At 69.7% G+C, this 57128-nt stretch carries 49 protein-coding genes and 1 pseudogene (1 of these 50 only partly in view); 28 read left to right on the top strand and 22 right to left on the bottom strand.

Translation table 11 applies throughout. From position 1 onward, the window contains the following. Window positions 1-1866: the 3' portion of a DNA polymerase I gene (gene polA / locus C9I47_RS16855; protein WP_111267789.1), read on the top strand. 960 nt of this gene lie to the left of the window's left edge; only the last 1866 of its 2826 coding nucleotides appear in the window; its start codon lies off the left edge, out of view; the stop codon is at window positions 1864-1866. 692 nt (window positions 1867-2558) lie between these two features. Continuing rightward, the gene (locus tag C9I47_RS16850; protein WP_223250199.1) at window positions 2559-4526 is read left to right on the top strand and encodes a S8 family peptidase; all 1968 of its coding nucleotides are present in this window, start codon (window positions 2559-2561) and stop codon (window positions 4524-4526) included. A 183-nt stretch (window positions 4527-4709) separates the two neighbouring features. On the opposite strand, the gene C9I47_RS16845 is transcribed toward C9I47_RS16850, so the two are convergent. From C9I47_RS16845 to C9I47_RS16830, 4 genes are all read right to left on the bottom strand, one after another. Continuing rightward, window positions 4710-5327 (bottom strand): outer membrane beta-barrel protein, encoded by a 618-nt coding sequence (locus C9I47_RS16845; protein ID WP_111267787.1) that lies wholly within the window; start codon window positions 5325-5327, stop codon window positions 4710-4712. A gap of 213 nt (window positions 5328-5540) precedes the next feature. Then, window positions 5541-6122, bottom strand: a complete 582-nt coding sequence (locus C9I47_RS16840) for an OmpO family porin (protein WP_111267786.1) — start codon at window positions 6120-6122, stop codon at window positions 5541-5543. 281 nt (window positions 6123-6403) lie between these two features. Continuing rightward, window positions 6404-6883 carry a tRNA (cytidine(34)-2'-O)-methyltransferase gene (locus C9I47_RS16835; RefSeq protein ID WP_111267785.1) on the bottom strand — a complete coding sequence of 160 codons (480 nt, stop codon included), beginning with the start codon at window positions 6881-6883 and terminating at the stop codon, window positions 6404-6406. 162 nt (window positions 6884-7045) lie between these two features. Next, window positions 7046-7972 (bottom strand): LysR family transcriptional regulator, encoded by a 927-nt coding sequence (locus C9I47_RS16830; protein ID WP_111267784.1) that lies wholly within the window; start codon window positions 7970-7972, stop codon window positions 7046-7048. 79 nt (window positions 7973-8051) lie between these two features. Between C9I47_RS16830 and gstA the strand changes: the two genes are divergently transcribed. Then, complete coding sequence (gstA, locus tag C9I47_RS16825) at window positions 8052-8681, top strand: glutathione transferase GstA (protein WP_111267783.1); 630 nt, start codon at window positions 8052-8054, stop codon at window positions 8679-8681. An 8-nt stretch (window positions 8682-8689) separates the two neighbouring features. Then, window positions 8690-9019, top strand: coding sequence for a DMT family transporter (locus C9I47_RS16820; protein ID WP_111267782.1), 330 nt, complete (start codon window positions 8690-8692; stop codon window positions 9017-9019). 39 nt (window positions 9020-9058) lie between these two features. On the opposite strand, the gene C9I47_RS16815 is transcribed toward C9I47_RS16820, so the two are convergent. Then, the gene (locus C9I47_RS16815) at window positions 9059-9760 is read right to left on the bottom strand and encodes an SDR family oxidoreductase (protein ID WP_111267781.1); all 702 of its coding nucleotides are present in this window, start codon (window positions 9758-9760) and stop codon (window positions 9059-9061) included. A 345-nt stretch (window positions 9761-10105) separates the two neighbouring features. Here C9I47_RS16815 and C9I47_RS16810 point away from each other — a divergent pair, with 345 nt between their 5' ends. The 5 genes from C9I47_RS16810 (at window position 10106) to C9I47_RS16790 (ending at window position 16680) form a co-directional block, all read left to right on the top strand. Beyond that, entirely contained in the window at window positions 10106-12883 is a 2778-nt protein-coding gene (locus C9I47_RS16810) for a M16 family metallopeptidase (protein WP_223250397.1), read from the top strand. 176 nt (window positions 12884-13059) lie between these two features. Next, window positions 13060-13377, top strand: a complete 318-nt coding sequence (locus tag C9I47_RS16805; RefSeq protein WP_111268215.1) for a DUF4156 domain-containing protein — start codon at window positions 13060-13062, stop codon at window positions 13375-13377. Then, window positions 13374-14291 carry a zinc-ribbon domain containing protein gene (locus C9I47_RS16800; RefSeq protein WP_111267779.1) on the top strand — a complete coding sequence of 306 codons (918 nt, stop codon included), beginning with the start codon at window positions 13374-13376 and terminating at the stop codon, window positions 14289-14291. Before C9I47_RS16805 ends, C9I47_RS16800 begins: the two co-directional genes overlap by 4 nt. Window positions 14292-14451: 160 nt before the next feature. Next, on the top strand, window positions 14452-15468 hold the full coding sequence (locus C9I47_RS16795; RefSeq protein ID WP_111267778.1) for a 3-oxoacyl-ACP synthase III: 1017 nt from the start codon (window positions 14452-14454) through the stop codon (window positions 15466-15468). 156 nt (window positions 15469-15624) lie between these two features. Further along, a complete protein-coding gene (locus C9I47_RS16790; RefSeq protein ID WP_111267777.1) occupies window positions 15625-16680 on the top strand; it encodes an STAS-like domain-containing protein in 1056 nt (351 codons plus the stop codon). A gap of 25 nt (window positions 16681-16705) precedes the next feature. Here C9I47_RS16790 and C9I47_RS16785 read toward each other — a convergent pair whose 3' ends face one another. After that, complete coding sequence (locus C9I47_RS16785) at window positions 16706-17674, bottom strand: LysR family transcriptional regulator (RefSeq protein ID WP_111267776.1); 969 nt, start codon at window positions 17672-17674, stop codon at window positions 16706-16708. Window positions 17675-17815: 141 nt separating this feature from the next. Between C9I47_RS16785 and aceB the strand changes: the two genes are divergently transcribed. From aceB to C9I47_RS16765, 4 genes are all read left to right on the top strand, one after another. After that, complete coding sequence (aceB, locus tag C9I47_RS16780) at window positions 17816-19471, top strand: malate synthase A (RefSeq protein WP_111267775.1); 1656 nt, start codon at window positions 17816-17818, stop codon at window positions 19469-19471. 183 nt (window positions 19472-19654) lie between these two features. Continuing rightward, entirely contained in the window at window positions 19655-20995 is a 1341-nt protein-coding gene (gene aceA, locus C9I47_RS16775; protein WP_111267774.1) for an isocitrate lyase, read from the top strand. 350 nt (window positions 20996-21345) lie between these two features. Beyond that, window positions 21346-22329: a GGDEF domain-containing protein gene (locus tag C9I47_RS16770; RefSeq protein WP_111268214.1), complete on the top strand. Its 984-nt coding sequence runs from the start codon at window positions 21346-21348 to the stop codon at window positions 22327-22329. Window positions 22330-22340: 11 nt separating this feature from the next. Beyond that, window positions 22341-24941, top strand: a complete 2601-nt coding sequence (locus tag C9I47_RS16765; RefSeq protein WP_111267773.1) for a putative peptide modification system cyclase — start codon at window positions 22341-22343, stop codon at window positions 24939-24941. Here the strand turns inward: C9I47_RS16765 and C9I47_RS16760 are convergent. After that, window positions 24923-25273, bottom strand: coding sequence for an NHLP-related RiPP peptide (locus tag C9I47_RS16760; protein WP_111267772.1), 351 nt, complete (start codon window positions 25271-25273; stop codon window positions 24923-24925). The genes C9I47_RS16765 and C9I47_RS16760 overlap by 19 nt on opposite strands. 171 nt (window positions 25274-25444) lie before the next feature. On the opposite strand from C9I47_RS16760, the gene C9I47_RS16755 reads away from it, so the two are divergent. The 4 genes from C9I47_RS16755 (at window position 25445) to C9I47_RS16740 (ending at window position 28390) form a co-directional block, all read left to right on the top strand. Beyond that, window positions 25445-26629 carry a putative peptide maturation dehydrogenase gene (locus C9I47_RS16755; RefSeq protein ID WP_111267771.1) on the top strand — a complete coding sequence of 395 codons (1185 nt, stop codon included), beginning with the start codon at window positions 25445-25447 and terminating at the stop codon, window positions 26627-26629. Between the two features lie 128 nt (window positions 26630-26757). Beyond that, window positions 26758-27222 (top strand): hypothetical protein, encoded by a 465-nt coding sequence (locus tag C9I47_RS16750; protein ID WP_111267770.1) that lies wholly within the window; start codon window positions 26758-26760, stop codon window positions 27220-27222. Window positions 27223-27308: 86 nt separating this feature from the next. After that, window positions 27309-27788: a hypothetical protein gene (locus C9I47_RS16745; protein WP_111267769.1), complete on the top strand. Its 480-nt coding sequence runs from the start codon at window positions 27309-27311 to the stop codon at window positions 27786-27788. An 80-nt stretch (window positions 27789-27868) separates the two neighbouring features. Beyond that, window positions 27869-28390 (top strand): hypothetical protein, encoded by a 522-nt coding sequence (locus C9I47_RS16740; protein WP_111267768.1) that lies wholly within the window; start codon window positions 27869-27871, stop codon window positions 28388-28390. 143 nt (window positions 28391-28533) lie between these two features. Here the strand turns inward: C9I47_RS16740 and C9I47_RS16735 are convergent, their stop codons facing one another. After that, window positions 28534-30039 (bottom strand): YifB family Mg chelatase-like AAA ATPase, encoded by a 1506-nt coding sequence (locus C9I47_RS16735; RefSeq protein ID WP_111267767.1) that lies wholly within the window; start codon window positions 30037-30039, stop codon window positions 28534-28536. A 29-nt stretch (window positions 30040-30068) separates the two neighbouring features. After that, window positions 30069-30344: a ubiquinone biosynthesis accessory factor UbiK gene (gene ubiK, locus C9I47_RS16730; protein WP_111267766.1), complete on the bottom strand. Its 276-nt coding sequence runs from the start codon at window positions 30342-30344 to the stop codon at window positions 30069-30071. Between the two features lie 289 nt (window positions 30345-30633). Here ubiK and C9I47_RS16725 point away from each other — a divergent pair, with 289 nt between their 5' ends. Further along, window positions 30634-30972 carry a P-II family nitrogen regulator gene (locus tag C9I47_RS16725; protein ID WP_111267765.1) on the top strand — a complete coding sequence of 113 codons (339 nt, stop codon included), beginning with the start codon at window positions 30634-30636 and terminating at the stop codon, window positions 30970-30972. Here the strand turns inward: C9I47_RS16725 and C9I47_RS16720 are convergent. Both C9I47_RS16720 and speE read right to left on the bottom strand, forming a co-directional pair. Beyond that, window positions 30969-31649, bottom strand: a complete 681-nt coding sequence (locus C9I47_RS16720; RefSeq protein ID WP_111267764.1) for a phosphotransferase — start codon at window positions 31647-31649, stop codon at window positions 30969-30971. The genes C9I47_RS16725 and C9I47_RS16720 overlap by 4 nt on opposite strands. A 240-nt stretch (window positions 31650-31889) precedes the next feature. Then, a complete protein-coding gene (gene speE / locus C9I47_RS16715) occupies window positions 31890-32741 on the bottom strand; it encodes a polyamine aminopropyltransferase (RefSeq protein ID WP_111267763.1) in 852 nt (283 codons plus the stop codon). 252 nt (window positions 32742-32993) lie between these two features. On the opposite strand from speE, the gene speA reads away from it, so the two are divergent. From speA to C9I47_RS16700, 3 genes are read left to right on the top strand one after another with little or no spacing between them, the layout of a single operon-like run. Continuing rightward, window positions 32994-34907 (top strand): arginine decarboxylase, encoded by a 1914-nt coding sequence (speA, locus tag C9I47_RS16710; RefSeq protein ID WP_111268213.1) that lies wholly within the window; start codon window positions 32994-32996, stop codon window positions 34905-34907. 7 nt (window positions 34908-34914) lie between these two features. Then, window positions 34915-35184: a YciI family protein gene (locus tag C9I47_RS16705; RefSeq protein ID WP_111267762.1), complete on the top strand. Its 270-nt coding sequence runs from the start codon at window positions 34915-34917 to the stop codon at window positions 35182-35184. Between the two features lie 3 nt (window positions 35185-35187). Beyond that, window positions 35188-36069, top strand: coding sequence for an NAD(P)-dependent oxidoreductase (locus C9I47_RS16700; protein ID WP_211371867.1), 882 nt, complete (start codon window positions 35188-35190; stop codon window positions 36067-36069). Between the two features lie 128 nt (window positions 36070-36197). On the opposite strand, the gene C9I47_RS16695 is transcribed toward C9I47_RS16700, so the two are convergent. The 6 genes from C9I47_RS16695 to radC all read right to left on the bottom strand — a co-directional run bounded on the left by C9I47_RS16695 (window position 36198) and on the right by radC (window position 42707). Continuing rightward, window positions 36198-36623 (bottom strand): hypothetical protein, encoded by a 426-nt coding sequence (locus C9I47_RS16695; RefSeq protein WP_111267761.1) that lies wholly within the window; start codon window positions 36621-36623, stop codon window positions 36198-36200. A 167-nt stretch (window positions 36624-36790) separates the two neighbouring features. Continuing rightward, window positions 36791-38143: a T6SS phospholipase effector Tle1-like catalytic domain-containing protein gene (locus C9I47_RS16690; RefSeq protein WP_111267760.1), complete on the bottom strand. Its 1353-nt coding sequence runs from the start codon at window positions 38141-38143 to the stop codon at window positions 36791-36793. Between the two features lie 20 nt (window positions 38144-38163). After that, window positions 38164-38700: a hypothetical protein gene (locus C9I47_RS16685; RefSeq protein WP_111267759.1), complete on the bottom strand. Its 537-nt coding sequence runs from the start codon at window positions 38698-38700 to the stop codon at window positions 38164-38166. Between the two features lie 485 nt (window positions 38701-39185). After that, a complete protein-coding gene (locus C9I47_RS16680) occupies window positions 39186-40040 on the bottom strand; it encodes an SPOR domain-containing protein (protein WP_111267758.1) in 855 nt (284 codons plus the stop codon). A 110-nt stretch (window positions 40041-40150) separates the two neighbouring features. After that, window positions 40151-41839, bottom strand: a complete 1689-nt coding sequence (gene argS, locus C9I47_RS16675; RefSeq protein ID WP_111267757.1) for an arginine--tRNA ligase — start codon at window positions 41837-41839, stop codon at window positions 40151-40153. 193 nt (window positions 41840-42032) lie between these two features. Beyond that, window positions 42033-42707 (bottom strand): RadC family protein, encoded by a 675-nt coding sequence (radC, locus tag C9I47_RS16670; protein ID WP_111268211.1) that lies wholly within the window; start codon window positions 42705-42707, stop codon window positions 42033-42035. 252 nt (window positions 42708-42959) lie between these two features. Between radC and coaBC the strand changes: the two are divergent. The 3 genes and pseudogenes from coaBC (at window position 42960) to C9I47_RS16655 (ending at window position 47173) form a co-directional block, all read left to right on the top strand. Beyond that, a pseudogene (coaBC, locus tag C9I47_RS16665) lies at window positions 42960-44238 on the top strand (bifunctional phosphopantothenoylcysteine decarboxylase/phosphopantothenate--cysteine ligase CoaBC). An 87-nt stretch (window positions 44239-44325) separates the two neighbouring features. Beyond that, window positions 44326-44784, top strand: coding sequence for a dUTP diphosphatase (gene dut / locus C9I47_RS16660; RefSeq protein ID WP_111267756.1), 459 nt, complete (start codon window positions 44326-44328; stop codon window positions 44782-44784). Between the two features lie 34 nt (window positions 44785-44818). Next, on the top strand, window positions 44819-47173 hold the full coding sequence (locus tag C9I47_RS16655) for a phosphomannomutase/phosphoglucomutase (RefSeq protein WP_223250198.1): 2355 nt from the start codon (window positions 44819-44821) through the stop codon (window positions 47171-47173). A 114-nt stretch (window positions 47174-47287) separates the two neighbouring features. Here the strand turns inward: C9I47_RS16655 and C9I47_RS16650 are convergent, their stop codons facing one another. The 3 genes from C9I47_RS16650 to pyrE form a co-directional block, all read right to left on the bottom strand. Then, window positions 47288-48229 carry a DUF3829 domain-containing protein gene (locus C9I47_RS16650; protein WP_111267754.1) on the bottom strand — a complete coding sequence of 314 codons (942 nt, stop codon included), beginning with the start codon at window positions 48227-48229 and terminating at the stop codon, window positions 47288-47290. Between the two features lie 176 nt (window positions 48230-48405). After that, the gene (locus tag C9I47_RS16645; protein WP_111267753.1) at window positions 48406-49080 is read right to left on the bottom strand and encodes a hypothetical protein; all 675 of its coding nucleotides are present in this window, start codon (window positions 49078-49080) and stop codon (window positions 48406-48408) included. Window positions 49081-49165: 85 nt separating this feature from the next. Then, entirely contained in the window at window positions 49166-49840 is a 675-nt protein-coding gene (gene pyrE, locus C9I47_RS16640) for an orotate phosphoribosyltransferase (protein WP_223250197.1), read from the bottom strand. Window positions 49841-49947: 107 nt separating this feature from the next. On the opposite strand from pyrE, the gene C9I47_RS16635 reads away from it, so the two are divergent. The 3 genes from C9I47_RS16635 to C9I47_RS17780 all read left to right on the top strand — a co-directional run bounded on the left by C9I47_RS16635 (window position 49948) and on the right by C9I47_RS17780 (window position 52518). Beyond that, window positions 49948-50751 carry an exodeoxyribonuclease III gene (locus C9I47_RS16635; RefSeq protein ID WP_111267751.1) on the top strand — a complete coding sequence of 268 codons (804 nt, stop codon included), beginning with the start codon at window positions 49948-49950 and terminating at the stop codon, window positions 50749-50751. Continuing rightward, entirely contained in the window at window positions 50748-52055 is a 1308-nt protein-coding gene (locus C9I47_RS16630) for an AmpG family muropeptide MFS transporter (protein WP_111267750.1), read from the top strand. Before C9I47_RS16635 ends, C9I47_RS16630 begins: the two co-directional genes overlap by 4 nt. Window positions 52056-52179: 124 nt before the next feature. Beyond that, window positions 52180-52518: a hypothetical protein gene (locus C9I47_RS17780; RefSeq protein WP_190238547.1), complete on the top strand. Its 339-nt coding sequence runs from the start codon at window positions 52180-52182 to the stop codon at window positions 52516-52518. 15 nt (window positions 52519-52533) lie between these two features. Here C9I47_RS17780 and C9I47_RS16620 read toward each other — a convergent pair whose 3' ends face one another. Together C9I47_RS16620 and C9I47_RS16615 are read right to left on the bottom strand one after the other, a co-directional pair. Further along, entirely contained in the window at window positions 52534-53685 is a 1152-nt protein-coding gene (locus C9I47_RS16620; RefSeq protein ID WP_111267749.1) for an anhydro-N-acetylmuramic acid kinase, read from the bottom strand. A 102-nt stretch (window positions 53686-53787) separates the two neighbouring features. Beyond that, a complete protein-coding gene (locus C9I47_RS16615) occupies window positions 53788-55230 on the bottom strand; it encodes a M23 family metallopeptidase (RefSeq protein WP_111267748.1) in 1443 nt (480 codons plus the stop codon). 189 nt (window positions 55231-55419) lie between these two features. On the opposite strand from C9I47_RS16615, the gene tyrS reads away from it, so the two are divergent. Next, window positions 55420-56628, top strand: coding sequence for a tyrosine--tRNA ligase (gene tyrS, locus C9I47_RS16610; RefSeq protein WP_223250196.1), 1209 nt, complete (start codon window positions 55420-55422; stop codon window positions 56626-56628). The last annotated feature ends 500 nt before the right edge of the window (window positions 56629-57128 follow it).

Raw genomic sequence — 57128 nt, 5'->3', positions numbered from 1 at the left:
ACCGCCGCCGACGACGCCGAGCTCGATCCCGCCCTCGCCGCCGCCGGCAGCTACGACTGCGTGACCACGCAGGCGCAGCTGGACGACTGGATCGGGCGGCTGCGGGCCGCGGAGGAATTCGCGTTCGACTGCGAGACCGACTCGCTCGACCCGATGCGCGCCAACCTGGTCGGCCTGAGTTTCTCCACCGAGCCCGGCGCGGCCTGCTACATCCCGCTGGCGCACGACTACCCCGGCGCGCCGGCGCAGCTGGACCGCGACGCGGTGCTCGATGCGCTGCGGCCGCTGCTGTCCGATCCGCAGCGGCGCAAGCTCGGCCAGCACGGCAAGTACGACCTGCACGTGCTGCGCCGCCACGGCGTGGAGGTGCGCGGCTACGCCGACGACACCATGCTGGAGAGCTTCGTCTACAACGCCACCGCGAGCCGCCACGACATGGACTCGCTGGCCAAGCGTTATCTGGGCTACGACACCGTCAAGTACGCCGACGTCGCCGGCAAGGGCGCCAAGGCGATTCCGTTCTCGCAGGTCGCGCTCGACGACGCCACCGGCTATGCGGCCGAGGATGCCGACGTCACCCTGCGCCTGCACCGCGTGCTGGCGCCGAAGCTGGCCGCGGTGGACGGCCTGGAGCGGGTCTACCGCGACATCGAGATGCCGCTGGTGAAGGTGCTGGAGCGGATCGAGGCCAACGGGGTGATGGTCGACGGCGACGAGTTGCGCCGGCAGTCGGCCAAGCTGGGCCGGCGCATGCTTGCCGCGCAGCAGAAGGCGACCGAACTGGCCGGGCGCAGCTTCAACCTCGACTCGCCCAAGCAGCTGGGGGCGCTGCTGTTCGACGAGCTCAAACTGCCGGCGCTGGTGAAGACGCCCAAGGGCCAGCCCAGCACCAACGAGGAGGCGCTGGAGGCGATCGCCGACCAGCACGAGCTGCCGCGGGTGATCCTGGAGTACCGCGGCCTGGCCAAGCTGCGCAGCACCTATACCGACAAGCTGCCGGAGATGGTCAATCCGGACACCGGCCGCGTCCACACCAGCTACCACCAGGCCGGTGCCGCCACCGGACGGTTGGCGTCCAGCGATCCGAACCTGCAGAACATCCCGATCCGCACCGAGGACGGCCGCCGCATCCGCACCGCGTTCGTGGCCCCGCCGGGGCGCAAGATCGTCGCCTGCGACTACTCGCAGATCGAGCTGCGGATCATGGCCCACCTGTCCGGCGACGAGGGCTTGGTCAACGCCTTCGCCTCCGGCGCCGACATCCACCGCGCGACCGCCGCGGAGGTGTTCGGCAAGACCATCGACGCCGTCGACGGCAACGAACGGCGCGCGGCCAAGGCGATCAACTTCGGGCTGATGTACGGCATGAGCGCGTTCGGCCTGGCCAAGCAGCTGGGCGTGTCGCGCGGCGAGGCGCAGGATTACATCGCGCTGTATTTCAGCCGCTACCCGGGCGTACGCGACTTCATGGAGCGCACCCGCGAGCAGGCGCGCGAGCAGGGCTATGTCGAGACCGTGTTCGGCCGCCGCCTGTACCTGGAGCAGATCCACGCGCGCAACCAGGGCCTGCGGGCCGGTGCCGAGCGCGCGGCGATCAATGCGCCGATGCAGGGCACCGCCGCCGACATCATCAAGCGGGCGATGATCGACGTCGACGCCTGGCTGTCCGGGCAGGCCGACGGCAAGGGCGCGGCGCCGGCGCTGATGGTCCTGCAGGTCCACGACGAACTGGTGTTCGAGGTCGAGGCCAACTTTGTTGAAACGTTGGTTGCGGAGGTTTCCGGCCGCATGTCGGCGGCGGCCGAATTGCGGGTACCGCTGGTCGTGGATTGCGGAATTGGCGACAACTGGGAAGAAGCCCATTGATGTGCCGAATTTGTCCGCACGTTCAGCGGATTTATTTCGGTGAATCGCCCCTGAATCCAACAAATTATTAACCCCGATCTTCACGAACCATCAATGCGGAAAGTGGTCATATAGTTCGCGACAGGTGCAACGCCTGTCGCTGATCTCTCCCCTCCCCTGGAGTGATCCCCCGGAACGGTGCACCCCTCCCCAGGTCCCGTTCCACCCAGCCCCGCCGGCCCCCCCTGCCCGCGGGGCTTTTTATTGCCCGTTTTCTGGCCGGTGCCATCCGACCGGCTTTCCGGTCTGTCCGTTGTGGGCGCCCTCGTGTCCGGGGCCCCCATGGGCCCGCTCGCGCCTTGCGGGGGCTGTTCCGACTCTCATGGCGCCCGCACGGGGGGCGGCTCGCCGTTCCGGCGCGGTCTGCGGGGTCGCGCCAGGGTGGACGACGCCCGGCTGCGAACGGCGTGTGAAGGCGCCGGCGCGGGAGGCTGGCGCAGCGGGGCACCGGGGGGACGCGCTGGGGCAGGGCCCGGCCGCGGACGATGACCAGTGCGCTCACAGGGGTGACGTAGGCTGGCGGCGCGGATCGCTGGAGGTGAGGCAAGGGAATCGCTTCACGCAGGATCGCCTTTGCTGTCCATTGCGCGATCCGTGCTCGACGGGGCCGTTCGGCCCGCATCGTCATTCAACCCATGGACAAGGAACGTACTATGCGACTTCATATCACTCCGCTCGCCGTCGCTGTCGGCGCCTCGCTGATCTGCGCCGCTTTGCCCGCGTTCGCCGGCGAGTTCCGCACCACCGACAACCCGATCCGCGGCCAGTACATCGTGGTGCTCAAACCGCAGGCGGCGAGCCTGGCGGGAGAATCCAACCGCGCCGAGCCGGTCGCGGTGGCGGCGAGGGCGATCGCCTCGCAGCATCGCGCCAGTCTGGTGCGCAGCTACGACCGCGTGCTGCGCGGTTTCGTGGTCAAGGCCAACGACAACGCGCTCGCCGCGCTGCTGGCCGATCCGCGGGTGGCCTATGTCGAAGAGGACGGCATCGCCACGCTCGACACCATCCAGACCGGCGCGACCTGGGGCATCGATCGCATCGACCGGCGACTGCTGCCGCTGGACACGCTCTACACCTACGACACCACCGGGGCCGGCGTTCACGCCTACATCATCGATTCCGGCCTCAATGTCAGCCACAACGAGTTCACCGGACGGGTCGGGCTGGGTGCGGATTTCGTCGGCGGCGGCGTCAACGACTGCAACGGGCATGGAACGCACGTTGCCGGCACCCTCGGCGGCACCACCTACGGCGTTGCCAAACAGGTCACCCTGCACCCGGTGCGGGTGTTCCCCTGCGCCGGCGGTTCGCCCTGGTCGACGATCATCGCCGGCGTCAACTGGGTCGCAGCCAACCACATCAGCCCGGCGGTGGTGAACATGAGCCTGGGCGGCGGCGGCAACAGCTCGGTCGACACCGCGGTGGCCAACCTGCACAACATCAACGGCATCACCGTGGTCGTCGCGGCCGGCAACAGCAACGCCAATGCCTGCGGCTTCTCGCCGGCGCGCGAGCCGGTGGCGATCACGGTCGGCTCGGTCGACAACACCGACACCCGCTCCTGGTTCTCGAACTACGGCAGCTGCCTGGACCTGTTCGCGCCCGGCAGCGCGATCACCTCGGCCTGGATCGGCAGCAACACCGCCACCAACACCATCAACGGCACCTCGATGGCGGCGCCGCACGTGGCCGGCGCGGCCGCGCGTTACCTGCAGACCTATCCGGCGGCGTCGCCGACAGCGGTCTGGAACGCGGTCTACTACGCCGCCAACATCTTCGGCGTGACCCCGTCCTGGCCGGGCGTGGGCAACCTCGGCGCCGGTTCGCCGAACGTGATGCTGCACTACGGCTCGCTCAACGACGGCTACAACGACGGCGATCCCCATATCAGGACCGTCAACGGGCTGTACTACGACTTCCAGACCGGCGGCGAGTTCGTCGCGCTGCGCGGGCAGGGGATGGAGATCCAGACCCGGCAGCGGCCGGTCGACAGCCTGCCCTGGGTCAGCGTCAACACCGCCGTCGCCACCCGGGTCGGCAACCACCGGGTGACCTGGCAGCCCGGCACCGGGGTGGTGCCCGATCCGGCCGGCCTGCAGTTGCGGGTGGACGGCGTGGTCACCACGATTCCGGCCGGTGGCATCGACCTGGGTCCCGGCGCCAAGGTGACGGCGCTGGGCGGCAACGGCATCAGCATCCACTTCCCGGACGGGACCCGGATGACCGCCACCGCAAACTGGTGGGGCAACCAGAACCAGTGGTACATGAATGTCCGCGCCTACGACACCATGGCGACGGACGGCATCATGGGCGTGCTCGAGCAGGGCGAGTGGCTGGAGCCGGACTTCTCGGACAAATGGCGCGTGGACAGGAAGACCAGCCTGTTCGACTACGCCCAGGACGTCGATCCGGGCAAGTTCGTCCGCGAGCCGTTCCCGCGCGAGAAGATCCCGCCGATGAATCCGGGCAACGTGGAACTGGCCAAGCAGGTCTGCGCCCGCATCAAGGACGACAAGCTGCACAAGGACTGCCTGTTCGACGTCGGCACCACCGGCGACCCGGTCTTCGTCGAGGGCGCGGCCAACGAAGCGGCGCTTGAGGAGGAGACGGGCGCCCGCTGAGGCCGGCGATGCGGGTCGGCGTCCGTCCGTCGCGGCGGACGCCGGCCCGGGCATCGTCGTCCCTCGGGCGAGGAGGCGGCCGCCGTCGCGATGGCGGCCGCCTTGCGCCCGTCGGCGGCCCGGCCCGGCATGCGGGCACGAAAAAGCCCGGCCTGAGCCGGGCTTGTCGCCGAGCGCGGTGACTCAGAAGCTGGCGCGGACGCCGATCTTGAAGTGGCTGACGTCCTCGAGCAGCTCGACCTCGCCGACCAGGCCCCAGGTCGGGTTGAAGCGGTACTGGCCGCCAAAGGTGCCGACGAAGTCGCCGTCGAAATCGCCGCCGTCGACGTAGCCGGCCTTGATCCAGCCCTCGATCTGTTCGGTACCGGCGCGCACGCCGATCGCCGCGCGGCCGCCGTTGAAGTCGTCGCTGGCCGAGCCGTAGCCGCGCAGGTCGGCGTCGACCTCGAGCCGCTGGTAGGCCAGCTCGGCGATGAAGTCCAGGCGCTCGCCCAGCGCGGTGTGGTAGCCGATGCCCAGTTCGGCCTGGGTGAGGTCGATGTCGACCCGGTAGCGGTCGTAGGCGTCGCTGAAGCGGTAGTCGTCGCTGACCCTGGAGTAGCTGCCGAACAGGTTGAACGAGGGGCTGACCGCGATCGAGCCGCGCAGGTAGCCGCCGTTGCCGGCCGGGTCGTCGAGGTCGCGCTCGTCGATGTTGGCGCGGGCGTAGCCGCCTTCGGCATAGGTGTAGCTGAGGTCCTCTGCAGACACGGCGAACGGCGCCGCCGCGAGCATCGCGGCCAGCACAATGGTGCTCTTCATGAAATCCCTGATCCCTTGGTAAGACTGTTGTGGAATGTCCTTGCCGCTGCGCGGCGCCGCGGACGATAGCCGAGCGTGACCGGTGCGGCAATCGTTTTGTGATCAGGGTCGGTGCCGCGCGGGCAAAAAAAAGCCCGGCCACGAGGGCCGGGCTACATCGCGATGTTTCGGGGGAGAGAGAGATTCAGCGCGATGGGGTGGGTCGGAACGCGATCAGAAGCTGACGCGCGGGCCGACGAACCACTGGGTGTCACCGTCGACGAACTTGACGTCGCCGTTGATGCCCCAGGTCTGGTTGAACTTCACCAGCGCGCCGAGGCGGCCGTAGAACTCGCCGTCGATGTTCTGACCGGCGATCTTGTCGTAGTCCTCGTAGCCGGCCAGGGCGTAGCCCTCGAAGTTCGGGGTGAACGCACCGCGGACACCGGCCTCGACGCTCCAGCCGTCGGCGTCCAGGTCGCCGCCGAAATCGATCTTCTCGTAGGCGATGCGGGTCAGCAGGTCGACGTTCGGGTTGATCTCGTGGTTGTAGCCCACGCCCAGGCGCCACTGGTCGAAGTCGAGGTTGGTGTCGTCGATGTCCTGATTGGTGTAGTTGCCGAAGATGTGGAAGTTCGGCGCGATCGCGCCGGAACCGCCGATCGCCCAACCGTCGGCGTCGCCGCCGTCGGTGTTGGTGGCGGCGTAGCCGCCCTCGACGTAGTTGTAGGACACGCCCTCGGCCGCGGAGGCGGCGAACGGGAGCGCGGCGATCAGGGACAGGGCGGCAAGCTTGGAAATAGCGAAGCGCTTCATGGGGACTTAGCCTCTTGTTTGTCTTGGTATCGGGCCGGGGCGCGGTTTTCTTGACGGCCGTCGCATCCGGTGACGGCCAGTATCCGTAGCGATCCCCAATTGCGGCTTAATAGTGAACGGATAGGTTCAGGAACTATTGCGCCGGGCCGTGGTCGTTGCGGGGCGGTCGCCGGGCGTGGCTCCGCGGGCCGGAGACGGGGCTTCCGGGCGCCGGTCCGGCCGCGCGTCACGGTGGCGATGGGCTCCCGCGCTGTTGCGGGCCGGCTCGGCGGTGGGCGAGCTCAGCTGCCGCCGTCGAAGCCGTGCTGGCGCCAGGCCTCGAAGACCACCACGGCGACGCTGTTGGACAGGTTGAGGCTGCGGTTGCCCGGACGCATCGGCAGCCGCAGGCGCTGCGCCTCGGGCAGGGCGTCGAGCACCGCGTCGGGCAGGCCGCGGGTCTCCGGACCGAACAGGAAGGCATCGCCGGCACGGTACTGCGGACGGTCGAAGCGGGTGCGGCCGCGGGTGCTCAGGGCGAACAGGCGCGGGGCGGCGCCGTTGGCCGCGGCGATTGCCGCCAGCGCCGCGTCCAGACCCTCGTGGACCCGCACGGTCGCGTACTCGTGGTAGTCCAGGCCGGCGCGACGCAGCTGGCGGTCGTCCATGTCGAAGCCCAGCGGCGCGATCAGGTGCAGGCGCGCGCCGGTGTTGGCGCACAGCCGGATCGCGTTGCCGGTATTGGGCGGGATCTCGGGCTGGTAGAGGATTACATCGAACATCGGCGCATTATGGGAGGTCTGAACAATTCCATCCTGGATCTGTTCAGGCGCCGCACGGTCGAGCCAAGCGCGACCGTGCTCCCGTGGACCACGCACTTGAGCGCCCGGTCCGCGCATGCGCCGTTCTTGGCGCACGCAACCCCTGAACCGCTCAGAGGTTCCTCATGCGGGCGCCGGGTGCTGGCCCGAGAACAGCGCCTGTTGTTCGCGCAGGCGCTCGAACAGGAACTCGCTGAGCGCGCGGATCCGCCGCACCGGACGCAGGTCGGGGTGGGTCAGCAGCCACAGCGGCACCGTCGCGTCCTCCAGCAGCGCGCCGGCGCGCCGCAGCCCCGGTTCGCAGTCGCCGAGGTAGCACGGCAGCGCGGTCACGCCGATCCCGGCGCGCGCCGCGTGCATCAGCGCCAGCAGCGAGTCAGCGCGGTGGACGATGCGCGCGGGGGCGACATGGGCGGCGATCCAGCGCGCGCTGCCGACATGCGACAGCGAGTCGTCGGGGGCGATCCAGTCCATCCCGGCCAGCGGCCGTTCGCCGGCGCGGGCGAGGTAGTCCGCGCTGGCGTATGGCGCGATCGCGACCGTCGCCACCGGGCGCGCGATCAGGTGTTCGGGCACGGTCGCGACCGGACGGATCGCCAGGTCGGCATCGCGGCGGCTGAGGTCGAACAGGGCGTTGCCGGCGGCGACCTCGACCACGATGCCCGGCTCGCGCTCGCGGAACTGCGCGAACAGCGGCGCGACGATGTGCAGCAGGGTGTCGGTGGTGGTGACCCGGACCGGCCCGGACAGGCGCAGGTCCTCGCCGAGCAGGCGCCGATCGAGGCTGTCGAGTTCCTCGCCGATGCGGCCGGCGGCGGCGATCGCGATCTCGCCGGCGGCTGTCGCGGTGTAGCCGCGGCGGGCGCGGTCGAACAGGCGCGCGCCGATCCGCTGCTCCAGTGCGCCCAGGCGCCGGAACGCCGAGGAATGGTCGACGCCCAGCTGACGCGCTGCGCCGCCGAGGCTGCCGGTGGCGGCGATCGCCAACAGCAGGCGCAGATCGTCGAGGCCGACGCTGCCGGCAGTCGCCTTTGTTTGCGATTTACGCAAACTAAAAGTTCCTTTTTGCCGTATTGGTTTGCGAACAATACAGCATCACGCTGTCGTCTCCCCCCACGAGGAGTCGACCATGAAGCTCTACTATGCCCCCTACAGCTGCTCGCTTTCGCCGTTGATCGTCGCCAATGAAGCCGGTATCGCGTTGGAGCTGGAGCGGGTCGATATCCGCCAGGCGCCCCACCGCGTCGGCGAGGGCGAGGCGTTCGCCGCGATCAATCCCAAGGACTATGTGCCGGCGCTGCGCCTGAACGACGGCGGCCTGCTGACCGAGGGGCTGGCGATCGTCCTGTACCTGGCCGACCGCGCGCCCGCCAGCGGGTTGGCGCCGGCGTCCGACAGCGCGCAACGCTACCGCCTGCTGGAGTGGCTGGCCTTCATCGGCAGCGAGCTGCACAAGAGCTACAGCCCATGGCTGTTTCACCCGGAACTGGGCGAGACCGCGCAACAGGCGGTGCGGGCGAAGCTGGCCGCGCGCCTGGCCCTGGTGGAGCAGGCGCTGGCGGACGGCCCCTACCTGCTGGGCGAGCGCTTCGGCGTCGCCGATGCCTATGCCTTCACCGTGATCGGCTGGTCGAAGCTCACCGGCGTCGAGCTGTCCGGCTTCCCGCGGCTGCGCGACTACCTGGAGCGGATCGCCGCGCGCCCGTCGGTGCGCGAGGCGGTGCGGGCGCACGGCATGGCGGTCGCGGCGGCGGCCTGAGCGCGGCGATGAGCACCGCCACCGCCTGGTCGATGCTGCTGGTCGCCGGCGTGCTCGACGTGCTGTGGGCGCTGTCGATGAAGTACGCCGACGGTTACACCCGGCTCGGTTGGAGCGCGTTGTCGCTGGTGTTGCTGGCCGCCTTCGTGTGGCTGCTGGGCCGCAGCCTCAGCGTGCTGCCGGTCGGTACCGCCTATGCGGTGTGGACCGGCATCGGCGCGGTCGGCACGGTGGTCGCCGGCGCGCTGCTGTTCGGCGAGTCGCTGGGCGCGCTGCGGCTGGCCGGCGTCGCCCTGGTGCTGGCCGGCATCGTCCTGCTCAAGCTGGCGCCGGCCTGAGCGGGCGCCTGCCCGGGCAGGGCCGGCCTGGGGCCGCGCTCACCACGGCACCGGCTCGCCGCGATGGTCGAGGAAGCGGCCGCTGTCGGCGATGCCGGCGCCGTCGATCACCTGCAGCATTCCGGCGACCGCCTCGGCCGGGGTCAACTCGGCATGGGCGCCGCCCATGTCGGTCTGGACCCATCCCGGGTTGAGCGCGAGCACGACGACGCCACGCTCGGCCAGCGCCTTGGCCAGCAGGGCGCTGGCCATGTTCTGGGCCGCCTTGGAGATCGCGTAGCTGGGCGTGCGGAACGCCTCCAGCTCGGCGATCGACCCCCACGACGAGGACAGGTTGACCACCCGCGCGCCGCGCGCCAGCACCGGCGCCAGCGCCTGGGTCAGCAGGAACGGGCCGCTGGCGTTGGTGCGGAAGCTGTCGTCGAGGTTGAGCGCCTGCACGCTGCCGAAGCGCTCGCCCGAATGCAGCACGCCGGCATTGTTGATCAGCAGGTCGAGGCCGTCGAACACCAATGGCAGCTCGCGCGCCAACTCGGCGATCGAGCGGGCGTCGGCGGTGTCCAGCGGCAGCATGTGCATCCGCCCCGGATACTCGCCGACCAGGTCGTTCAGGGCCGAGGCGCGGCCGGGATGACGGCAGGCGCCCAGCACGTGGTCGCCGCGTTCGAGCAATTGCTGGGCGAATTCGAGTCCGAGGCCACGGTTCGCGCCGGTGACCAGACAGCGGCGGGGGCGGGACATGGCACACCTCGCTGGACGATGGGTGGCGTTGCGCGCGCGGGTCGCGCCCGGGGCGCTGTGTCCATGAAACCACAATCGCCTGTTCGCAGCATGTGGCGAGACTTGTGGCCTAGTGCCCGCAATCGGACGGCGGGCTAGGATGGCGGTTCACGCCAGTCGGTCTGACAGGGAGATCGGCGAGCCATCAATGGAAGATTCAAGGAGTATCCGATGTCCGTAGACCGAGCCCCGCGTCGCGCGGGAATCTCCCGTCCGAGCCGCGCCGGTGCGCGCCGGCTGTTCAACCGCGGCCTGCTCGCCGCCGCCCTGGCGACCGCGATCGGCGGCGTGGCCTGGACCGCGCCGATGCCGGTCATGGCCGAACAGCAGGCCGTGCGCGCCGGCGTCGACATTCCCTACGAGGCGTTCACCCTGCCCAACGGCCTGCGGGTGATCGTGCATACCGACCGCAAGGCGCCGATCGTCGCGGTCAACATCTGGTACCACGTCGGCAGCAAGGACGAGCCGGCCGGACGCAGCGGCTTCGCGCATCTGTTCGAGCACCTGATGTTCAACGGCTCGGAAAACCATCGCGGCGAATACTTCGAACCGTTTGAACTGGTCGGCGCGACCGACATGAACGGCACCACCAATTCCGACCGCACCAACTACTTCCAGAACGTGCCGACCACCGCGCTGGACATGGCGCTGTGGATGGAGTCCGACCGCATGGGCCACCTGCTCGGCGCGATCGACCAGAAGGTGCTCGACGAGCAGCGCGGCGTGGTCCAGAACGAGAAGCGCCAGGGCGAGAACCAGCCCTACGGCCAGGTCTGGGAACAGATGGGCCGCTCGCTGTATCCGAAGGGGCATCCGTACCACCACAGCACGATCGGCTCGATGAACGACCTCAACGCCGCTTCGCTGGAGGACGTGAAGACCTGGTTCCGGACCTGGTACGGCCCCAACAACGCGGTGCTGGTGCTGGCCGGCGACATCGACGTCGCCACCGCCAAGGAGAAGGTCGCCCGCTACTTCGGCGACATCCCGGCCGGTCCGACCATGGCGCAGCCGGCGGTCGACGTGGCGCAGCGCGAGGCCGACACCCGCGAGGTGATGCATGACAAGGTGCCGCAGCCACGCATCTACCGGTTGTGGAACGTGGCCGAGGTCGGCACCCGCGACATCGATCAGTTGCAGGTGCTGTCGCAGGTGCTCGGCGGCAGCGCGTCCTCGCGCCTGGACAAGCGCCTGGTGCATGGCGAGAAGCTGGCCGACAGCGTCGGCACCGGCGCCTATGCCTCGCAGCTGGGCTCCAACTTCATGGTGATGGTCAACGTCAAGGAAGGCGTCGACGTGGCGCGGGTCGAGAAGATCGTCGACGAAGAGCTGGAGAAGCTGCTCGCCGAAGGCCCGACCGAGGCCGAGCTGGCCCAGGCCAAGACCGTCTACCGCGCCGGCTTCATCCGCGGCATCGAACGCATCGGCGGCTTCGGCGGCAAGGCCGACGCGCTGGCCGAGTGCGCCGTGTTCACCGGCGATCCGGGCTGCTTCCGCGAGTCGCTGGCCAACATCGCCGCGACCAGCGCCGCCGACGTCAAGGCGGTCGGCCGCAAGTGGCTGGGCAAGGGCTCGCACACCCTGGTCGTCGAGCCGGGCGAGCGCACCGCGCTGGCCGAGGAGCCGGCGGTGACGCCGCAGCCGTTCCAGCGGCCGGCGGTCGACCCCAGGTTCCGCACCACCGCCAGCGACGTCGACCGCAGCGCCGGCGTGCCGATGCCCGAACAGTTTCCGACCCTGAAGTTCCCGGACCTGCAGCGGGCGCGACTGGACAACGGCACCGAGGTGATCCTGGCCGAGCGCCACGACATCCCGGTGGTGCAGCTCAGCTACGAGTTCGACGGCGGCTACCACACCGACCCGGCCGGCAAGCTCGGCGTGGCCAGCTTCGCGATGAGCATGCTCGACGAGGGCGCCGGCGAATACGGCGCGCTGGCGTTCCGCGATCGCGCCGAGGCGCTGGGCGCGAACCTCGGCGCCGGTGCCGCGCTCGACGGCGGCAATGCCTACCTGTCGGCGTTGAAGGAGAACCTGGACCCGTCGCTGGACCTGTTCGCCGACATGCTGCGCAGCCCGCGCTTCGAGCCGGCCGAGATCGAGCGGGTCAAGGCCAGCTGGATCGCCGGCATCAAGCAGGAGAAGGCGCGCCCGAACTCGGCCGCGCTGCGGGTGCTGCCGCCGCTGCTGTACGGCGAGGGCCATCCCTATGCGATGCCGTTCAGCGGCTCCGGCACCGAGGCGTCGGTGGCCGCGCTCGGCCGCGACGATCTGGCCGCCTATCACCGCGCCTGGATCCGTCCCGAGGGGGCGACCCTGATCGTGGTCGGCGACACCACCCTGGCCGAGATCGTGCCGGCGCTGAACAAGCACCTGGGCGACTGGAAGGGCGTGGTCGAGACCCGGGAGGAGACCGTGGTGCCCGAAGTCGCGCGTCCGCAGCAGGCGCGGGTCTACCTGATCGACCAGCCCGGCTCGGTGCAGGCGAACATCTTCGCCGGCGAACTGATGCCGCCGACCGGCAGCGAGGGCGAGACCCTGCTGCAGATGGCCAACGAGGTGATCGGCGGGTCCTTCGTCGCGCGTCTGAACATGAACCTGCGCGAGGACAAGCACTGGTCCTACGGTGCCCGCACGGTGCTGACCAATGCCAAGGGCCAGCGCCCGTGGCTGGCGGTGGCGCCGGTGCAGATCGACAAGGCCGCCGAGTCGCTGGCCGAGATCCAGCGCGAGGTCGGCGAGTACGTCAGCGGCAAGGCGCCGCCGACCCAGGCCGAGATCGACCGGATCAAGGCCAACGAGAGCCGCAGCCTGCCCGGCGCCTACGAGACCGCCGGCGCGGTGATGGGCACCATCGGCGGGATCGTCCGCTACCAGCGTCCGGACGACTACATCGTCCGCCGCAACGCCGAGATCCAGGCGATGACCCCGGCCGAGGTCGCCGTCGCGGCCAAGGCGATCGACCCGTCGCAGCTGGTCTGGGTGGTGGTCGGCGACCTGTCGCAGATGGAGGCGCCGATCCGCGCGCTGAACCTGGGCGAGGTGCAGGTGCTCGACGCCGACGGCAAGCCGGTGGGCGGCCAGTAAGGCCGGCATCGGACACGCCCGCCGTTCAGCGGCGGGGAGGGGGCGGCCGGCTATCAATGGGCCGTCCCCGCGGACGGGGCGCTGCGGCGTCCCGTTCCGCTTTGTCTCCGGCGACCGCTTCGGATAGGGTCGCCGGCAATACGACCGACGAGACCCTCACGATGCGCACGAACACGATCCGCCTGCCGTTGCTTGCCGCTTCGATCGCCTTGCTGGCCGCCGGCTGCACCTGGGTCCACATGGCGCCCGGCGCCAGCGCGGTGCGGGTGGTGCCCGCCGGCACCGCGCCGGCCGGCTGCCAGAAACTGGGCGAGATCAGCGTATCGGTGAAGGACAGCGTCGCCTTCTACGACCGCAATCCGCTGCGCGTGCGCGAGGAACTGGAAACCCTGGCCCGCAACGAAGGCCCGGGCCTGGGCGCGAACACCATCCAGCCCCTGGACGAGCCCCGCGACGGCGAACAGCGCTTCGCCGGCTACCGTTGCGGCGGGTGAGCGAGCGCAAGAGCAACAAGCAGCGGCGCGCCGAGATCCGCGACAAGCGGCTCAAGCGCGCGGAAGCGGCCCGGCGGGCGCTGGCGCAGCCGGACCCGCGCTGGCGGGACGAGGCGGGTCCGCCGCCGGTGGTGGGGGGCGTTGCCACCGACCGTGAACTGCTGGCGCGCTACAACAACACCTACGATCTGCTGCCGGCGTTCTATTTCGACCGCCCCTTCACTTGCCGCGATTGCGGTGAGGCGCAGGTGTGGACGGCCAAGCAGCAGAAGTGGTGGTACGAGGAGGTGCGCGCCCCCATCGACAGCGAGGCGGTGCGTTGCCGCCGGTGCCGGCGCGCGCGTCGCGAGGGCGATCCGGCCGGCAATGCGCTGCGTGAGCGGTGCAGGCAGTTGCGGGCGCTGGGCGCGCGGGCACCGGATGCGGCGGCCCGGCGCGCGATCGACGAGGCGTTGGAGAGCAAGTGGTGGGGCGTGCGCGTGGTGGCCCTCGAGACCCTGGGGCTTTGGGCAGACGCGACCAGTGTCGAGCGGCTGAAGGCCATGGTGTCTCCGGCCCAGGCGCCGCCGCGCGGTAGCTGGCTGTTCCAGGCGCGGTCTGCTGCGGCGAAGGCGCTGGCGCTGAAGTTGCCGGAGGCGGAGTCTGACTGGGCGCTGGAGACGGGACTGAGCGGCCATCGCGAGGGCGGTCATCTGCTGGAAGCGTTGGTCAACCGGCCGCGGGCGTTCTGGGAGCGGGCGCTGGAGACCGAATGGCGCCGTGCCGATCCGGAACGCCTGATCCGGCTGGTCTGGGCGGTCCGCTGGAACGCCGCCGACGAGGCCCTGTACCGGTCGTGGCGGGGGAAGCTGCGCGGGCACGCCGACCGCCGGGTCGGCCTGGCGGTCCGATACGCCTGGGGTGAGGAAATCTAGCGGCGGCCCGGGCCCGCAGTGGCGCGGATCCGTGGGTCGCGCGCGCGGCTGCCGGGTCACCCCGGCCGCCACCAGGGCTCACCATTCGGTGGCGGATGGCGGGAGCGGCGGCAACAGGGTATGCTGGCGCGCTGTTTCATATCTTCCGGTAGCTGCCGCCATGCTGTTCCAACATGTCGCGATCGCGGGTCTGGCCCATATCGACGCACCGCGTCGCCTCAGTTCGGACGAGATCAACGCCCGCCTGAAACCGACCCTCGACCGTCTGGGTATCCGCACCGACGTGCTCAAGGACATCGCCGGCATCAACGCGCGCCGGCTCTGGGACGGTGAGATGCAGGCCTCCGACGCCGCCACCCTGGCGGGCGTGAAGGCGCTGGCCGACGCCGGCATCGAGCCCGATCGCGTCGGTCTGCTGGTCAACACCTCGGTCAGCCGCGACTATCTGGAGCCGTCGACCGCCAGCATCGTCGCCGGCAATCTCAAGCTGTCGGAGAACTGCCAGAATTTCGACGTCGCCAATGCCTGCCTGGCCTTCATCAACGGCATGGACATCGCCAGCCGGATGATCGAGCGCGGCGAGATCGACTATGCCCTGGTCGTCGACGGCGAGACCGCCGGCCTGGCCTACGAGAAGACCCTCGACCGGCTGTCCTCGCCGGACGCGACCGAGGAGCAGTTCCGCAACGAGCTGGCGACCCTGACCCTGGGCTGCGGCGCCGCGGCGATGGTGCTCGCGCGGGCCGAGCTGGCCCCGGGCGCGCCGCGCTACCGCGGTGGCGTGACCCGTGCCGCGACCCAGTGGAACGGCCTGTGCCGCGGCAATCTCGACCGCATGGTCACCGATACCCGCCTGCTGCTGAGCGAGGGCCTGAAGCTGGCCCAGAACACCTGGGTCGCCGCGCGCAGCGCGCTGGGCTGGGTCGCCGACGAGCTCGACGAATTCGTCATCCACCAGGTCAGCCAGGTCCACACCAAGGCCTTCGTGAAGGCCTTCGGCATCGACCCGAAGAAGGTGCTGACGATCTTCGGCGAGCACGGCAACATCGGGCCGGCCTCGGTGCCGATCGTGCTGAGCAAGCTGCGCGAGATGGGCCGCCTGAAGAAGGGCGACCGGGTCGCGCTGCTGGGCATCGGTTCGGGCCTGAACTGCTCGATGGCCGAGGTGGTCTGGTAGGCCGCCGAGGCGCGTTCCGCCCCGCATCCATGACCACGCCCCGGCCCGCAAGGTCCGGGGCGTTTTCGTTGTGCCTGCGCGGCGTTCAGTGAATCAAACTTTCAAGTAAGCGCGCTTAACTTTCAAGTAAGCGCGCTTTACTTTACAGTCTCGGACATGCCGCGTCCGGACCGTTCTCCCGAGATCGACGCTGCCCTGCTGGCGGCGGTGGACGCGCATCCACGCGATCTGGTGCGCACCATTGCCGAATCCCTCGGGCTCAGCCGGCCTGCGGTGGCGTCCCGGGTGCGGGAACTGATCGCTCAAGGCTATCTGTCGAAGACCGGGACGACCCGGCCAATCTATCGGATCGGCGAGGCGCGCCGCCGCTGGTTCGCCTATGCCCGTGCGGGCTTGGCCGAGGACCGGGTGTGGAGCGACGACGTTGCGCCGCTGTTGCGCGGATTGCCAAGGAACGTGGTCGATATCCTTCATCACGGTCTGACCGAGATGGTCAATAACGCCATCGATCACTCCGAGGGCGAGCGGGTACGCGTTCTGGTGGATCGCACCGCCAGCGGGGTGAAGGTCGTGGTGGCCGATGACGGCGTGGGTATCTTTCGCAAGATCACCCGGGCGCTGGATCTGCCGGACGAGCGCCTGGCCCTGCTGGAGTTGTCCAAGGGAAAGTTGACGACCGATCCGCGGCGCCACTCGGGAGAGGGTGTCTTTTTCACCTCGAGGATGTTCGACCGGTTCCAGATCGCCTCCGGCGAGCTGGTCTTTGATCATGATGAAGCGTCCGGCGACGATCTGTTGTTCGATCGGGATTCTCATGCCGGGGGGACGGACGTCTACATGGAGATCGCCGCGGACACGTTGAGGACCGACACGGAGGTTTTCAGCGCCTATTCGAGCGGTCCGGATGAGTACGCGTTTGCCAGGACGGTCGTGCCGGTAAGGCTGGTGCGCATGGGCGACGAGAATCTGGTCTCGCGTTCCCAGGCAAAGCGCTTGATGCAGCGGGTGGACCGGTTTCGCACCGTGGTTCTGGATTTCGATGGTGTCGAGCGGATCGGCCAGGCTTTCGCCGACGAGATATTCCGGGTGTTCGCGAACGAGCACCCCGATGTCGAGTTGGTTGCGATGCACGCTCGCCCTGGGGTGCAGCAAATGATCCGCAGGGCCGAGGTCCTGCGCGATGAGGGCGGCAATCAGTTGCCGCTGCTTTGAGCGCGCTCGCCTTGAGCGCGATCTGTCAGCGCTCCGACGGCCCGGTGTCGTAGTAGTCGCCGCGCACGAACAGGTCGGGCTTGATCAGTTCGCTGAATGCCCGCGCCTGCGGGCTGAGGTACTTGCCCTTGCGCACCACCACCCCGTAGCTGCGGTCGGGGAAGTAGCCGGCCAGCGAGCGCGCGGCGAGGCGCTCGCGGTCGCTCTCGGTCAGGCAGATCGCGGTGACGATGCTGATGCCCAGGCCCATCGCCACGTACTGCTTGATGATCTCCCAGCCGCCGACTTCCAGGGCCACGGTGTAGGGCACCCGCGCGCGCTGGAACACCAGGTCGACCATCCGGTAGGTGGTCAGTCGCTGCGGCGGCAGGATCAGTCCGTACGGCGACAGGTCCTCCAGGGCCAGCTCGGGCTTGCTGGCCAGCGGGTGGTCGGGCGGGGTGATCAGCATCGGCTCGAAGCGGTAGACCGGCGCGTAGTCGAGGTCGGCGGGCACGTCCAGCATCGAGCCCACCGCCATGTCGACCGCGTCCGAGCGCAGCAGGTCCAGGCCGCCGGCGCCGGTGACGTTGTGCAGGGCCAGGCGCACGTCGGGGTGCTCCCGTTTGAAGCGCTCCACGATCGTCGGCAGCAGGTAGAGGATGGTCGAGGTGCCGGCGGCGACGTTCAGCTCGCCGCCGTCCATCCCGCGCATGCGCTCGCGGAACGCGCCGTCGATGCCGTCCAGGCCTTCGACCAGCGGCCGCGCCAGTTCGTACAGCGCCTCGCCCTCGCGGGTCATCACCAGCCGCCGGCCGCTGCGTTCGAGCAGCTTGACGCCCATGTCGCGCTCCAGCGCCTGCAGCTGCAGGGTCACCGCCGGCTGGCTCACGTACAGCGCCTCGGCCGCGCGTGAGACCGATCCAAGGCGGGCGGTCTGGCAGAACGCCCGGAGCGGCTTGAGCCTATCGCCCTTGTAGGCGAAGCGCGGTGAGGGGCTTGTGGGACGGGCCATGAGGTTAATTATAAGTTTTATTTATGTTGTGCATTGCAAAAACTTGATTGTCAAATACCAGACGCCGACGCATGGTGCTGGACAAGGCGATTCGCCCCCGCGATCGCCTTTCCGGTCCACCGATCCAGCAGGAGACGCACGATGTCGGCAGTGATGGCAGAACGGCAGCACCCCAAGGCCACCCCCGGGGCGGCGGCGGGCATCGAGATCACCGCCCAGGCGGCGGAGCAGGACGCCCTGCTGACCCCGGCCGCGCTCGAGCTGCTGGCCGGTCTGCACCGCCGTTACGAGGCCACCCGCCAGGCCCTGCTGGGCGCGCGCCGCGAGCGCCAGGCCTTCTTCGACGCCGGCGGCCTGCCCGACTTCCGCGAGGACACCGCGGCGATCCGCGCCGGCGACTGGCGGGTCGCGCCGCTGCCGGCGGCGCTGCTCGACCGCCGGGTCGAGATCACCGGCCCGGTCGATCCGAAGATGGTCATCAACGCGCTCAACTCCGGCGCCAACTGCTACATGGCCGACTTCGAGGACAGCACCTCGCCGACCTGGGACAACCTGATGACCGGCCAGCGCGCGCTGCGCGAGGCGGTCGCCGGCAGCCTGACCTTCACCTCGCCCGGCAGCGATGCCCGTCCCGGCAAGCTGTACACGCTCAAGCCGTTCCGCGAGCAGGCGGTGCTGATGGTGCGCCCGCGCGGCTGGCACCTGGACGAGAAGCACGTGCGCGTCGACGGCAGTGCGATGTCCGGCAGCCTGTTCGATGCCGCGCTGTTCTGTTTCCACAATGCGGAAGTGCTCGCCGCGAAGGATCGCGGACCCTATCTGTACCTGCCCAAGCTCCAGAGCATGGAAGAAGCCGCGCTGTGGAACGACGCGCTCGGCCACATCGAGCAGGCGCTGGGCCTGGCCGAGGGCCGGATCAAGGTCACCGTGCTGATCGAGACCCTGCCGGCGGCGTTCGAGATGGACGAGATCCTGCACGCGCTGCGCGGCCGCATCGCCGGCCTCAACTGCGGGCGCTGGGACTACATGTTCTCCTACATCAAGACCTTCCGCGCCCACCGCGACCGGGTGCTGCCCGAGCGCGGCCAGGTGACGATGACCCAGCCGTTCCTGCGCGCCTACTCCGAGCTGTTGATCCAGACCTGTCACCGCCGCGGCGCCCATGCGATGGGCGGCATGGCCGCGCAGATCCCGGTCGGCGGCAGCGACGAGGCCAGCATCGAGGCCAACCAGGCCGCGCTGGCCAAGGTCCGCGCCGACAAGCTGCGCGAGGTCACCGCCGGCCATGACGGCACCTGGGTCGCGCACCCGGCGCTGATCCCCATCGCGCGCGCGGTGTTCGACGAGCGCATGCCCGGCAAGCACCAGCAGCACGTGCTGCGCGAGGAGGTCACCGTCGGCCGCGACGACCTGATCAAGCCGTCGCTGGGCACGATCACCCGCGAGGGCTTCGAGGGCAACGTCGAGGTCTGCGTGCGCTATCTCGCCGCCTGGCTGGACGGCAACGGCTGCGTGCCGATCCACAACCTGATGGAGGACGCGGCGACCGCCGAGATCGCCCGCGCCCAGCTGTGGTCGTGGCTGCACAGCCACGAGCTGCACCTGGACGACGGTACCCCGGTCGACTTCGCCCTGCTCGAGCGCGCCTTCATCGGCCTGCCCAAGCGGATCGGCGATCGCGCACGGATTCCCGGCGGCAGCCGCATCAACGAGGCGATCGGCGTGCTCGACCGCCTGACCCATGCCGATGAGTTCGAGGAGTTCCTGACCCTGCCCGCCTACGCGCGGCTGGACTGACCCGCGCCGCCACGAAGCGGCCGTAGGAGCCCGTAGGAGCGGCGTAAGCCGCGATCAAGCTTTCCCGGGAATCCAATCGCGGCTTGCGCCGCTCCTACGCACCCCGTCGCAGGACGCGACGACGCAAACATCAACCCGCACCCCACACGCCCGCAGCGCGGGCATCGCAAAGAGGTCACCGCCATGAGCCATATCCACGCCACCGCCGACCAACTGCGCCAGGAATGGGCCAGCAGCCCGCGCTGGGCCGGAATCACCCGTCCGTACTGCGCCGACGACGTGGTGCGCCTGCGCGGCACCGTGCCGGTCGAGTACAGCCTGGCCCGGCATGGCGCGGACAAGCTGTGGAACTACCTGCAGAACGAGGACTTCGTCAACGCCCTCGGCGCGCTGACCGGCAACCAGGCGATGCAGCAGGTCAAGGCCGGACTGAAGGCGATCTACCTGTCCGGCTGGCAGGTGGCCGCCGACGCCAATCTCGGCGGGCAGATGTATCCGGACCAGTCGCTGTACCCGGCCGACTCGGTGCCGGCGGTGGTCAAGCGGATCAACAACACCCTGTTGCGCGCCGACCAGATCCAGTGCGCGGAGCGCAACGGCGACGCCAGCGGCGGCGATGTCGATTTCGTGCAGCCGATCGTGGCCGACGCCGAGGCCGGCTTCGGTGGCGTGCTCAACGCCTACGAGCTGATGAAGGGGATGATCGAGGCCGGCGCCGCCGGCGTGCATTTCGAGGACCAGCTGGCCGCGGTGAAGAAGTGCGGGCACATGGGCGGCAAGGTGCTGGTGCCGACCCGCGAGGCGGTCGACAAGCTGGTCGCCGCGCGCCTGGCCGCCGACGTGATGGGCGTGCCGACCCTGTTGATCGCGCGTACCGATGCCGAGGCCGCCGACCTGCTGACCAGCGACATCGACGACAACGACAAGCCGTTCTGCACCGGCGAGCGCACCGTCGAGGGCTTCTACAAGACCCGCAACGGGCTCGACCAGGCGATCAGCCGCGGCCTGGCCTACGCGCCCTATGCCGACCTGATCTGGTGCGAGACCGGCAAGCCGGACCTGGAGTTCGCGCGCAAGTTCGCCGAGGCCATCCACGCCAAGTACCCGGGCAAGCTGCTGGCCTACAACTGCTCGCCGAGCTTCAACTGGAAGAAGAACCTCGACGACGCCACCATCGCGAAGTTCCAGAAGGAGATCGCGTCCTACGGTTACAAGTTCCAGTTCATCACCCTGGCCGGCTTCCATGCGCTGAACTACGGCATGTTCAACCTCGCCCACGGCTACGCGCGCCGGCAGATGAGCGCCTTCGTCGAGCTGCAGGAGGCCGAGTTCGCGGCCGCCGAGAAGGGCTTCACCGCGGTCAAGCACCAGCGCGAGGTCGGCACCGGCTACTTCGACGCGATCACCCAGACCATCCAGGGCGGGCAGTCCTCGACGGTGGCGCTGAAGGGGTCGACCGAGGAGGAGCAGTTCCACGACGGCAAGGACGCGGACGCGTCCGGAAACCAGGCGATCGCCGCCTGATCCGCGTCGCCGGAGCCGCGGGGGAGCGGTTCCGGCGACGGCGGTATGGGCGCGCGGCGGGCCGACCCGGGGGGGCGGCCCGTCCGCGGCCCGCGATCGGGGATGCCCCGGCCGCCCGGACCGTCTGTCCGGGCGGCCGGGGTTTTTCCGTTCTCCCGCCAGTGTGGTGCTATCCTCCGAACGCCTGTGCTCTTGCGGTGTACGGGGCTGATGAACAGGGACGATGCATCTAGGCTGCGGGAGTGCGCATGAACCGCGAAAACCTGGCGTTTGCGATGCCGGATCGGAACACCGAGGAGAAGGCGAGGGCGGCCGTGGACGTTTCGCACAGTGCGCACGATGTGATCGCGATGACCTCGGCGATCCTCAGCGCCGACGAATTCGAACTGTTCGCCCGCATGGGCCGCCTGCGCGCGGTGAGCCCGGGCGAGGTGCTGTTCCGCCGCGGCGACAGCGGCACCGCGATGTACGTGATCGCGCGCGGTGAGATCGACCTGGACTTCGGCGACGACCTGCAGGTCAAGCGCCTGGGCCCCAACGAATTCTTCGGCGAGCTTGGCCTGCTGATCGGCGACCATGCCCGCAGCGCCGATGCGATCGCCGCCTGCGACGGCCAGCTGATCGAACTGCGCCACCACGAATTCGAGCGTCTGGTCGAGCACGATCCGGCGACGGTGTCGTTCTTCCTGCGCCGCGCGATCATGCGCGTGGTCTACAACGAGCAGGGCCTGATCCGCCGTCTGCGCCGCCGCAACCACGACCTGCAGGCGGCGCTGGACAATCTGCATACGACCACCCACCAGCTCAACCAGACCGAGGAGCTGGTCCGCACCGACGAACTGACCGGCCTGTACAACCGTCGCGGACTGATGCTGCACATGCAGGAGTGCCGCGAGATCGGCCTGACCACGGCGCTGGGCCTGGTGCTGGTCGACTGCGACCGCTTCAAGCAGGTCAACGACGAACACGGCCACCTGGTCGGCGACCGCGTGCTGCAGAGCGTGGCCAGCATCCTGCGCGCGGTGGTCGGCCCCGAGGATCTGGCCTGCCGCCTCGGCGGCGACGAATTCTGCCTGGTGGTCGCCTCCGCCCGCCGCGAGGACGTGATGCGGGTCGCCAGCTATGTCGTCCGCACCGCCCAGAACCTGCTGGCGATGGAGGCCGAGGAAGGCATCGCGCCGCTCATCTGCCCGCTGAGCGTCGGCGCCTGCCTGGTCGAGGCCGACGCCGACTGGAACGCCTGGTACGCCCAGGCCGACGCCGCCCTGTACCGCGCCAAACGCCTCGGCGGTGGCCGGGTCGAGTGGCAGGACCCCTTGCCGAGCACGGCATGACGGGTGCGGCCATGGACGACGTCGTGACGATCGAACAGGAAGCCCAGGCCGCGTCGGCGGCGCCGCAGTTGCGCACGATCCTGCTGACCGACATCTGCGACTCCACCACCCTGGTCGAGCAGCTCGGCGACGGTGGCACCGCCCAGTTCTTCCGCGAGCACGACCGCCTGGTGCTGCGTCTGCAGCAGCAGTGGCGCGGCCGCCTGATCGACCGTTCCGACGGCCTGCTGCTGCTGTTCGAGCGGCCGATCGACGGGCTCGGTTTCGCCCTCGACTATGGCCGCGGCCTGGACGAGATCGGCAAGCTGCGACACCTGCGGGTCAGGACCCGCGCCGGCCTGCACGTGGGCGAGGTGCTGACCTGGCGCAACAGCGACGAGGCGGTGCGCCTGGGCGCCAAGCCGGTCGAGGTCGAGGGCCTGGCCAAGCCGATCGCGGCACGGCTGATGTCGATCGCCCGTCCCGGCCAGGTGCTGATGTCGGCGGTCGCCGAGCCACTGGCCCACCGTGCCGCCCGCGAGCTGGGCGAGCGCGGCCTGCACCTGATCTGGAAGTCGCATGGCTCCTGGCGCTTCAAGGGCGTCGTCGAACGGCAGCAGATCTTCGAGGTCGGCGAGCCCGGGGTCGCCCCGCTGCGCGCGCCGCCCAATACCGCCAAGGCCTGGCGCGACGTGCCGCGCTGGCGGCGTCCGGCGCTGCTGGCGGCCGAGGCGGCGCTGGTCGCGGCGGTCGCGGTCGGCGGCTGGTTCGCGACCCGGCCGCCGCCGGCGATCGCCTTCAACGAGCGCGACTGGGTGGTGGTCGGCGACCTGCGCAACCTCACCGGCAACACCCGCCTGGACGATTCGCTGGAGCAGGCGTTCCGGATCAGCCTGGAACAGTCGCGCTTCGTCAACGTGCTGTCGGACCTGAAGGTCCGCGACTCGCTGACCCGGATGCGGATGGATTCGACCGCTCTGGTCGACCGCGGGCTGGCCGCGCAGATCGCCCAGCGCGACGGCGCCCGCGCGGTGATCGTGCCGACCGTATCCGAGGTCGGCGGGCGCCTGCGCTTCAGCGTCGAGGTGATCGACCCGCACACCCAGACCACCGTCTACGCGCATGCCGCCGACGGCAAGGGCGAGGAGTCGATACTGGCGTCGATCGACACCGTCACCGGCGCCCTGCGCGCCGACCTGGGCGAGGCGGTCGCCCAGATCGACAAGGATTCCCGACCGTTGCCGGAGGTGACCACCGGCAATCTCGACGCGCTGCGCGCCTACGCACTGGGGCAGGAGGCGTATGCGCGCTACGACTTCGACGAAGCGCTGCAGATGTACGAGCAGGCCACCGAACTCGACCCCGACTTCGCATTGGCCTGGCTGGGACAGGTGCGCGTGCGTTTCTCCAATGTCGACGCGCCCTCGGCGATGAAGGCGCTGCGGCAGGCGGCGGTGCTGAAGGACAGGCTGCCGCCCAGGGAGGCGCTGTATCTGGATGCCTGGGTGTCGGAGTTCGATGCGCCGTGGGAGACGGCCGGGCGCTGGGTGCAGCTGGCGAAGATGTATCCGGACTACCTGCCTGGAAGGGGTAATGCCGCGCTCTGGCTGTACGAGGAGAACCGATTCGCCGAGGCGCTGCCTCACGCACTGGCCGGCGCCGTCGACCAGAATCCCCTGAAGGGAATGGACTTCGATACGGTCGGTCGCATCCGTCTGGCGATGGAGGCCTACCCGCAGGCAGAGGCGGCGTTCACGCGCTCGCTGGAGGAGTCGGGGGGCAGCAGCCAGCGCCGCCTGGTCTCCACCGCCGCCGCGCAGCGTCATTTCGAAAAGGCCGAGAGCGAGGCCAGACGACTGGACCTGGCCAACGAGGACCACTACATCGAGAAGACCAGCCTGGCGATCGATCAGGGCAAGTGGAAGCAGGCGCTCGAACTGTCGCAGGCGTCGGTCCGGGTATTGAAGAACACCTCCGGACTCGCCGGACGCTATCTGAAGGTGCCGGTGGCACTGAGCCACTGGTTGGCCGGGGATGCCGATGCGGCCCGGGCGACCTTGCACGCCGCCGCCGAGGCGAGCCTGGCGCTGAACAAGGAGGGCTTCAACGCCGATGCCGAGGACGACGCGACGACCGCATTGGGTGCCGCCCTGATCCTGCAGCGGATGGGCGACGCCGACGGCGCGCGGCGCATCGTCGAGTCGCTGGCCCGGAACGAGAAGCTGATGCGGCTGCCGGTCGTGGCCGAGCTGGCCAGCGTGGTGAAGGCGGAGGCGCTACGGCGGGCAGGCGAACCCGAACAGGCGGTGGCGCTGCTGCGGCCCCTGGTTTCAGGCAGGGAGCGCTATCAGACGCGGGTTGCGTTGATGGAGGCGTACGCCGATGCGGGCCAGATCCCGCAGGCACTGGAACAGGCGCGCTGGCTGCAGCAGCGGCGTGGCCTTGCCTATGGCGAGCTCACCTGCGGCGGATGCCTGCAGGCACTGAACGTCCTGGACAGCAACCTCGCCATGCGCCGCGAGGCGGAACTGCTTCGGGGGCAGGGCAAGGACGACGAAGCGGAGCGGAAGCTGCAGGACTTCAACCGGCTCTGGCCGGTTGAAGCCTTGCCGGATCACTTGCGCGAAATCTGAGACGTCGGCAATCCAAGATCGAGCCGGGGCGTGGTCTGGGCAAGCCCGCGCAACAGCATGCTCATGATCTCCTCGCGGGCGGCGGCGATGGTTTCCTTGGGGGCGAGCCGGGTCACTTTGCAGCTGGCGAATGGCGCCACCTGCTCCGCGGCGGAGACCGCGCCGCAAGCGGTGATGGGGCCCGGCCGCGGGGCTTCGTAGCCGATCGAGCGCAGCGCGGCGAGGTGATCGCGCTGGAAGCGCTCACGGAACAGGTCGTCGCTGCCGAGCAGATCCAGCAGGCGATCGGCGACCTCCACGGGCAGTGGCGCGGTCCGGGTCTTGGTACTCATCGGTCTTTCCCCATGTGCGGCCCTGGGCCAGGCCGTCAGCCGCAGAATCTAGCGCTCCGGCCGCAGGCGGGCAACCGTCACAGATTGGTTTCGCGGCCCTTTGCGCGCTTTGAACTCGGCAGTTGCGGGTGCGCGCGATAAAGTAGCGCCGGATCTGAACGAGGCCTTGGGATGCGTATCCGTCGTTGCGCGGTCGTTTTTCTGGAACCGCGCGAGGAGGTGGCGTTCGAGCTGGAGTCGCTGCTGACCGGCGGCGATGGCCTGTGCCGGACCCGGCGCTGGCTGGCGCTGGCGCCGCATATCGGCGAGGAGGTTGAGCTCGATATCGGCGAGTGCGCGCTGCTGGGACGGCTCAGTCCCGGTCAGTGGCTCGATGCCGACAGCCTCGACGATGATGGCGGGGCGTTGCCGCGGCTGCTGGCCGAGGGCCTGGTCATCGCCGACGCCGACACGGGCGACGACGCGTATGACCGCTGGCGCGCGCGCGACGAGGCGTTCCGGCAGGTGCACTGGCATCCGCTGGGCGCGACCCTGCACGCGTTCACCCGCTGGGACGGCGTCGACGCGGTGCAGAACAGCAAGGACAGCGGCACCGAGACCGCGGTGCAGATGCGCGAAGTGCTCGGGGCGCCGCCGGTCGAGGCCGCGGTGCGTGTCGAAGCCGGCGACCGGTTGCCGCTGCCGCGGGTGCCGCCGAACGACTTCGATCGTCTGCTTGCCCGTCGCGCCACCTGCCGCAATTTCGATCCGTCGCGACGACTGCCGCTGGCGGCCTTCGCCCAGGTGATGCAACGGGTGTTCGCCGCCCAGGCCGAGGTGCGGGTGTCGGACGACACCGTGTTCCTGAAGAAGAACGTGCCCAGCGGCGGCGGTCTGCATCCGATGGAGTGCTACCTGATCGTCCAGCACGTGGACGGCATCGCGCCGGGCCTGTACCACTACCAGGCGCTCGAACACGCGCTGGAGCCGCTGCCGGCTGCGGACCGCCCGCTGCGCGAGCTGGTGATGGACATCGCCGCCCAGCAGCACTGGTTCGCCGACGCCCACGTACTGGTGCTGATGTCGCCGCGCTACGACCGCACCTTCTGGAAGTACCGCCAGCACGCCAAGGGCTACCGGGTGGTGGCGCTGGAAGGCGGCCACCTGTCGCAGACCCTGTACCTGTCGGCGACCGAGGCCGGACTGGGCGCCTTCATCACCGGCGCGATCAACGAGAAGCGGATCGAACAGGTGTTCGGAATCGACCCGCTCAGCCAGGGCGCGCTGGCGCTGTGCGGCTTCGGCTGGCGTGCCGCGGTGATGGAGACCGCCGAGCTGGACCCCGCCGGGGAAGTCTGGAGCCAGGCCGGAAGCTGACCGCGTCGCGTCGGATTTCGACGCTACCTGTCTTTGCCGAATATGCGTTTTGACCGTGCGAAGTCGGTCGACACGGCGTGGAATGCCGTTGTATGTTCGGGGGCCGTTCATATAAATAGCCCCCGCATATGCGCCGTTTCCTGCTCAAGGCCGTGGTCGCGCTGACCCTGGTCGGTTCCGCTTTCGCCGCCTCTGCCGGCACTTCCCAGCAACCCGACCAGATCCGCGCCCGCCAGGCCCAGATCAGTGCCGGCCTGCAGGCGGGCAACAGCCCATATGCCGAGTTGTCGGCCCGCTCCCGCGAGGAGCTTGCCGAGCGGCAGGCGCGCCTGCTGGCCGTGCTGGAGGGCAAGCAGCACATCGACGAGCTCGATGGCGATGCCCAGGCCCAGGTCGAAGCCGACGTCAAGTGGATCGAGAACGCGCTGACCCGCGCCGAGGATGAGCGCATGGTCTGCGAGCGCCGCCGCATTCTGGGCAGCAACCGCAAGGAGCGCGTCTGCAAGACCGTCGCCCAGTTGCGCGAGGAGCGCGAAGCCGCCCGCAGCGTGATGGACAGCCGCGGCACCTGCATCGACTGCAAGGTCGAGTGACTTCGCGGGCTGCGGCCCGCAGCGGTACCCGCACCGCACGCACGACCGGCCCGGCGGGCCGGCCCCACCACTCCAAGGAGAACGTCATGAAAGCAAGTACCTGGATCGCCGCCCTCGTCCTGGGCCTGGTATCGGTCACCGCGGTCGCGAACGTCGACAAGGTGGGGCAGATCCTGAAGCAGCAGCACGAGATCCGTCGCGAGAGCGAGGTGTCGACCGGCGAGTACGCGCGCTTCGGGTCGCGGGCGCTTGGCCGCATGCACAGCGCCCAGGACCGGATCTTCGACCTGCTGGACGATGTCAGCACGGTCGACCAGCTCGGTCCGGACCAGAAGGTGGAGCTGTTCAACGCGCTGGAGGAAGTGAAGGCGGTGATCAGCGAGAACGAGGACAACCGCCAGGAGTGCTGGCGCGAGCGTAAGGTCGGCACCACGTTGCGGACCACGCGCTGCGCGACCATCGCCGAGATGCGCGCGGTGCGCGAGGATACCCGCAGCTATCTCGATTCGCCGGCCACCTGCAGCGGCGATTGCGGCAGCGGCAAGGGGCTCGAAGGCAGTCTGTAACGGCTGCTGTCGTCGCGGCGACCGTGCCCAGGTGGACGGTCGCCGCGATCACCGCATCACCCGGATGGGAGGGTGTGGAAATGGCACATGAAGTCCTGAAGTGGACGCGGCGCGTGCTGATGGCTGGGACGTTGGCCGCGGTCTGCGCGGCGGCCCCGGCGCAGACGCCGCCGGATGAACCCGCTGCCGACGTGGAGATCGAGGACGTCGACGGCCTGCAGGCGATCCTGGAGCAGCAGCGCGAACTGAAGGCCGATCTCGACGACGGCGGCATCGACGGCCTGAGCACGCGCGAGAACAACCGTGTGCGCAAGGCCCAGGCCCAGGTGTTCGCGGTGACCGAGGGCAAGCACCGGCTCGATGAGTTGAGCATCGACGAGAAGGTCGAGCTGGAAAATGCGCTCGAGCAGATCAACGCCTATGTGCAGAACACCCGTCGGGCCCGCGACGACCAGACCGTATGCTGGCGCGAGAAGATGTCCGGCACCGCGCGGCGGGTGACCCGTTGCGGCAGCGAGGCCGAGCGCCGGCAGGCGCGCGAAGGCGCGCGCGGCTGGCTGGAACGCCCGAAGACCTGCGGCCAGGACTGCGGCGGCCTCTGAGTCCGGGTACTGCGCCCGGTGGTACCGCTCCCCGGCATCGCGTCAGGGCGGCGCCGCCCGCGCCGCGCCATGCGATGGCGCCGACAGGTGCATCCAGGCCGTGGCGGGAGCGGTCGCGACAGTGTCCCTTGCCGGCGCGATGCTCAGAGCCCGTCCGCGCTGCCCATCCGCCGGTAGCCGATCGCCTCGGTCAGATGAGCGGTGGCGATGTCGGCGCTGCCGGCCAGGTCGGCGATGGTGCGCGCCACCCGCAGGATCCGGTGCATCGAGCGCGCACTCAGACGCAGCGACTCGGCGGCGCGTTCGAGCAGGGCCTGGTCGCCGTTGTCGAGCCGGCAGCACGCGCGCATCTGGGCCTCGCCGAGGCGCGCGTTGGGCGTGCCGCTGCGTTCGAGCTGGCGCGTGCGGGCGACGGCCACCCGCGCCTGGACCGCGGCGCTGGACTCTCCGGGCGGCCCATCGGGGCGCAACTGCGAAGGCGGCAGCCGCGGCACGTGCACGTGCAGGTCGATCCGGTCCATCAACGGACCGGAAATCCGTCCGCGATAGCGACGGATGGCGTCGGGGCTGCAGCGGCAGCGGCCGCTGGTGTCGCCGGCCCAGCCGCAGGGACACGGGTTCATCGCCGCGACCAGTTGGAAGCGGGCCGGGAACTCGGCGCTGCGGGCGGCCCGCGATACGGTGACCACGCCCGACTCCAGCGGTTCGCGCAGGACTTCCAGCGCCTGCCGGCTCCACTCCGGCAGTTCGTCGAGGAACAACACCCCTTCGTGGGCGAGCGAGACCTCGCCCGGTCGCGGTTCGGCGCCGCCGCCGATCAGCGCGACCGCGCTGGCGGTGTGGTGGGGGGCGCGGAACCGGCGTTGCCGCCAGTGCGCGGGATCGAGGCCGCGACCGCTGACCGAGGCGATCGCCGCCGCTTCCAGGGCCTCGTCCTCGGACGCCTGCGGCAGCAGGCCGGGCAGGCGCGAGGCGAGCAGGGTCTTGCCGCAACCCGGCGGGCCGACCAGCAGCAGGTGGTGGCCGCCCGCCGCGGCGACTTCCAGCGCACGGCGGGCCTGGGCCTGGCCGCGCACCTCGCAGAGGTCAGGGCCCGGCCGGCGCCGCGTCGGGACCGCGATCGCCGCCGGCAGCGACTTGCGTCCCTGCAGCAGCGCGCAGACCTCCAGCAGGGTGCGTGCGGTATACGCCTCGACCCGGCTCGACAGGGCGACTTCGGCGCCGTTGCCGGCCGGCACCAGCAGGCGGCGTCCGGCTTCGGCGGCCGCCAGCGCCGCCGGCAGCACGCCGTCGACCGCGCGCAGCTCGCCGGTCAGGCCGAGTTCGCCGAGGAACTCGTAGTCGTTCAGCGGTTCCAGCGGGATCTGGCCGCTGGCGGCGAGGATGCCCAGCGCGATCGGCAGATCGAAGCGGCCGCCGTCCTTGGGCAGGTCGGCCGGGGCCAGGTTGACGGTGATCCGGCGCGCCGGGAACTCGAACTGCGCGCACTGGATCGCGGCGCGCACCCGGTCCTTGGATTCGCGGACCGCGGCCTCGGGCAGGCCGACGATCGACATCGCGGGCAGGCCGCCGGCCAGGTGCACTTCCACCCGTACCGCCGGTGCCCGGACCCCGGACCGCGCACGTCCGTGCACGAGGGCCAGGTTCATGGAGCAGGCTCCTGGGTTGTGGCCGTTGGCTAGTGGCGCGAGCCGCCGTCGTCCGGACCGCCGGCGAGCTGGGCTTCGAGCTCGGCGACGGTCTGCTGCAGGGCCTCGAGCTTCTCGCGGGTGCGCTGCAGCACCGCGCGCTGCACCTCGAATTCCTCGCGGGTCACCAGGTCCAGCCGTTGCAGGCCGCTCTGGAGCACGGTCTTGAAGTTCTGCTGCATTTCCTCGCGGCTCTCGCGCAGTCCCGGCGGAACCAGGTTGCTGAGGCGGCGGGCGAGTTCGTCAATCTGGGTCAGGTCGATCATCGTTTCCGTTTCCTGTCCGGCATGCACCTGTACGGCATGGGCTCAGCTTGGCGTGCCGGACGTGACTGCGCAGTCATCCTGTGTCGCGACGACGCCTAGGAAATTTCCTAGGCGGGGCGCCGGCAGGCACGGGAGAGCCGTCCGCGGAGGCGCACTTTACCCCATCGCGGCGGTGCCGGCGTCGGCATTCGCCGCCTCCGGCGCTGGGCGCCCCGCGGGCGAGACGCTATCCTGAATGCCGCTCCGGCCGTCGCCGCCGGGCAACCGGCCGGTCGAGGGAGACGCAGCAATGAAGATGGTCATGGCGGTGGTCAAGCCGTTCAAGCTCGACGACGTCCGTGAGGCGTTGTCCGAGGTCGGCGTGGCCGGCATCACCGCCACCGAGGTCAAGGGCTTCGGCCGCCAGAAGGGCCATACCGAGCTGTACCGCGGCGCCGAGTACGTGGTCGACTTCCTGCCCAAGATCAAGCTCGAGATCGCGGTCACCGACGATCTGGTCGACGCGGTGGTCGAGGCGATCATCAAGGCGGCCGGGACCGGCAAGGTCGGTGACGGCAAGATCTTCGTCTACGACCTCGACCGCGCCGTGCGCATCCGCACCGGCGAGCTGGACGCCGACGCGCTCTAGTCCTGGGCCCGCCTGCGGTCGCGCCGGTACAGGCGTTTCCAGCCGTCGCGGATCGATCGGACCCAGCCGGGCTCGGCCAGGGTCGCACGCTGGCGCCGTCCCGGACCGATTCCGGTCAGCCGCGCCTGCATTTTCAGCACATTGGCCAGGTCGCCGCGTCGCAACTGGCGCACCAGCGGCGAGCGGCGCAGCCAGTGCGGCGCGCGCAGCGAGGAGGCGAAGTCGATCAGCACCGGGGTGCCGCCGCTGGCGATCAATACATTGGCCGGATGCAGGTCGTTGTGGGTGATGCCGGCGGCGTGCAGACGGGCGACCGCGCCGCGCAACTGCGCGAACACCGGTGCCGGGCTGTCGGCGGCCGCCTGCGACAGCGGGATGCCGGGCACGTACTCGATCGCCAGGGCGAGCGGGGCGATCCGGCCCAGCAGCGCCGGGGCGTGGCGCCAGCCGGCCAGCCGACGCAGGGCGCGTGCCTCGCGCCGCACCAGCACCCGGGCCAGCGGCGCCAGCGGGGTGTGGCGATAGCGGCTGTAGTCCTTGACCACGGCCGCGCGGCCGTCGAGGCGGGTCAGGTAGACCTCCGGTTCCAGCAGGCGTTCGCCGCGCTTGAGCGTGCGGCAGCGCGGCGGCAGGCGCGCAGGGCGCTGCGCGACCGCGGGTAGGCGGGTCGTATTCATGGCGGATATCGGGCCGGCGGAGCGCGATCCGGGGGAGGAGGGGGCGCCGGCGTGAGCGTGGGGAGGTTGTTTCGTTAACTGAACCCAGCGGTTCAGTTAATGAAATAATAATGTCATCTCCCGACTGTCGCCAGCCTCATTCCCGGGACAATGCGTCCCGCCGGAGGCGCTGCCGGTTTCCGCCGTGCAAACGAAAAGCCCCGCGCGGGGCGGGGCCTGGGGACGGCTTCGGGTGCGAGGTTACCGGGCCAGTGCCGCGGCCACGAACGGCGGGGTCGCCAGCGCGCCGGTGTGGATGTCGGCGCTGTAGTACTTCGTCTCGAAGTCCTTGGCGCGCGCGTCGCCGGTGCGGAAGTCGAAGCCTCCATCCTTGCGCGCCAGCGTGCAGCTCCACCAGCCGGTCGGGTAGCACGGCTGCGGGAACGGCAGGGTGCTGAAGCGGGTGAAGCCGGCCTTGCCCATCTCGCCGCGCATCTCGTTGATCAGGTCCAGCAGCATCAGCGGCGACTCGGACTGCTGCACCAGGATGCCGTCCTCCTTCAGCGCGCGGAAGCAGCTCTCGTAGAAGGCCTTGTTGAACAGCCCCTCGGCCGGGCCGACCGGGTCGGTCGAGTCGACGATGACGATGTCGACGCTGCCGGCCGGGCAGTTGGCCATGTAGGCGACGCCGTCGTCGAACAGCAGCTCGGCACGCGGATCGCCGTTGGATTCGCACAGCTCCGGGAACCATTTCTCGGCCATGCGGGTGACCTGCTCGTCGATGTCGCACTGGGTCGCGCTCTCGACGCCGGGGTGCTTGAGCACCTCGCGCAGGGTGCCGCAGTCGCCGCCGCCGATGATCACCACCCGCTTCGGCGCGGCATGGGTGAACAGCGCCGGGTGCGACATCATCTCGTGGTAGAAGAAATTGTCCTTCGTGGTCAGCATCATCGCGCCGTCGATGAGCATCAGGTTGCCCCAGTCGGTGCTCTCGAAGATCTCGATCTTCTGGAACGGCGACTGCACCTCGTCGAGCTTGCGGGTGATGCGGTAGCCGATCGCCGAGCCGGTCGGCTCGAAGTTCTCGTAGTGCCAGGTGGTGTTGTCGTTCATGCCGATGCGTCCCGAAGGTGGCCAGATCAGGGGGGCGGACCGTCCGGCCACGGAGGCGCGCCGGGACCGGTCGGACCGCAACGGCCCGGAGGGGCCGCGTGAGGCCGCGAATTGTAGCCGAGCGCGCCTCGGCCGCCGTGACCGCGAGGTGACCGCCGCCGCCGCCGCGGGGCCGCCGGCGCGCGCCCCGTCACGCCCGCGGCTGTAGAATGCGCGTCCCCCGCAACCGGTGTTCCGCCGATGTCTCCGTCGCTGTCCCGCTGGTCTCCCGACCAGGCTCGCAAGACCTACTCGATCCCGCACTGGGCCGAGGGGTATTTCGATGTCGACGACGCCGGCCGCATCAGCGTGCGTCCGCGCCGCGACGGTGGCCCGTCGGTGGCCCTGGCCACCCTGGTCGACGAGGCCCGCGGCAACGGCGCCAAGCTGCCGCTGCTGCTGCGCTTCCCGGACATCCTCGGCGACCGTCTCGGCCGCCTGCAGGGCGCGTTCGCGCAGGCGATGGCCGACTGGAACTACCCCGGCGGCTACACCGCGGTGTACCCGATCAAGGTCAACCAGCACCACGGCGTCGCCGGCACCCTGGCCTCGCACCACGGCGAGGGCTTCGGCCTGGAGGCCGGCAGCAAGCCCGAGCTGATGGCGGTGATGGCGCTGTCGCGCCCGGGCGGGCTGATCGTCTGCAACGGCTACAAGGACCGCGAGTACATCCGCCTGGCCCTGATCGGCCGCAAACTGGGTCTGGATACCTGGATCGTGATCGAGAAGCCGTCCGAGCTGCCGCTGGTGATGGCCGAGGCCGAGGCGCTGGGCGTGCAGCCGGGCATCGGCGTGCGCATGCGCCTGGCCAGCCTCGGCGCCGGCAAGTGGCAGAACAGCGGCGGCGACAAGGCCAAGTTCGGACTGTCGCCGCGGCAGGTGCTGGACCTGTGGAAGTCGCTGCGCGATGCCGGCATGACCGACTGCCTGGGGCTGCTGCACTTCCACATGGGCAGCCAGATCTCCAACGTGCGCGACATCGCCAGCGGCATGCGCGAGGCGGTGCGCTATTTCGTCGAGCTGTCGGTGCTCGGTGCGAACGTGCGTTACATGGACGTCGGCGGCGGCCTGGGCATCGACTACGAGGGCACCCGCTCGCGCAGCTATTGCTCGATCAACTACGGCGCCAGCCAGTACGCCGGCACCATCGTGCAGCCGCTGGCCGAGGCCTGCGAGGAGTACGGCCTGAGCGCGCCGCGCATCGTCACCGAGTGCGGCCGCGCGATGACCGCCCACCACGCGGTGCTGATCGCCAACGTGTCGGAGGTCGAGCAGGCGCCGGAGGGCCGCGTGCCCGAGCCGCACGACGACGAGCCGGCGGTGATCCGCCATCTGCGCGAGATCCACGAGGAGCTCGGCCAGCGTCCGGCGGTGGAGCTGTTCCACGAGGCCCAGCACCACCACAGCGAGGGCCTGAGCCTGTACGCGCTGGGCCAGATCGACCTGGTCCACCGCGCCCGCATCGACGACCTGTTCTATGCGATCGCGCACGCGGTGCGCGCGCAGCTCAACCCGGGCGAGAAGAGCCACCAGGCGGTCCTGGACGAACTGAACCAGCGTCTGGTCGACAAGTATTTCGTCAATTTCAGCGTGTTCGAGTCGATGCCGGACATCTGGGCGATCCAGCAGGTGTTCCCGATCGTGCCGATCGAGCGCCTGGACGAGGTGCCGAGCCGGCGCGGGGTGATCGCCGACCTGACCTGCGACTCCGACGGCCGCATCGACACCTATGTCGAGAACGAGACGCTGAACACCTCGATGCCGCTGCACGCGTTGCAGCATGGCCAGAGCTATCGCCTGGGTTTCTTCCTGGTCGGCGCCTACCAGGAGATCCTTGGCGACATCCACAACCTGTTCGGCGACACCGATGCGGTCGAGATGCGCGTCGACGGCGAGGATCCGCGCGGTTACCGGCTGACCCAGCAGCGCCGCGGCGACACCACCGACGTGATGCTCGACTACGTCGGCTACCGCCTCGACGCGTTGCGCGAGGCCTACCGCAACCGGGTCGCCGATGCGCATCTGCCGGCCGACGAGTCGGCGCGGCTCGTGGAAGCGCTGGAGGCGGGGCTGACCGGTTACACCTACCTCGACGACGGCGGCGCCGCGGTCGGTCGCGCGATCTGAGACGCACATGGGCGAGGCTGCTGCCGACAGACACTTCCTGGTGCTGGCGATGCGCGGGCCGGACTTCGATCCGGCAGTGATCGGACCGCACCGGGCCTTCCTCGAGCGACTGCGCGAGCAGGGGCGCCTGCGGCTGGCCGGCGGATTCGGCGATGCCAGCGGCGGCGCCTACCTGCTGCGTGCGGACGACCTCGACCAGGCCCGTGCCTTGGCCGAGAGCGACCCGCTTCACGTCACCGGTGCGTCGCGGATTACCGTCTTTGAATGGAACCTATGAAACATGGCAACTGAGAACTCCCCGGCCGTGCTGAAGACCGGCTTCATCGGACTGGGTGCGATGGGCGCACCGATGGCCCGCTATCTGCGCGACGCCGGCCTGCTGACCGTGGTCGGCAACCGCACCCAGGCCAAGGCCGATGCGTTGGCCGCCGAACTGGGCGTGCGCAGCGCGCGTTCGGCCGACAACTTCGCCGACTGCGACGTGGTCGCGCTGTGCGTGTCGCTGGACGCGGACGTGATCGAGAACGCGACCGCGCTGGCGCGGGTGCTCAAGACCGGTGCGGTCGTCGTCGACCATTCGACGGTGTCGGTGCAGACCGCGCGCCGGGTCGCCGCGCTGCTGGCCGCCGAGGGCATCGCCTTCCTCGACGCGCCGGTGTCCGGTGGTGTGGAGGGCGCCCGCAACGGCAAGTTGTCGGTGATGGTCGGCGGCGCCGAGGCGGCGCTGGAGAAGGCGCGGCCGGTGATCGAGGCCTATGCCGCGCGGATCAGCCTGATGGGCGAGACCGGCGCCGGCCAGGCCACCAAGGCGGTCAACCAGGTGCTGGTGGCCGGCATCAACGAGGCGGTCTGCGAAGGCCTGGCGCTGGCCGAGAAGCTCGGTCTGGATGCCGAGCGCCTGCTGCCGACGCTGATGGCCGGCGCCGCCGGCAACTGGTTCCTGGAAAAGCGCGGCGCGACCATGCTGCGCGACGCCTTCGCGCCGGGCTTCAAGTCGGTGCACATGCTCAAGGACCTGCGGATCGTGCAGGGCATCGCCCGCGAGGCCGGCATCCGCACCGCGACCATCGACCAGGCGGTCGCCGACTACGCGGAGCTGGTCGAGCGCGGTTACGGCGAGTCCGACACTTCGGCGCTGATCGCGCTCAAGCGCAAGCCGTAGGGCGCGTGGAGGGGCCGCTGGGCGGCGGCGATCGGACCGGTATCGCGCTTGCGCCGCTCCTGCGGGCGGCAAGTGTCCAGCAGCTACCGGGACTCGTAGGAGCGGCGTAAGCCGCGACCGGCTGTCGATCAACCCTGCGCCGCGGGCACGGGGTCCTGTGCGGCCAAACGTTCGCCAAGGGTCGCGCCGACCCATGCCGCCAGCAGGCTCAGGGCCATCGCCAGACCGTGCTGGCGCAGCACTTCGCCGGCACCGAAGGCGGGGCCGCCGTCGCTGGACAGCGCGCCGATCCCGATCACCGACGCCACGCTCAGCCATACCGCGATCGCCAGCAGGACCGCCAGCGGGCGGAAGCCGCGACGCGCGATCACGCCGCCGATCAGCATCGCCAGCAGGGTCACCAGCAGGCCGGCGAGCGGGATCGTGCCCCAGCCGGTCTCGGTGGGCAGGTCCAGTGCGCGTCCGCTGAGGCTGATCGCCAGGTCGAAACCGAGCATCAGCGCCAGCGCGGCGATGCAGCCCAACAGGTGTCGTTTGTCCAGTCGCTTGTCCATGGGCTCCCCGGCCACGATCCACGCGCGCCCTCGCGGCGGTCGCGCTGCTGCCGCAGTCTAGAGCGGGTCGCGCGGGCGCGTCCGCGAACCGCACACGATTTCGGATGATCGGGGCGATGCGGGGGCTGTCCGGTCGCGGTGGCGCGCGCGGTGCGGACTCGGGTCACTCAGCGCGCCTGCTCGGCCGCGGCCTGTTGTTGCTGTTGTTGCCCGGCCTGCTCCTGCTCGCGCTCCTGGGTCGCGTCCAGGTTCGCGCGCTGGGTCGCGACCTCGCGATCCCAGCGCTCCTGCAACGCCGGGTCGATCCGGCCATCGAGCAGACGGTCCAGGCGCGCGGCCGGGCTGTCGGCCGCAGCGGCGGGCGCCTGGACCGTGGCCTGCGACTGTGCTTCGGGCGCGCCGGGGATCGGCGCGATCCCGACCTTGCGGAATTCGAAGCCGGCGGCCATCGCCTCGTCGCGCGGTTCAGCGTCCAGGCAGTCGATCCGGCACAGCGTGTCCGGCGCCAGTTCCTCCTGGGCGCCGCGCACGCCTTCACGATCGTAGACCGAGGTGCGGTAAAAGAACTGGTGCTCCTCGGAGCGATGCACGACATTCAGTTCCGGCGCCGACGGTTCGGCGCGCTTGTCCAGGAACGGCGTGTCGCTGAGCGCGTTGAGGTAATCCACCATCAGGTTGCCGCTGCGGATCGCCAGGCCGTTGAGCGCATAGCTGCCGCCGACATCGCTGTGCGCACCTGCGACGGTGCCGTTAAGGAATCGGCCGTCCGCGCTCGTCCCGGGGTCGAGGATCCTGGTTCCCTGGAACAGGTTGCGGCGCTCGTCCTCGGCGGCGAGCTGGAAGCCGGAGATCACCGAGGGCGGCAGCCGGCGGTCATGGTCGCGCGGCTCGCCGGTGCCGACCGGATCGAACAGGCCGACCGCCTGCGGGACGCGCCCGGGTTCGAGCAGTGGCGGCTTGGTGAACTCGATGCTCTCGACCAGGCCGTCGGAGTCCTGCTTGACGAGCATTCCGTCGGGGTTCTGGATGCCGCGTTCCTGAACCAACCGAGCGAATCCGGCGGCCTGCTCAGCGCCACGACTGAATCCGATTTCTGCAATCCGTATCTGCGCTTGTGGATCTTCCTTCAGCCAGTCGCTGGCTTGGGTCACGAATTGGACATACATGGTTTCCAGGCGCGCTTCGTAGCTGCCACCACGCATCATGTCCAGTACGCCGTCGAGTCCGCCCTGTGTGCCCGGGCCTTCGACGTAACCGTAGTTGATCTGGGGAGGATGTTTCTTTGCGATCTGCTTGACCACCTCCGCTACATTGGTGTGGTTCTCCGGTGCGTCCCGGTACATGCTGTTGCCGGTACCGTCGAAGGCAGCGACGAACAAGCGTTCGTGCGGTTTCGATGCGCTGACCAGTACTGGTACATGCATCTGCGATAGCGCTTCGCTGGCCTGCCGGTAGCTGTCCAGGTCGTTGGTGTCGGCCGGATAGGTGCTGACACCGTCCGGGCTTCTGTCCTTGCCCATTGTTGTCCTCCCTGCCCGGGTCAGTAGGTGCGGCTCCAGACCAGCACGGGCTCATAGCGATGTCCGCTGTACTGGTTGCCTGGGATCTGTAGCTCCTTGGTTGGGATGTAGGTCTTCATGTAGACGTTGATGGTGCGATCGTTGACCTCGATCAGAATGCCGGGGTTGCTGATCGATACCCCTTCCGCGATGTCTTCACGCGGTACGTCATGACGGATCAGGCGGTCCTTGAATATCTCGCCGATATCGACTTCGGCATGGTGTTGTTCGCCGTCCTTCGAGCGCCAGGTGACGATGGCCGGTGGCGGGAAGTTGGGCAGGGCCAGGTGGCCGGCGTTCCAGTTCTCTTGGTAATCGGGGCCGAAAGAGGACGCAGGTGGGCTGATCTCGTCCTCGTTGTCGACGCCATGCGGGAATCCGGCGTAGAGCACCTTGCAGCCGATGGTGTCGTAGCAATAGGCACCGAAGTTGTGGCGCACGAACTTCAGCGGCCAGTCGGCGACGGTGTTGTCGCCGCGGGTGATGCGGGGCTTGTCGGATGGGGCGGTCATGGCCATGGGCGATTGGCATCCTGCGCTGATCAGAACGGAAGCGAGCACGGCGGAAGCCGCGACGAGGCGGGCGCGTGCCGGTCTTCGGCGAAGCGGTGCGGAGCGGTTGCGCACGCGGGGGACCTCCATGTGGAAGGGGGCGCGGAGACGGGGCTTGCCGGCATTCCGCTGCGTCGCTCAGAACCTAGCACAGCGGCTTTGGTGGCCAAGTGCAGACGTGGACGCGCGCGTTGACGCGCGGTCGCTAAACGGGAGTGTGCTACCGGAAGGAGAGTACGACACGCCGTGAGTCGTGGTGGTGGATTGGCGGCCCGGCGAATCCCGTCGCGGTGCCGCGCGCCTGACCGGTGGTGGCGCGCCATCCGGCAGCGTCCGTCGCCGGCTCTCGAGCGCGGTGTCGCCATCGACGAGGCAGTGTGCGTGCCCCGTCGTTCAGCGGATGTCCGTGGGCCGGGCGCCGCTGGAACCACCGGCGGCCGTGGAAAACCGGTTTACTGCGCCTTGATCGCCAGTGCGTCGAGGCCGCCGCCGGCGAGCTTGCGCTTGGCGTCGGCGAGGTCGCTGGCGGTGCCATACGGGCCCATCCGCACACGGTAGACGGTCTTGCCGTTGATCTGCGCCGATTCCACCCGCGCGCCAAGGCCGAGCAGGGCGATGCGCGCCTTCAGCTCCTCGGCCTGGCCGGAGGCCTGGAACGCGCCGGCCTGCAGGATGTAGCGGCTGCCATCGCCGACACCGGCGGCGGTGGCGGTGTTGCCGGGCGGCGCCGCCGCGGTTGCCGTTGGCGCGGGTGCGGGTGTGGCTTCGCGTGGCGCGGGGCGGCTTTCCTCGGGCTTGGGGGTGGGCGCCGGCGCCCTGGCGACTTCGGCGTCGACCGGACGCGGCAGGCTGCGATCGGCCGAGGCGACCTGGACGTCGGACTGGCCATTGAGCGCACGCAGCGCGCGGTCGCGCTCCAGCGCGGCCTTGCGCTGGCTCTCGGCGCGCTCGGTCGCGGCCAGTTCGGCGTCGGTCATCGGCACTTCCTTGCCGGTGAGCATGTCGTAGAACGCGAAGTCCTCGCCGTCGTCGTCGCCGGCCGCCGGGGTGATCGTGTCGTTGCCGGCTTCGTCGTTGCCCGCGCGCGGTTGCGGCGCGACCTCGTCGTCGGCGTTGGATACCGGCGCCGGCTGCGCATTCGGGTTGGGCTGCGGGCGGAAGAAGCCGTCGCCGTCGGACTTCAGGTAGCCGGGCGCGACCAGCACCACGATCAGGGTCAGCAGGATGCCGAGCACCATCCAGGCCCAGCCGGGCAGGCCGTTGCTCTGGTTGCGCTTGGCTTGGGACTTGTTGCGTCGTGCTGCCACCGTGTCATGAACCTCGCTGCGGTCGCCGGCGGCACGATGGAGATGCCGGGCGAAGTGTGATGTCTATCGCAAAACGTGCGTTATCGGTCAGTGTAAGCGACGCGGGCGGCTCACATCACCTCGGGGGCGCCGACGCCGAGCAGGCCGAGGCCGTTGGCGAGCACCTGGCGGGTGGCCAGGGCCAGGGTCAGGCGCGCGTCGCGGGTCGCGGCGTCCTCGACCAGGAACTGGTGATCGTTGTAGTACGACTGGAAGGTCTGCGCCAGTTCGAGCAGGTAGGCGGCCAACTGGTGCGGCTCCAGGTCGCGACCGGCGCTCTCGACCACGTCCGGGTAGCGGCCGATCGCGGCGACCAGCTCGTGGCAGGCGGCATCGTCCAGGTCCAGCGGCTGGGCCAGGCCGTTGTCGCGGTCGAACTCCAGTCCGCGCTCGGCCAGCTGGCGCATCAGCCCGCACATGCGCGCATGGCTGACCTGGACGTAGTAGACCGGGTTGTCGAGCGACTGGCTGCGGGCCAAGTCGATGTCGAAAGTCAGCTGCGAGTCGGGCTTGCGGGCGATCAGGAACCAGCGGGTGGCGTCCTTGCCGACCTCGTCGATCAGGTCGCGCAGGGTCAGGTAGCTGCCGGCGCGCTTGGACAGCTTCACTTCCTCGCCGCCGCGCATCACCGTGACCATCTGGTGCAGCACGTACTCCGGCCAGCCCGGCGGGATGCCCTTGTCCAGCGCCTGCAGACCGGCGCGGACGCGGGCCAGGCTGCCGTGGTGGTCGGCGCCCAGCTCGGTGATCGCGCGCTCGTAGCCGCGCTGCCACTTCGACAGGTGGTAGGCGACATCCGGCACGAAGTAGGTGTAGGCGCCGTCCGACTTGCGCATCACCCGGTCCTTGTCGTCGCCGAAGTCGGTGCTGCGCAGCCAAAGCGCGCCGCCGTCCTCGTAGGTGTGGCCGCCGGCGACCAGCTCGCGCACGGTCTCCTCGACCTTGCCGTCGGTGTACAGGCTGCTCTCGAGGAAATAGACGTCGAAGCCGACGCCATAGGCTTCCAGGTCGAGGTTCTGTTCGCGACGCAGGTAGGCGACCGCGAACTGGCGGATCGCATCGAGGTCGTCCGGATCTCCGGCGCCGGTGACCACGTGGCCCTCGACCTCGACGCTGTCGCCGCGCAGGTAGGCGGCGGCGACGTCCTTGATGTAGTCGCCACGGTAGCCGTCTTCCGGCCAGCCGGCGTCGTCGGGGCCGCGGCCCTGGGCGCGCGCCTGCACCGAGATCGCCAGATTGTTGATCTGCGCGCCGGCGTCGTTGTAGTAGAACTCGCGCTTCACGTTCCAGCCGTTGGCGGCGAGCACGCGCGCGATGCAGTCGCCGATCACCGCGGCGCGGCCGTGGCCGACGTGCAGCGGTCCGGTCGGATTGGCCGAGACGTACTCGACCCCGGCGGTGTGGCCGCGGCCGCTGTCGTTGCGGCCATAGGCGTCGCCGGCGGCGAAGACCTCGCCGATCGTGCCGCGCCAGGCCGCTTCGGCGATGCGGAAGTTGATGAAGCCCGGTCCGGCGATCTCGACGCTGGCGACCGTGTCGCTGGCCGGCAGCGCATCGACGATGGCCTGCGCGATCGCGCGCGGGTTGGTGCGGGCCGCCTTGGCCAGCAGCATCGCCGCATTGGTCGAGAAGTCGCCCTGCGCGCGGGTCTTCGGCCGCTCGATGACGTAGTCGGGCGTAACGAGGTCGGCCGGCAGGGTGCCGGCGGCGCGCAGGGTATCGATGGCCTGCGCGACCAGGGCGCGGAGAGCGGTTTTCACGGGCGTTTGGGGCGTGTTTCGGAACCGGCCATTGTACGCGACAGCGGTCCGGACGGGCTGCGGAGGATGAACGGATGCGACGGCGACGCACCCCGGCCCGGGCGGGTCCACGCCAGCGGCATGGCCGGCGGCAAGGGGGCGGCGGGCCGGAACCCTCCTGCCCACCGGCGCGAGTCCGCCGCCCGAAGCCTCCTCACAGCCAGCCGCGTGCGGCCAGCGAGACCGGCGGGCCGTCGGCGATCACGATGTGGTCGAGCAGGCGCAGGTCGACCAGGGCCAGCGCCTGCTTGAGGCGGAGGGTGACCGTGCGGTCGGCGGCGCTGGGTTCGCGATTGCCGCTGGGATGGTTGTGGCCGACGATCAGCGCCGCCGCGTTGTGGGCCAGGGCGCGGCGCACCACTTCGCGCGGGTGGACCTCGGCGCCGTCGACGGTGCCGTGGAACATCTCCTCGAACGCCAGCGCGCGATGGCAGGTATCCAGGAACAGGACCGCGAACACCTCGTGCGAGCGCCCGCGCAGGCGTTGCGCGAAGTAGCGGCCGACCGATTCCGGGTCGCTCAGGGTCTCGCCGCGCTCCAGTTCGGCCGACAGGTGGCGATGCGAGAGCTCCAGCACCGCGGTCAGCTGGCAGATCCGGGCCGGTCCCAGGCCCGGCAGCGACGCCAGCTCCTGCGGCGAGCATTCGAGCAGGCGGCGCAGCGGTCCGTGGACGGCGAGCAGCTGGCGCGCGGTGGTGACCGCGTCCTGGCCGCGCAGGCCGGAACCGAGGAAGATCGCCAGCAGTTCGGCATCGGACAGCGCGCCGGGGCCACGGGACAGCAGCTTCTCGCGCGGGCGCTCGCTGGCCGGCCATTCGCGTATGCGCAGCACGGCGGGGGAGAGTCGGTCCTGGGGTGCGTCCTGCATGGGGCCCTTCCTTGGGCAGGTTGTCCTTGTGGTTGTGTGTGGCGGCGGGCCGGCTCCCGGTTCCCGTTGGGGAAGAGCCGGGGACCGGTCCGGAGACGCCGGCCGCCCCGCCACGAGCCCATTGCATCGCGCACCGGCGTTCGAAACAGCCGGAAAGTCATCCGTCATCGGGTAAGCTAAACGCCCGGTTTCGCCTAGGAAATTTCCGATCCCATGCCCGCCGACCTGGCCGGAAAACACGTGCTGCTGTGTGTCTGCGCCGGCATCGCCGCCTACAAGGCGGCCGATCTGGTGCGGCGCCTGCGCGAGGCCGGCGCCGAGGTCCAGGTCGCGATGACCGCCGATGCCGGCCACTTCGTCGGCGAGGCGACCTTCCAGGCCCTGTCCGGGCGCACGGTGCGGACCTCGTTGTGGGATGCCGCGGCCGAGGCCGCGATGGGGCATATCGAGCTGGCGCGCTGGGCCGACCGGATCGTGATCGCGCCGGCCACCGCCAATACCCTCGCCAAGCTCGCCCATGGCATGGCCGACGACCTGGTCACCACCCTGTGCCTGGCGACGACCGCGCCGCTGACGGTGGCGCCGGCGATGAACCACCGGATGTGGCTGCATCCGGCGACCGTGGCCAACATGGATACCCTGCGCGGCCGCGGCGTGCAGGTGGTCGGCCCCAACGACGGCCCGCTCGCCGAGGGCGAGTCCGGCCCCGGGCGGATGAGCGAACCGCACGAGGTCGTCGCCGCGCTGGCGGAGGCGATGCGGACGGAGGGCGCCTGAGATGGCCGCGCACGACCGCCCGCCCGGTGCCGGCAGCGCGACGGCCTCCCTGGCCGGACTGCGGGTGCTGATCAGCGCCGGCCCGACCTACGAGGACATCGATCCGGTGCGCTTCATCGGCAACCGCAGCAGCGGCAAGATGGGCTTCTCGATCGCCGCCGCCGCCGCCCGCCGGGGCGCCGACGTGGTGCTGGTCGCCGGGCCGGTGTCGCTGCCATCGCCGGAGGCGGTGACCCGGATCAACGTGCGTTCGGCCGCGGACATGCATGCCGCGGTGATGGCCCAGCTGCCGGCCGACGTCTACATCGGCGCCGCCGCGGTCGCCGACTTCACCCCGCGCGAGGCCTCGGCCAGCAAGATCAAGAAACGTCCCGGCAGCGACACCCTGACCCTGGAGCTGGTGCGCACGCCCGACATCCTCGCCGAGGTCGCCGCGCATGCGTCGCAGCGTCCGCGGCTGGTGGTCGGTTTCGCCGCCGAGACCGACAACGTCGAGGGCTACGCCCGCGGCAAGCTCGACAACAAGCGTCTGGACATGATCGCGGCCAATCGCGTCGGCGTCGCCGGCAGCGGCTTCGAATGCGACGACAACGCGCTGTCGGTGTTCTGGGGCGACGGCGAGCGCGCGCTGGGCCCGGCCGCCAAGACCGAACTGGCCGACCTGTTGTTGGACCTGGTCCTCGAGCGCCTGGCCGATACGACGCCGGCGGCATGAGGGTTGGCAGGGCACGAAACTTGCAACACCCGTCGGGTGGCCCGGAGGCCGCATCGACGCAGCGACCAATCGAGGAAACGTGACGCCGTGCACCACACCCTGGAACTGAAAGTGCTCGATCCGCGATTCGGCGACGCCTGGCCGCTGCCGGCGTATGCGACCGCGGCCAGCGCCGGCCTGGACCTGAGGGCGGCGCTGGATGCGCCGTTGACGCTGGCGCCGGGCGATGCGGCACTGCTGCCGTCGGGTCTGGCGATCCACATCGGCGATCCGGGACTGTGCGCGGTGATCCTGCCGCGATCGGGACTGGGTCACAAACACGGCATCGTGCTGGGCAACGGGACCGGGCTGATCGACGCCGATTACCAGGGACCGTTGATGATCAGCGTGTGGAATCGTGGCGGGCAGGCTTTTACGATCGAGCCCGGCGACCGCATCGCGCAGTTGGTGATGCTGCCGATCGTGCGTGCACGGTTGCAGGTCGTCGACGAATTCGAGGCCAGTGCAAGGGGTGCCGGCGGCTTCGGCCACACCGGCGTGCGCTAGCGGGGCGAGAGGCTCCAAGGGGAAGGACGGAATGGTGGATCTGAAGATCGAGCGGCCGCAGTTGTCGGCTGAACAAGGCCGGTTGCTGCGGCGTCTGCTGGCGCTGGCCTGCGTGCTGCTGGCGGCATGGTTCGCGTGGTGCGGCTGGCAGCAGCAACAGGACAGCAGCCGTCGTGCCGGCCTGCAGAGCGCGCGCGACTCGGTCGTGCAGAGCGTGCAGGAGGTGCTCGCCGGCGAGTACGAGCGGATGGCCACGCAGCTGGCCAAGACCGATGTGCGCGCCGCGCTGGAGGCCGATGATTTCGCCACCGCCGGCACCCGTCTCGCCGACGGCTGGCCCGGGGTCAAGGAGGCGCGGGTGTTCCCGCCCAGCCTGGAGAGCGCCTACGCGGTGCTGACCGCCGAGGGCGCGCGCGGCGGTGGCTACGGCCGCCTGGCGGTGCTGGAAGCGGCGGTCGCGCAGAACCGGGCGGTCGCCTGGGTCGTGGGCGATGCCGGATCGCGGCAGTTGGAGGTGGCCTCGCCGATCCACGAGGGCGAACGCCTGGTCGCGGTGGCGGTGGTGCAGTTGCCGCTGGATTCGATCGGCGACGCGATCGAACGGGCGCCGATGGCCGGCGACACCTACATGGCCCTGCGGCAAGGCTCGTTCAGCGTGATCGAACGCGGCGACAGCCGTCTGGGCGGTGGCGCCGAGTCGCTCGCCGCGCGCATCCCCGACAGCGAGTGGCGGGTGGCCGCGGCCGTGCCCGACGTCGCCGGCGGCCCGCTCGGTCTCGACGGTCCCGCCTGTTTCATGGTCGCCGCCGTGCTGTTGCTGATGGCGGTGCTGGCCAACTATGCGGACAAGCTCGCCCGCCGGCGCAAGCCGGCCGAGGGCGAAGAGGAGGCGGAACCGGCCTCCGAACAGACCCTGGCCGAGTCGCTGCAGCAGGCGCCCGAGCCCCCGGTCACCCCCACCCAGAAGGCACCCATCATCGATAAGGACGCACCACCCCCATCCGCCCAGGTCGGCATCGACCGCGGCATCTTCCGCGCCTACGACATCCGCGGCATCGTCGGGCAGTCGCTCGACGCCGGCATCGCCGAACTGGTCGGCCATGCGATCGGTTCGCTGATGCACGAGCAGGGCCTGGAGGACATCGTGGTCGGCCGCGACGGCCGCCTCTCCGGCCCCGAGTTGAGCGAGGGCCTGATCGCGGGCCTGCGCAAGGCTGGCCGCAACGTGTTCGACATCGGCCTGGCGCCGACGCCGCTGACCTATTTCGGCGCCTATCACCTGCGCGCAGGCTCCTGCGTGTCGGTCACCGGCAGCCACAATCCACCGGACTACAACGGTTTCAAGGTCGTGGTCGGCGGCGAGACCCTGTCCGGCGACGCGATCACCGACCTGTACGCGCGGGTCGCCGAGGACCGGCTGTACACCGCGCCGGCCCCGGGCCGGCTCGAGCAGCGCGACATCAACGACGACTACATCGAACGGGTCGCCTCCGACGTGCAGATCGAGCGCCCGCTCAAGGTCGTGGTCGATGCCGGCAACGGCGTCGCCGGCGAGCTCGGGCCGCGCGTGCTGGAGGCGATCGGCGCCGAGGTCACGCCGCTGTACTGCGAGATCGACGGCACCTTCCCCAACCACCACCCGGACCCGAGCGAGCCGCACAACCTCAACGACCTGGTCAAGATGGTCGACCGCCTCGAAGCGGATCTGGGCATCGCCTTCGACGGCGACGGCGACCGCCTCGGCGTGGTCACCCGCGAGGGGCAGAACATCTTCCCCGACCGTCTGCTGATGCTGTTCGCCGCCGACGTGCTGGAGCGCAATCCCGGCGCGGTGGTGATCTTCGACGTCAAGTGCACCGGCCGTCTGCCTGGGCACATCCTGCGCCACGGCGGCAGCCCGCTGATGTGGAAGACCGGCCATTCGCTGATCAAGGCCAAGATGCGCGAGACCGACGCCGAGCTGGCCGGCGAGATGAGCGGCCACTTCTTCTTCAAGGAGCGCTGGTACGGCTTCGACGACGGCATTTATGCCGCCGCGCGCCTGCTGGAGATCCTGGCCATGCATCCGGACGGCCCGAGCCAGGCGCTGGCCGAGCTGCCCGACGGGGTGTCGACGGCGGAGATCAAGGTCGACGCGCCGGACGGCAACCCGCACGCCTTCGTCGACGCGTTCCGCGAGCAGGCCCAGTTCGAGGGTGCGCGCCTGTCGACCATCGACGGCCTGCGCGTGGACTGGCCGGACGGCTGGGGTCTGGTGCGCGCGTCCAACACCACGCCGGTGCTGGTGCTGCGCTTCGATGCCGACAGCAAGGCGGCGCTGGAACGCATCCAGGCCGCGTTCCGCGCCCAGTTGCTGGCGGTCAAGCCGGACCTGCGCCTGCCGTTCTAGGCGCTCGGGCGGGGGCGGGCCGCGGCGCGCCCTCGCGCCTGCGGCGGCCGGAAACGAAACGGGGCGGGAGTCTGACTCCCGCCCCGTTTCGTTTTTGCCATGCCGCGAAGGGGCTCAGCTGTTCATCATGTTCAGCATGTCGACCGCGTCGTTGTAGCTCTCGACGACATCGTTGAACTCGGACGGGTCCTTGCGCGCCTCGCGGTAGCTGCCGGCCAGCTCGCTCAGCTCCTCGGCCAGCGACTCGTAGCGGTCGATGGTCGGCAGCGAGTCGGCGTCCTCGGCCTGGCGCTTGTCGTGCTCCTCGCGCATGGCGGCGATGCTCGCCTCCATCGCCGCGATGTGCGCGTTGGCCTCCTCGATCTTGGCCTCGTTCTTGAAGTCGTCGGTGGAGTTGAACAGGTCGATCACCTTCTCGGCCGAGCCGAGCGCTTCCCAGGTGTGCAGTTCCAGCAGCTGGCCGTCGGCCTTGAACTGCGCCACGGTCTTCTCGTGGGCGACCTTGGCGGCGGCGTCGACCTGGACCGCCAGTGCATTCACCGCCGATTCGATCGCGGCGATGCCCTCACGGTACTTCGGCAGCAGCTCCTTGCCCTTGGCGCCGCCGTCGTCCTCGTAGCGCTTGGCCTTGTTGTAGTCCTGCAGCTCGCTCCAGGCCGGCAGGCCCTGCTCGATCGCCGCCAGCAGCGCGTTGGCGGCCTGGTCCAGTTCCGGCGTGGCGCCCGGCATCGCGGCCGCATCCTTCAGGTTCTGGACGTCGGAATCGGAGAAGAAGTGGCTGTCGGTGCGGATCGCCTTGAAATCGCCGGCCTCGACCTTGGCCGCATCCCTGGCGCGCCACTGGGCGAAGGTTTCGTTCGTCGGGCTGCTGAAGCCGCGCATGCGATTGCCGATCTCGATATAGGCCTGGACCTTCTCGTCCCAGGCCTGGTCGTCGGCCTGCGCGCCGACCCCTTCGACTGCGGCGGTCAGTGCGTCGGAGCTGGGGATCTTGTTGCAGGCGGGGAGTGCGACCAGCAGTGCGGCGCCCAGCAACGTCGGGATGAGGTGCTTCATCGGGAACTCTCCTTGATTGGGAATCGTCCATTGCTTCCAGACCCGGCTGGCCTGGAAGGGACGCGAGTCTGCCCGAAAATGCGATACCGGTCACCCCCTGTCGCGAGGTGACAAGCAGTGTCTGCGTGCGCGCCGGGCGCGTCGCCGCTACGAACGCCTTGAACGGCGGGCGCGGCTCAGCCCTTGAGTTCGCGATAGCGGGTCAGCGCGCTCTCGAACTCGCCCTCGACATCGGCGCGCTCCTGGCGCTGCTGCGAGAGCATGTCCTGCTGGCGCAGCAGTTCCTGGTGCTGGCCCTGGATGTTGCCGGCCAGCGCGGTGCCCACCGGCTTGCCGGCCAGCTCGGTCTCGCTGGCGCGACGCAACAGGGTGACCAGGCTCTGGCGCAGGCCCTGGATGCCGAGCTCGGAGGCCTTGACGGTCTCGTCGAGCAGGACGATGCGGTTCTGGTAGGCGCGGCGCAGGTCGTCCTCGGTGGCGTAGGACTCGGCCATCGCCTTCTCGCGGCGGGCCAGCGCCGCCTTCCTGGCCTCTTCGAGCTGGCGCGCGCGCTCCTGTTCGGCGGCGGCGACCCGTTCCTCCGCGGTCAGGGCGCGGCCGACGGTCGCGGTGGTCATGCCGCTGTTGACGCTGATCTCGGTGCGCGCGCTGTCGACCGCGCTGGCCGGCAGCGCGTCGCCGCAGACCTTGCGGCCGTTCTCCTGCCAGCAGTAGAGCTTCTTGCTGCCGCTGGCGGCGCCCTTGCCCTTGCCCTGGGCATCCGCCGCCGATACCGCCGCGAGCAGCAGGGCGCCGACGGCGACGGCCGACAGCGCGCTCCCGGAGCGGCTCAGGCAGCGGATCGTGTTCATTGGCAGACTCCGTTCGTCCCTGGTCATCGTTCGTTCATGACGCAAGAGTCGGGCCAAGCCCGTCACGAGCTTGCTACCGCGGGGGTCAGCGTGGTGTGAGGCTGCCGTAGGCGTCGCGGTAGGCGAGCAGGCGCCCGCGTTCGGCGGCGAGGGTGTCGTCGTTGCCGGTGAAGGCGAGCAGATCGTCGAGCGAGGCGACGCTGATCACCGGCAGCCCCTGCTCATCCGCGACAGTTTCTGCCGCTGAGCGTCGGGATGCGGCCGGGTCGACCGCCTCCTGGCGATCGAGCGCGATCACGATGCCGGCGGCAATGCCGCCGCCGTCGCGGATGATCGCCAGCGCTTCGCGGATCGCGGTGCCGGCGGTGATCACGTCGTCGACGATCAGCACCCGGCGGCCGTCCAGCGGCGCGCCGATCAGGCTGCCGCCCTCGCCGTGGGCCTTGGCCTCCTTGCGGTTGAACGCGACCGGCAGGTCGCGTCCGCGGCCGGCGTACTCGCAGGCCAGGGCGGTGGCCAGCGGGATGCCCTTGTAGGCGGGGCCGAACAACAGGTCGAAGTCGCCGATCGCGCCCGCCTCGCGCTGCGCGTCGATCGCGTCGGCGTAGCAGGCGGCCAGCCCGGCCAGGGCGGTGCCGCTGTTGAACAGGCCGGCATTGAAGAAATACGGGCTCTGGCGGCCGGACTTGAGGGTGAACTCGCCGAAGCGCAGCGCCTGGGCGCGCAAGGCGAGCTGGAGGAATCGGGACTTGTACGACACGGGGCGCGGGACTCGGGCAGGGGGTCGGGAAAGCCTAACCGATCGCCTCGACGGCGGGCCGGGGCGGGTATGCTCTGACAGTCCCGGGCCACTCATTCCAGGCATTCGTGAAAATCATCAGCTTCAACGCCAACGGCATCCGTTCCGCCGCCAACAAGGGCTTTCTCGACTGGTTCCACGAGCAGGACGCCGACGTGCTGTGCGTGCAGGAGACCAAGGCGCAGGAGGCGCAGCTGACCGACCCGATGTTCCGGCCCGACGGCCACCACTGCTTCTATCGCGACGCGATCACCAAGAAGGGCTACAGCGGGGTGGCGATCTACAGCCGCCGCGAACCCGACGAGGTCCGCACCGCGCTGGGCTGGGCGCCGTTCGACGACGAGGGCCGCTACATCGAGGCGCGCTACGGCAACCTCAGCGTGGTCTCGTTCTACATCCCGTCCGGCTCCTCCGGCGAACTGCGGCAGGGCTTCAAGTACGAGGTGATGGACTGGCTCAAGCCGATCCTCGACGCGTGGCTGGCCAGCGGCCGCGACTATGTGCTGTGCGGCGACTGGAACATCGTGCGCAGCGCCCGCGACATCAAGAACTGGAAGTCCAACCAGAAGAATTCCGGCTGCCTGCCGGTCGAGCGCGCGTGGCTGAGCGGGCAGATCGGCGCCGACGGCGGCAGCGACGGCACCGCCGGCCGCGACGGCGGCTGGGTCGACGCCTACCGCGCGCTGCACCCGGAGGGCGAGGACTACACGTGGTGGAGCAATCGCGGCGCCGCCCGCGCCAACGACGTGGGCTGGCGGATCGACTACCAGCTGGTGACCCCGGCGCTGGCGAAGCGGCTGAAGGCCTGCTCGATCGCGCGCGAGCCGCGCTTCTCCGACCACGCGCCGTTCACGGTGGAATTCGACGAATGAGTTCGGTTGAGAGCTTGGTCCAGCGCCTGCCTGCCGGAATTCGTCCCTATCTGCAGCGTGAGCCCCTGGCAGCGCTGCTGCTGGGTATCTCGTCGGGCTTTCCCTACAGCATGATCGGCGCGACGCTGACCACCCGCCTGGCACAGGACGGGATCGACAAGAAGGCCGTGACCGCGTTTTCGCTGGCATTTCTGGCCTACAACCTCAAGTTCCTGTGGGCGCCCGCGGTGGACGGGCTCAGACTGCCGATACTGGGGCGTCTCGGGCAGCGCGTATCGTGGTTGCTGGTGGCGGGAGTCGCGGTGATGGCGGCGGTGGCCTGGCTGGGCGCGCTTGACCCCAACAGCGATCTGATGCTGGTCGCAATCGCGGCGGTGAGCGTCGGCGTTGCGGGCGCCACCTTCGACATCGTCATTGATGCCTACCGGATCGAAACACTGCGCCCGGAGCAGCTGGGCGTTGGCTCGGGCATGTCGCAATATGGCTGGCGGATCGGCTCGGTGGTTGCTGGCTCGCTGGCGCTCTACGTGGCGGCCCGCAATGGTTGGAATCTCGCCTATCTGCTGTGCGCTGGCCTGGCCCTGCCGGCGATCCTGGTGGGTATTGTGCTCGGAGAGCCGAAGCGCCACGTGGTAATCAGCGAGCGCCGCGGTTGGCGACAGGCGTGGACAGCTACGGTCGGACCACTGCTCGAATTCCTGCGCCGCCGGGGGGCGATGCTGGTGCTGCTGTTCGTGCTGCTCCACAAGATCGGTGACACCCTGGCCAACCTCACCTTGCGGCTGTTGCTGAACGATCTGGGTTTCAGCAACGACGAGATTGCCACCTGGGACGTCGGCCTTGGCTTCATCGCCATGTTGATCGGTATCTTTGTCGGCGGTGTCCTGTATGCCAGCATCGGGATGAAACGTTCCGTGCTGATCTCGCTTGTGCTGATGGCGGTATCGAACCTGAGCTTCGCGTGGCTGGCCGCGCACGGCCATTCAAATGCGTTGCTGGCTTTCACCATCGGCTTCGAAAACTTCGCCAGTGGAATTGGCGGTGTGGTGGTGGTGGCCTATCTGTCGGCATTGTGCAATCTGGCCTACACCGCGACCCAGTATGCGTTGCTGTCTGCCGCCGCCAGTGTGATCGGCAGATTGTTGACCGGGACAACCGCGGGAGCCCTGATTGAGCAGCTCGGCTATGTGCAGTTCTATCTGCTCACGACCGTGGCGGCACTGCCGGGCGTGCTGTTGTACCTGTTCATGTTGAAGCGGGGACTGATCGACCAGTCGCTGGGTAGCGCGGGACGCTCGGCTTGAGTCGCTCGCCGCGTCCGGTTGACCTACCGGCGGTCCTGTTGTGCATACTGGTGGCCGCACGCCAGCCAAGGCGCGGCATGGAGGCCGGTATCACGTGAATTCACCGCAGAATGCGGCCCAGGCCATGAGTGACATCATCCTTCGCGACATCGATAGCGTCCTGATGGAGCGCATCAAGCGCGTCGCCGACGCGCACGGTTGGGACCTGCAGGCGGCCCTGATGCAGTTGCTGGAGCAGGGCTTGTACGTGTGCGAGGGCGAGCTGTCGCGCTCCTTCAACGATGCCGATGCGCGCGCGCTGCAGGAGGCGATCGCGGCGATGGAGGACGTGCCCAACGATCCCGGATTCGCCCGGATCGGGCAGATCGAGCCGCCGCCCCAGGCCGAACCGGATCCGCCGGATCCGTCGATTTCGCTGCCGCGCGGGTTGTTCGACGAGGACGCGCCCGGGCGCGGCGACTGAGCCTCGCCCCGCGGCTCAGTCCGCGGCCGGGTGGATCACGCCGAGCACGCGCGGGCCGCGGGCGCCGCTGACGCTGGGCAGGTTGCCGGCGCCACCGGCCAGCGCCTGGCGCGCCAGCCAGGCGAAGCCCATCGCCTCGACCAGGTCCGGATCGATGCCGTGCACCGCGGTGGATTCGAGCCGCACCTGCGGCAGGTGCGCGGCGATCCGTGCCAGCAGCAGCGGGTTGTGAACGCCGCCGCCGCAGGCCAGCAGCCGGCGCGTGGACGGCTGGGTCGCACGCAGGGCGTCGGCGATCGTGTGCGCGCTCAGTTCCAGCAGGGTCGCCTGCACGTCCTCGGCGCGCTCGTCGCCGCGCAGCCGCTCGGCCACCCAGTCGAGATGGAACTGCTCGCGGCCGGTGCTCTTGGGCGGCGCCGCGGTGAACCAGGGCTCGTCCAGCAGCCGCGCCAGCAGCGCATCGTCGCAGCGGCCGCTGGCCGCGAACGCGCCGTCGGCATCGTAGCCGCGGCCGGTGTGACGCAGGCACCAGGCGTCCAGCAGGCAGTTGGCGGGACCGGTATCGAAGCCACGCACCGCGCCCCCGGGATCGGCCGGCAACAGGGTCAGGTTGGCGATACCGCCGAGGTTCAGGGCCGCGCGGTCCTCGTCGGGCGCGCGCAGCAGTGCGTTGTGCAGGGCCGGCAGCAGCGGCGCGCCGTGGCCGCCGGCGGCGACGTCGCGGCGCCGGAAGTCGGCGACCGTGGCGATGCCGGTGCGCTCGGCGATCACGTGGGCGTCGCCGATCTGCCAGGTGAACGGATGGCGGCCGTCGTAGGCGGCGCCGGCCGGGCGGTGGCGCACGGTCTGGCCGTGCGAGCCGATCGCCGCGATCGCATCGGCGGTCATTCCGGCCTTGGCCAGCAGCGCCTGCGCGGCATCGGCGAAGACCTCGCCGACCTGCACGTCGAGGGTCGCGATCTCGTCCAGCGAGTCGATCCGCGCGCCCTGGCCGATCTCCACCAGGCGCGCGCGCAGCGCCTGCGGCCAGGCGTGGGCGTGGCCGTGGACCAGCTCGCAGCGGTCGTCGCCGTCGAAGCGGACCAAGGCCGCATCGATGCCGTCGGCACTGGTGCCGGAGATCAGGCCGATGAAGAAGCGGGCGTCGGTACTGGAGTCGTCGGGCATGCTCGGGTCGGGGCCGGTGGCCGTGGGCGGGCGACGCATGCCGGCGCCCGGGAGGCGGGGCGCGCCGTCAGCGGCGCGCGGTGGGAGCGGCTACGGCCGGGCTCAGCCCTTCTTGCCGTCCTTGGGCGCCTCGGCCTTGGCGACCTGGCCGCCGTCGGCCTCGCCGCCGACGTCGGCGTAGATGATCCGCTCGACCTGCTGGATGCGGGCCAGTGCCGGACCGGTCTGGGCGCGGAACTCGGCCAGCGCGGCGCCGCGCAGCGGCTCCGGCGGCGGCATCGTCACCGACAGCGGATTGCGGTGCACGCCGTTGATGCGGAATTCGTAGTGCAGGTGCGGACCGGTGGCCAGGCCGGAGCTGCCGACGTAGCCGATCACCGAGCCCTGCGGCACGCGCTGGCCGGCCTTGTACTTGCCGAAGCGCGACATGTGCGCGTACAGGGTGGTGTAGCCGCGACCGTGGTCGAGCACGACGGTACGGCCGTAGCCGCCCTTCCAGCCGACGAACTGCACGCGCGCGTCGCCGGCGGCCATGATCGGGGTGCCGGTGCCGGCGCCGTAGTCGACGCCCTTGTGCTGGCGCACGCGGCCCAGCACCGGGTGGCGGCGCGAACCGAAGCCGGAGGTCAGGCGCGCATACGGGATCGGCATGCGGATGAAGCTCTTCTTCAGCGGACGGCCGTCCGGGCTGAAGTACTCGGCCTTGTCGCCGCGCTCGAAGCGGAAGCCCGAATAGGTCTTGCCGCCGGTGCTGAAGGTCGCCGCCAGGATCTTGCCGCGGCCGATGCGCTCGCCTTCGCGCCAGTTCTCGTCCATCACCACGCTGAAACGGTCGCCGCGCTGGATGTCGGTGTTGAAGTCGATGTCGTACTGGAAGATTTCGTCGGTGAGTACCGCGATCGCCGCCGGCGACAGGCCGGCCTTGCGCGCGGCGACATACAGCGAGCTGGTGATCTCGCCGGTCGCCACCACGGTGCGGGTCTCGACCGGCCGCTCGATCACGGTCTCCTTGATCGAGTCGCCCTCGATGTGCAGCTCGACGCGATGGGTGTCGTCGCGGTCGAAGCGGAACGTGCGCAGCCCGCCGCCGACCGGCAGGTCGAAGGCCAGCTCGGTGCCCGGGCGCAGCCGGCCCAGTGCGGTCTTGGCGCTGGGCTGGGCAAGGATCTGCTGCAGGGTCGCGGCGGGGACGCCGAGGTCCTCGAACAACTCGCCGAGGGTCTGGCCGGACTGCACGGTGACGATCTGCCAGCTGTCGCCGCGCGCCTGTTCGGGCGAGCGCGCCGGCAGCGGCGGCAGGGCCAGCGCCATCGACTGGCGCGGCGCGTGCGCCGGCGCGGTGGTGTCGTTGCTGAAGCCCGGCACGATCGCCGCGACCAGCAGGCCCATCGACGCGAACAGGCTCGCGGTCGCCCATTGGCGACGCGACCAGCGGCCGTTGAATCCATCGGAGAGGTGACGGGCCAGCACCGGGCGGTGCAGGGAGGCTTCGCGCAGGGCCTTCAGGCGCTCGCGCCGGCCGGGGCCGGAACCCGTTACAGTCATGGTCTTGGTCTCCCCCTGCGGAAGCTGTGAAGGCGGCGTGTCGGGGGTACCATAGTCACGCGAGCAACACGCGTCAAACCCTTGAGCTGAATGGGGTTTTTCGGTCCGGCGAGCGTTAACGCCCCTTTAACCTGCAACCGTGTCCGTCGTCGCATTCAGGTCGGCGGTCAGACCCGTAGAGAGCCAGCCTTGTCCATCCAAGATTCCCTCGATCTGATCGGCCGCGGCGCCGACGAAATCCTCAAGCAAGAAGAACTCGAAGCGCGCCTGAAGGAAGGCCGCCCGCTGCGGGTCAAGGCCGGCTTCGATCCGACCGCGCCGGACCTGCACCTGGGCCACACCGTGCTGCTCAACAAGATGCGGCAGTTCCAGGACCTCGGCCATCGGGTGATCTTCCTGATCGGCGACTTCACCGGAATGATCGGCGACCCGACCGGCAAGAACATCACCCGCAAGCCGCTGACCCGCGAGGACGTGCTCGCCAACGCCGAGACCTATGCCGAGCAGGTGTTCAAGGTGCTCGATCGCGAGCGCACCGAAGTGCGCTTCAACTCCGAGTGGTTCGGCAAGATGGATGCCGCCGACATGATCCGCCTCGCCGCGCAACACACCGTCGCGCGCATGCTCGAGCGCGACGACTTCGCCAAGCGCTATGCCGCGCAGCAGTCGATCGCGATCCACGAGTTCCTGTATCCGCTGGTGCAGGGCTACGACTCGGTGGCGCTGCAGGCCGACGTCGAGCTCGGCGGCACCGATCAGAAGTTCAACCTGCTGATGGGGCGCGGGCTGCAGGAGCATCACGGCCAGAAGCCGCAGATCGTGCTGACGATGCCGCTGCTGGAAGGCCTGGACGGCGTGCAGAAGATGAGCAAGTCGCTGGGCAACTACATCGGCATCGACGAGCCGGCGATCGACATCGTCACCAAGACCATGAAGATCGACGACACCCTGATGTGGCGATGGATCGAGCTGCTGAGTTTCGACATCGGCGTCGCCGAGGCGGCCAACCTCAAGCGCGACATCGAGGCCGGACAGCTCAATCCGCGCGATCTGAAGCTGCGCCTGGCGCGCGAACTGGCGGCGCGCTTCCACGATGCGGCCGCGGCCGAGCAGGCGGTGGCCGGATGGAACGCCGCCGTGCGCGGACAGGGCGATACCGCGCAGTTGCCGCTGAACGACGTGCCGGTGCCGGCGGAAGGGCTGCGCATCGCCGCCCTGCTGACCGCGGCGGGGCTGACCCCGAGCAACTCCGAAGCCAACCGCAAGCTCAAGGAGCGTGCGGTGCGCATCGATGGCGAGGTCCTCGAGGATCCGCAGCGGGTGTTCGTGCCGGGATTCGAGGGCGTGCTCGCGGTCGGCAAGCGCAACTTCGCCCGGGTTCGCCTGGTCGCCGCCTGAGTGTCGCGCCGCACGCCCCCGCGCGTGCGGCGTCGGCCCGTTCAGGGCGCAAGCGAAAGGGGGCGTGGGCGCGCCCGGCGGGGGTTTTGAAAAATTTTGTCATCCCCCCTTCCCAAAGCTGAAACGGATGTGCACAATGCGCGCCCCGCCGAGGTGCAGGATTGATTGGCGGGGCGTGTTGGAGGCGGTTTTCAGCGGGTGGTTGACGGTCTGGAAAGTTGCTGTAAGATGCGCGGCCCGCTGGCGGGAAGCGAGAGCTGAACGGCGGAGGGGCGGCAGGAAAAAGGGCTTCGAAAGGTGTTGACGGCCCCGAAAACTGCTGTATGATGAGCGGCTCCCTCGGGCACTTAGGCAAACGCCGGTGAGCGGGGATGAGAGTCAAGCGGGGCGCGGCGTTGAGGCCGGTTCCGGAGTTCTTTGAAAGTGTGCGCAGGTGACTTGTGCGGGCGTCTGGCAGGTGGATGTAGTTGTCCATTAGCTGGAGTCCGAACAGGAACCAA

Origin of the sequence: Marilutibacter maris (assembly GCF_003233695.1) — a bacterium.
GTDB lineage: Bacteria > Pseudomonadota > Gammaproteobacteria > Xanthomonadales > Xanthomonadaceae > Marilutibacter > Marilutibacter maris.
This window is presented reverse-complemented; position numbering and strand designations above follow the sequence as displayed.

Excerpts from the sequence above, each read along its gene's own strand:
- C9I47_RS16850 (WP_223250199.1), top strand. The coding sequence starts at position 2,559 with ATGCGACTTCATATCACTCCGCTCGCCGTCGCTGTCGGCGCCTCGCTG.
- C9I47_RS16845 (WP_111267787.1), bottom strand. The coding sequence starts at position 5,327 with ATGAAGAGCACCATTGTGCTGGCCGCGATGCTCGCGGCGGCGCCGTTC.
- C9I47_RS16840 (WP_111267786.1), bottom strand. The coding sequence starts at position 6,122 with ATGAAGCGCTTCGCTATTTCCAAGCTTGCCGCCCTGTCCCTGATCGCC.
- C9I47_RS16835 (WP_111267785.1), bottom strand. The coding sequence starts at position 6,883 with ATGTTCGATGTAATCCTCTACCAGCCCGAGATCCCGCCCAATACCGGC.
- gstA (WP_111267783.1), top strand. The coding sequence starts at position 8,052 with ATGAAGCTCTACTATGCCCCCTACAGCTGCTCGCTTTCGCCGTTGATC.
- C9I47_RS16820 (WP_111267782.1), top strand. The coding sequence starts at position 8,690 with ATGAGCACCGCCACCGCCTGGTCGATGCTGCTGGTCGCCGGCGTGCTC.
- C9I47_RS16815 (WP_111267781.1), bottom strand. The coding sequence starts at position 9,760 with ATGTCCCGCCCCCGCCGCTGTCTGGTCACCGGCGCGAACCGTGGCCTC.
- C9I47_RS16810 (WP_223250397.1), top strand. The coding sequence starts at position 10,106 with ATGCCGGTCATGGCCGAACAGCAGGCCGTGCGCGCCGGCGTCGACATT.
- C9I47_RS16795 (WP_111267778.1), top strand. The coding sequence starts at position 14,452 with ATGCTGTTCCAACATGTCGCGATCGCGGGTCTGGCCCATATCGACGCA.
- C9I47_RS16790 (WP_111267777.1), top strand. The coding sequence starts at position 15,625 with ATGCCGCGTCCGGACCGTTCTCCCGAGATCGACGCTGCCCTGCTGGCG.
- C9I47_RS16785 (WP_111267776.1), bottom strand. The coding sequence starts at position 17,674 with ATGGCCCGTCCCACAAGCCCCTCACCGCGCTTCGCCTACAAGGGCGAT.
- aceB (WP_111267775.1), top strand. The coding sequence starts at position 17,816 with ATGTCGGCAGTGATGGCAGAACGGCAGCACCCCAAGGCCACCCCCGGG.
- aceA (WP_111267774.1), top strand. The coding sequence starts at position 19,655 with ATGAGCCATATCCACGCCACCGCCGACCAACTGCGCCAGGAATGGGCC.
- C9I47_RS16770 (WP_111268214.1), top strand. The coding sequence starts at position 21,346 with ATGACCTCGGCGATCCTCAGCGCCGACGAATTCGAACTGTTCGCCCGC.
- C9I47_RS16765 (WP_111267773.1), top strand. The coding sequence starts at position 22,341 with ATGGACGACGTCGTGACGATCGAACAGGAAGCCCAGGCCGCGTCGGCG.
- C9I47_RS16760 (WP_111267772.1), bottom strand. The coding sequence starts at position 25,273 with ATGAGTACCAAGACCCGGACCGCGCCACTGCCCGTGGAGGTCGCCGAT.
- C9I47_RS16755 (WP_111267771.1), top strand. The coding sequence starts at position 25,445 with ATGCGTATCCGTCGTTGCGCGGTCGTTTTTCTGGAACCGCGCGAGGAG.
- C9I47_RS16750 (WP_111267770.1), top strand. The coding sequence starts at position 26,758 with ATGCGCCGTTTCCTGCTCAAGGCCGTGGTCGCGCTGACCCTGGTCGGT.
- C9I47_RS16745 (WP_111267769.1), top strand. The coding sequence starts at position 27,309 with ATGAAAGCAAGTACCTGGATCGCCGCCCTCGTCCTGGGCCTGGTATCG.
- C9I47_RS16740 (WP_111267768.1), top strand. The coding sequence starts at position 27,869 with ATGGCACATGAAGTCCTGAAGTGGACGCGGCGCGTGCTGATGGCTGGG.
- C9I47_RS16735 (WP_111267767.1), bottom strand. The coding sequence starts at position 30,039 with ATGAACCTGGCCCTCGTGCACGGACGTGCGCGGTCCGGGGTCCGGGCA.
- ubiK (WP_111267766.1), bottom strand. The coding sequence starts at position 30,344 with ATGATCGACCTGACCCAGATTGACGAACTCGCCCGCCGCCTCAGCAAC.
- C9I47_RS16725 (WP_111267765.1), top strand. The coding sequence starts at position 30,634 with ATGAAGATGGTCATGGCGGTGGTCAAGCCGTTCAAGCTCGACGACGTC.
- C9I47_RS16720 (WP_111267764.1), bottom strand. The coding sequence starts at position 31,649 with ATGAATACGACCCGCCTACCCGCGGTCGCGCAGCGCCCTGCGCGCCTG.
- speE (WP_111267763.1), bottom strand. The coding sequence starts at position 32,741 with ATGAACGACAACACCACCTGGCACTACGAGAACTTCGAGCCGACCGGC.
- C9I47_RS16705 (WP_111267762.1), top strand. The coding sequence starts at position 34,915 with ATGGGCGAGGCTGCTGCCGACAGACACTTCCTGGTGCTGGCGATGCGC.
- C9I47_RS16700 (WP_211371867.1), top strand. The coding sequence starts at position 35,188 with ATGGCAACTGAGAACTCCCCGGCCGTGCTGAAGACCGGCTTCATCGGA.
- C9I47_RS16695 (WP_111267761.1), bottom strand. The coding sequence starts at position 36,623 with ATGGACAAGCGACTGGACAAACGACACCTGTTGGGCTGCATCGCCGCG.
- C9I47_RS16690 (WP_111267760.1), bottom strand. The coding sequence starts at position 38,143 with ATGGGCAAGGACAGAAGCCCGGACGGTGTCAGCACCTATCCGGCCGAC.
- C9I47_RS16685 (WP_111267759.1), bottom strand. The coding sequence starts at position 38,700 with ATGGCCATGACCGCCCCATCCGACAAGCCCCGCATCACCCGCGGCGAC.
- C9I47_RS16650 (WP_111267754.1), bottom strand. The coding sequence starts at position 48,229 with ATGAAGCACCTCATCCCGACGTTGCTGGGCGCCGCACTGCTGGTCGCA.
- C9I47_RS16645 (WP_111267753.1), bottom strand. The coding sequence starts at position 49,080 with ATGAACACGATCCGCTGCCTGAGCCGCTCCGGGAGCGCGCTGTCGGCC.
- C9I47_RS16630 (WP_111267750.1), top strand. The coding sequence starts at position 50,748 with ATGAGTTCGGTTGAGAGCTTGGTCCAGCGCCTGCCTGCCGGAATTCGT.
- C9I47_RS17780 (WP_190238547.1), top strand. The coding sequence starts at position 52,180 with ATGAGTGACATCATCCTTCGCGACATCGATAGCGTCCTGATGGAGCGC.
- C9I47_RS16620 (WP_111267749.1), bottom strand. The coding sequence starts at position 53,685 with ATGCCCGACGACTCCAGTACCGACGCCCGCTTCTTCATCGGCCTGATC.
- C9I47_RS16615 (WP_111267748.1), bottom strand. The coding sequence starts at position 55,230 with ATGACTGTAACGGGTTCCGGCCCCGGCCGGCGCGAGCGCCTGAAGGCC.